We start from the raw sequence: 56,841 nt of genomic DNA on the forward strand, positions 1-56,841 counted from the left end.
ATGGATCTGCCGCTCTCCGCTCCTCTGACGCCCAAGCTGGTCTGGATGGCGCAGGCCGGCTCCACGAACGACGTGCTCGCGCAGGCCGCGACCGGGCCGACGGGCTCGGACTGGCCCGACCTCTCCGTCGTCGCGACCGACGACCAGGTTGCGGGGCGCGGGCGACTCGGGCGGGTGTGGGCGGCGCCGGCGGGGCGCTCGCTTGCCGTGTCGGTGCTGCTGCGGCCGCCGGTCGAGATCGACCGGGATCGGTGGGGGCTGGTGCCGCTGATCGCGGGGCTGGCGATGGCCCGGGCGGTGCGGGGGTTCGTGCCGGAGGGTTCGGGAGGGGCGGGCGCGGGCGGCGTTGGCGCGGCTTCAGATGCGGTCGGCGGTGGCGGTGCGCGCGGCGGCGCGGCAGCGTCGGGCGCTGCGGGCGCGGGCGCGGTCGCGCTCAAGTGGCCGAACGACGTGCTCGTGGGTGGCCTCAAGGTGTCCGGCATCCTCGGCGAACTGCTGCCGGATGCCGCGGGCATCGTGATCGGCGCCGGCGTCAACCTCTCCCTCACCTCCGACGAGCTGCCCACCCCCGCCGCGACCTCGCTCGTGCTCGCGGGTGCCGACCCGGCGGCGGTGACCGTGGATGCGGTGCTCGCGGCCTATCTGCACGAACTCACCCAGCTCATCCACGACTGGGCGGCGCACCGCGGCGACCCCGAGGCGAGCGGCCTGCTGGCGGCGCTGATTCGGGAGTCGGCGACCCTTGGCCGGGCCGTGCGGGTGGAGCTGCCCGGTCCGTCGTTCCGCACGGGGACGGCCCGCACGATCGATCCTGGGGGGCGGCTCGTGGTCGACACGGACGAGGGTGAGCTCGTGGTCGCGGCGGGCGATGTGACGCATCTCCGGCATCGCGACAGCTGATTCCGGGCCTGACCGGTGAGAATGTGCACATGGCCAGGCGGAACGACGAGACGGAGCGCTTCGGCTGGGGCGCGCCCGGAACGCCCGGCGGGCCCGCCGCATCCGGCGCACCCGCATCCGGTGCCCCCGCCTTCGACGACCTGCTCGGCGGCACCCCCCAGCCCTACGGCTTCGCCGGTCACACCGATTACACGACCAACGTCGAGCGGGTGCGCGACGCGGCGCCCGAGCGCATCCTGTTGCGGGTACGCCCACACGCCCGCCGGCTCGTGCTGCCGGTGCTCGTGCTCTTCGCGACCGTGACGGCGTTCGGCTGGTTCGGCGGCCGGTTCGCCGAGGAGTGGCAGAACTGGCTGGCGCTCGGCGTCGCCGCGGCGCTCCTCTTCTTCTGCACCCTGGTGCCCTTCTTCGCCTGGCTCGGCCACCGCTACACGATCACCGATCGGCGGATCATCGCGCGCAGCGGCTTCCTCGTCCGGCACCGGCAGGACCTTTATCTCGCCCGCGTGACCGACGTGCGGCTGCGGCGCGGGCCGCTGCAGGCGATGGCGGGCTCGGGCGACGTGCGGGTGGTCGCCGGGCCCGACCTGACGCTGGTGCTCCGCGACGTGCCGAGCGCGCGGCTGGTGGCGGCGCTCCTCGGGGAGCTGACCGAGCATCCGACCCCCGCGACGCCGCACTACGGCGCCGGTAGGCTGGTGCCGTGACTTCTCGTGTGGGTGTGATCGGTGGCGGACAACTCGCGAGGATGATGATCCCTCCCGCGATCGAGCTGGGGATCGACATTCGCGTGCTGGCCGAGGCCGAGGGCATGTCGGCCGCGATCGCGGCCACCGAGGTCGGTGACTACACGGATGCGGCGACGGTCCTCGGGTTCGCCCGCGACGTCGACGTGGTGACCTTCGACCACGAGCACGTGCCGCAGACCGTGCTCCGTGCGCTCGTCGATGCGGGCATCAGCGTTCAGCCCGGTCCGGATGCGCTGCAGTTCGCCCAGGACAAGCTGGCCATGCGCGAGCGGCTCGGTGAGCTCGGCGTGCCGATGCCCGACTGGGCGAGGGTCGCGGATGCAGACGAGCTCGACGCGTTTCTCGCCGATCACGGCGGGCAGGCGGTCGTGAAGACGGCCCGCGGCGGCTACGACGGCAAGGGCGTGCGGGTCGTGACGGCGGCCGAGCAGGCCGAGGACTGGTTCCGGGCGCTCGACGAAGACGGAAACGGCGGAGCACTGCTCGCCGAGGAGCTCGTCGACTTCCGTCGCGAGCTCGCCCAGCTCGTCGCCCGCCGCCCGAGCGGCGACTTGACCCTGTGGCCCGTGGTCGAGTCGATCCAGCGCGACGGCGTCTGCGCCGAGGTCATCGCCCCGGCTCCGGGGGCGTCGCTCCGCCTGGCCGAGATGGCGGCGCAGATCGGCACCACGATCGCCGAGTCGCTCGGGGTCACCGGCGTGCTCGCGGTCGAGCTCTTCGAGACGACGGATGACCGCATCCTGGTCAACGAGCTGGCGATGCGCCCGCACAACACCGGCCACTGGACCATCGACGGCTCGACCACCAGCCAGTTCGAGCAGCACCTGCGGGCCGTGCTCGACCTGCCGTTCGGTGCGACCGGCATCCGGGAGCCCTGGGCGGTCATGGTGAACATCCTCGGCGGCCCGGCCGACGGCGACCTCGACGGCCCCGCCGCCCGGGCCCTCGCCGACCAGCCCACGGTCAAGTTGCACCTCTACGGCAAGTCGCCGCGGCCCGGGCGCAAGATCGGGCACGTCACGGCGGTCGGCGACGATCTCGACGACGTCGTCTTCCGAGCGCGTGCCGCTGCCGCCTTCTTCGCCGGCTGAGCTTTTCTCGCGAAGCTGAGCTATGCTCATTCCATGAGTGAGCATATTCGGCGTGTTCTTGCGTTCTTCACGGGCATCGCGCTCTTGATTACGTTTCAAGCGACCATCCTCCCGGCTGCGAATGCGGCGCCCACGCGCAGTCGAGCGATCTCGGCTGAGCTCGTGGCCGAGGTCGGCCAGCCGGCGGGGATACCCCAAGGCCTTGTCTTGGACCATTTCACGCAGCGCGCCTATGCGCTCGACGCCGAGAACGACAAGCTATTCGTCTACGACACCACCGGCAACGGGCTGAGCCTGGTCACGACTCTTCCAACGAGCTCCGATGCGGCGGCGCTCTCAGTGAACCGTGTCACCCATCGATTGTTCCTTGTTGATTCTCTGCAGGCGGAGGTCACCGTGATCGACGGGGACCCGACGTCATCCACGGCCTATCGGGTGCTCGAAAAGCTGCCCACTGGCGGAAGCCGGCCGACGATGATGGCGGTGGACGAGGTGGCGAACATGCTCTTCGTCGCCAACTCGGTCTCCATGAACGTCGCGGTGATCGATCTCGATTCGGGCGAGCGCCGGATGGCTGAAACAGGGTCGCGACCGGTCGACATCGTGGTGGACCCGAAACGTCACAAGGCATTCATTGCGAGCTACATGCCCGCTCATATCGCTGTGGTCGGAGAGGACGGGTCCTTCCTGACGTCGCCCACCGAGGCTTTGCCCGTAAGCCTCGCAGTGGGCGCAGGACAGCTGTTCGTCGGGTTCAGTACGCCGACGCACCACCTCGAGCGATTCGACACCGCAGACCTTTCACCGACCGGCCGTTCGACAGCGCTCGAAAACAACATCAACGGAATCGCGATCGATGAAGCCCTCAAAATCGTCTATGTCATCCAGTTCGACTTCGGCAAGCCCTCGATCGAGACGCTGAATCTGATCACGCTCGAGGTCGATCAACCTTTCAGCGTGACGGAACTATGGGTTCCCGAGATCACGATCGATCCGCAGACTCACGATCTCTACTTCGCGCGGAGAGACGCTCAGACTCTGATCTCGCGGTATCACCCGACGGTGAACCCTGCCCCGTCGGTCGAGCGGCTCGGGGGCGCGGACCGGTACGTGGTCGCGGCCGCGGCGTCGGCGGATACGTTCGCTCCCGGAGTGCCGGTGGTGTTCGTGGCCTCGGGCGAAGGGTTCGCCGATGCGCTCTCCGGTTCGGTGGCCGCCGGCGTCAGACGCGGTCCGGTGTTGCTGGTCAGGAAGAACGACGTACCGGCGTCGACCGCGGAAGAACTCCGTCGACTGAACCCCCAGAAGATCATCGTCCTGGGCGGTGAGGCGACGATCGCTGCGTCCGTGGAGGTGGCGCTCGGTGAATTCAGCCGGAGCGTGACGAGGGTGGCCGGACCGGATCGGTACGCCGTGTCGTCCGCAATCTCCCAGATGGCCTTCGCCGGTGGAGCGTCGATGGCGTACATCGCTTCGGGCGAGACGTTCCCCGATGCCCTGTCCGCCTCTCCCATGAGCGGATTCGAGCGAGGCCCCGTGCTGCTGACGCAGAAAGACACCTTGCCGGCAGCCGTGTCGACTGAACTCCGCCGCTTGGCTGTTTCGTACGTGATCGTCGTGGGAGGGCCGAACACCGTGAGCCCGCCTGTCGCCGAAGCGATCGAGACGATCGCGCCGGTGATCCGGATCGATGGTCCGGACCGCTTCGCCGTCTCGGCGGCGGCCTCCACCCGGTCGTTCGAACACGGCGTCTACACCGTGTACATCGCCTCGGGCGAGGTCTTCCCCGATGCCCTGTCCGGCGCTCCGGCGGCCATCGCGAACAGCGCACCTGTCCTGCTGGTGAATCGCGACAGCATCCCCTCGTCCGTCGCGCTCGAACTCCGTCGGCTCGCGCCGTACCGCATCGTCGTCCTGGGGGGGCCGAACACCGTCACGGATCGCGTCGTGGCTGAACTGGGCAGGTACCTGACGAGGTGAGCGCCGTACCCGGGCGAGAGTGCGGGACGACGCGCGTGCCGCTGACCGGATCTGGGGGAGGGCGCACTTAGCATGGGCGTCATGCCCTCCGAACAGCCGCTCGTGGGCGTCGTCATGGGGTCGGATTCCGACTTCTCGGTCATGAGCGACGCCGTGCAGGTTCTCCGTGACTTCGGTGTGCCCTTCGAGGTGCAGGTCGTCTCCGCCCACCGCACCCCTGAGAAGATGATCGAGTACGGGCGCAGTGCCCGGTCGCGCGGCCTCAAGGTCGTCATCGCCGGTGCCGGCGGTGCGGCGCATCTGCCCGGCATGATCGCCGCCGTCACGACCCTCCCGGTCGTCGGGGTGCCTGTGCCTCTCGCCCGGCTCGACGGCCTCGACTCGCTGCTGTCGATCGTGCAGATGCCCGCGGGTATCCCGGTCGCGACCGTCTCGATCGGCGGCGCGAAGAACGCGGCGCTGGTGGCTGTCAGCATTCTCTCGACCGCCGATGGTGAGCTAGCCGACGCGCTGGACGCCTACCGCGCCGGGCTCACCGAGCTCGTCGAACAGAAGAACGCAGACCTGCAGACCCGCCTATGACCACGATGACCGCGAACTCGACCGCGAGCCCGATCCGCTACCCGGACACCAGCTCCCCGAAGGCCATGACGGTCAGGGGCTGGTGGCTGGTGGTGCTCAACTTCCTGATCCCGGGCTCGGCCCAGGTGCTGGCGGGCAACCGCAAGCTCGGGCGGTTCGGGCTGTACTTCACGTTCGCGCTCTGGATCCTGGCCATCCTCGGCATCGTGATCTACCTGATCTGGCCGCAGGTCATCTTCTCGGTCGCCACGAACCCGGTGCCGCTCACGATCGTGCAGGGCGTCCTGGTCGCCTACGCGGTGCTCTGGGTCATCCTCACGCTCGACACGCTGCGGCTCGTGCGCCTGGTCAACGTCGGCACCCGGGCCCGGCCGGCGCTCGCGCTGTTCTCGGTGCTGCTGCTCGTCGTCACGTCCGGCGGGGCCGCAGGCGCCGCGTACCTGGCGAACGTGGCGCAGTCCGGGCTCAGCTCGGTGTTCTCGGCCCAGGCCGCGGCCGAGCCTCCGGTCGACGGCCGCTACAACATCCTGCTGCTCGGCGGCGACGCCGGCCCCGACCGCGACGGGATGCGGCCCGACAGCATGACCGTGGTCAGCATCGACGCCGACACCGGCAAGGCCACCATGATCGGCATCCCGCGCAACCTCGAGCAGGTTCCGCTGCGCGAGGGTTCGCCGCTGATCGGCACCGACTACGCGCCCGACGGCAATTACGACTGCGGCAGCGACTGCCAGATCAGCTTCCTCTACCCCCGCGTCGAGGCCTTCGATCAGGATCTCTACCCGAACGCCGACGCCGAGGGGTCGAACCCGGGCGTCGAGGCGACGAAGGATGCGGTCGAGGGGGCCCTCAACATCACCATCCAGTACTACGTGATGATCGACATGCAGGGCTTCTCCGACCTGATCGACGCACTCGGCGGCGTCGACATCAACGTCACCGAGAAGCTCCCGATGGGCGGCGACGAGGACGGCAACGAGATCGAGGGCTGGATCTGGCCCGGCGAGCAGCACATGAACGGCTACACGGCCCTCTGGTACGCGCGCTCGCGGCACACCACGAGCGACTACGACCGGATGCAGCGCCAGGGCGAGCTGCAGACCGCGATCCTGAACCAGTTCCAGCCGGTGAACGTGCTCACGAAGTTCCAGGGCATCGTCGAGGCGGGCACGCAGGTGGTGCAGACCGACATCCCCCAGTCGACCCTCTCGTACTTCCTCGACCTGGCCCTCAAGACCAAGTCGCAGCCCATCGACCGCATCGACCTCACGCCCCCGCTCATCGACCCGGAGGACCCGGACTGGGACCTCGTGCGGACGACGGTGCAGGCTGCGCTGAACCCCACCCCCAGCACGGACACCGCCGGCTGACATCTGGCTGCCGGCAGGTGAAGGCACCGAAAACGGCGTCTCACGTCCCGGCAGGTGAAGGCCCCAAAATGGTCTCTCACGCCCCGGCAGGTGAAGGCACCAAGGCCCACGACCCGTCACTTGTTGTCGCTATACGCACCCTTTAGCGACAACAACTGACGGATCGAGGACAGTCGGTCGGCACGGAACACAAACGCAACAGGCCCTACTCGACGACCCAGGGTGAGCGCGTCGAGTCGCGGCACGACCGAAGGCCGCGCCGCGAGACGGCACGCGAACATGTCGCCCGCGCCGCAGAGGCGGCGGCGCGGCAACTAGCTACAGATCAGCGTGCAGCTGCCAGACCTTGTCCGCCGAGTCGCGCCAGGAGAAAGCTCGGGCTCGGTCCAGGCCCGAGATCGAGAGACGGGTGCGGAGCGAGGAGTCGGTGACGACGGCGCCGATGGCCTCGGCGAGCTGGCCCGCGTAGGCGTCGGCGGTGGTGCGGGTGACGACGAACGTCGATCCGGCCGCGACCTCGACGAGGGCGGGCACGTCGGCGTGGATGACGGGGGTGCCGAAGTTGAAAGCCTCCACGAGCGGCAGCCCGAACCCCTCGGCGAGGCTGGGGTAGACGAACACCGTGGCCCGGTCGACGAGCAGGGCGAGGTCACTGTCGCTGACGAATCCGAGAACGCGGATGCGCGACGCATCCACTCCGGCGGCAGCCGCGACCGAAGCCACGTCGAACTCGCCCCAGCCATCGGGCCCAGCGATCAGAAGCGGCAGGTCGCCGGTGGCGGGGTGCGCGAGCGCCTGGATGAGGGCGCTGAGGCCCTTCCGCGGCTCGAGCGTTCCGACGGCGAGGATGTACTGGGCCGGCAGATCGAGCTCGGCCGCGCGGGCCGAGGGCTCGGCGGGCAGGCGCAGCAGCTCGCTGACCGCGCCGCCGATCACCCGAACGCGGTCGCCGAAGTTGAAGTACTTGGACAGGTCCTCCGCCACCGCGTGCGTGGGCACGACGATCGCATCGGCGTAGCGGGCGGCCCGCTTGGCCATCGCCTTGTGCCAGGTCACCCCGCGCGGCGTGAGGGTCTGCGGATGCGTCCACGGCACGACATCGTGAATGGTCACGGCCGTCTGCGTGCCGAGGTCGGCGCGGCGATCGTGCTTCCGCAACGGGGCGAGCAGGCTCGTGGCGTGCACCATCCCGGAGCCGGACGAGCCGATCACACCGTGCTGCCAGGCCGCGGCGAGCTCACGACGGGGGAGCGTGGCGCGGTGCAGGCCCGCGAGTCCGGGGAGCCGCGTCTCGATCTCCTCGGCCTTCTCGTTCGAGATCGCCGAGACGATGCCCTCGACGTCGCAGTTACGCGGCGCGGTGGCGATCAGCTGCTTGGTGAGTTCGAGCGTGTACCGCCCGATGCCGCCGGGGACGGGTGCGACCAGCTGGTCGACGATCACCCGCAGCGTGGCCATTACTCTCCAAAAACTCCCGAGGACGCCGCCTCGTGCAGAGCGGCACGCCAGTCTCGCATGGGCTCCAATCCCGCTCGGGACCACGCGTCGTGCCCGAGTACGGAATACGCGGGCCGCGGGGCGGGACGAACAAACTGCGAGCTGTCCGTTGGCTTGACTTTATCAGGGTCGAGTCCGGCTTCCTGAAAGGTTGCCTGGGCGAAGTCGAACCAGGATGCCTGCCCCGAGTTGGTGCCGTGGTAGACCCCGGCCGGAGCATCCGAGTCGGCCAGCTCGACGAGCTTGCGGGCCAGATCGGCTGTCCAGGTGGGCTGCCCGACCTGGTCGTTGACGACGCTCACGCTGTCGCGCTCGCGCCCCAGGCGCAGCATCGTCGCGGGGAAGTTCGGGCCGGCTGCGCCGTAGAGCCAGGCCGTGCGCACGACGTAGCCGCCCGCGGGGTTCAGGCGCAGCACGGCCTCCTCGCCGCCGGCCTTGGTGCGGCCGTAGGCGTTCAGCGGATCGCGGGGCTCGTCCTCGGGGTAGGGCGTCGTGGCGTCGCCCTGGAAGACGTAGTCGGTCGAGATCTGGAAGAGCTTGGCGTCGTTCGCCGCGGTCGCCTCGGCGAGGGTCGCGGGGCCGACCGCGTTCACCAGGTGGGCGGTCTCTTCATCGGTCTCCGCCGCATCCACCGCCGTGTAGGCGGCCGCGTTGAAGACCACGTCGACACCGGCGACCGCGGCGGCCACGGCCTCGGCGTCGGTGATGTCGAGCTCGGCGCGGGTGAGCGCGACCACGTCGCGGCCGGCGAGAGCGGCCTGCAGGTCGTGGCCGAGCATCCCGGCGGCACCGGTGATGAGGTAGCGCGGCATGTCAGCGTCTTTCAGATCGTCGGATGGGCGGACCCGCGGATGTGGCGGATCGGCGGGGTGGCCGGTCGGCTCAGACCAGGGCGGCGCGGGCCTTGAGCGGCTCCCACCAGGTGCGGTGGTCGCGGTACCACTGCACCACGTCGGCCAGGCCCTGCTCGAACGGCACGAGGGGCTCGTAGCCGAGCTCGTCGCGGATCTTCGAGATGTCGACCGAGTAGCGCAGGTCGTGGCCGAGGCGGTCGGCGACGCGGTCGACATACGACCAGTCCTTGCCGGTCGCGTCGAGGAGCAGCTGGGTGAGCTCCTTGTTGGTGAGCTCGGTGCCGCCGCCGATGTTGTAGATCTCGCCGGCGCGGCCGCCGACCAGCACCATGGCGATGCCACGGGTGTGGTCGTCGACGTGCAGCCAGTCGCGGATGTTGTTGCCCTCGCCGTAGAGCGGCACGTGCTTGTCGTCGATCAGGTTCGTGACGAAGAGCGGGATGACCTTCTCGGGGAAGTGGTAGGGCCCGTAGTTGTTGGAGCAGCGGGTGATCGAGACGTTCAGGCCGTGCGTGCGGTGGTAGCTGCGCGCGAGCAGGTCGCTGCCGGCCTTCGACGCCGAGTAGGGCGAGTTCGGCTCGAGCGGACGGTCTTCGGCCCAGGAGCCCTCGGCGATCGAGCCGTAGACCTCGTCGGTGGAGACGTGCACGAAGCGGGGGAGGTTGTTGCGGAGCGCCGCGTCGAGCAGCTGCTGGGTGCCGAGCACGTTGGTCTCGACGAAGATCGAGGCGTCGCGCACCGAGCGGTCGACGTGCGACTCGGCGGCGAAGTGCACCACGGCGTCGAGGCCGGGGAAGAGGTCGTCGAGCAGCTGGCCGTCGCGGATGTCGCCCTTGACGAAGGTGAGGCGGGGGTTCTCGGCCACGGGGAGGAGGTTGTCGAGGTTGCCCGAGTAGGTCAGTGCGTCGAGCACCACGACCTCGGCACCCTCGAGGCCCGGGTAGGCGTCTTCGAGCGTGCGGCGGACGAAGTTGGAGCCGATGAACCCGGCTCCGCCGGTGACAAGAATCTTCATGTGGGGAGGTCTCCTCGCGATGTGGTCGCCACCGATTCTAGCTGGCGGGTGTCGCGGGGCGGTCTCGCCAGGCGGGGGGCCTAGAGTGTGCACGTGACAGAGCCGGGCAACTCGGACGGCGCGGTGGACGCCGAGCGCGCCGGCGACGGCAGCGGGGCGCGAGACGGCAGCCGGGTCAGCGGCCACGGCAGCCGGGTCAGTGGCCAGGGCGGCCGGGACGGTCAGACTTCCGAGGCTCAGCCGGGGCTGCTGCTGCGGGTCGTGAAGGACCAGAAGTTCGCGTTCCTGCTCGTGGGCGGGTTCAACACCGGCTTCGGATTCGTGCTGTTCATCCTGTTCGACCTCACGGTCGGTGCCTGGCTCGACCGGGCCGTCAACGAGACGATCGGGTCACTGGCCACACTGTTCTGCGCCCACGTGATCGGCGTGCTGATCGCCTTCGTGCTCTACCGCCGCTTCGTCTTCCGCGTGCGCGGCCACGTCTGGCGCGACCTCGCCCGCTTCGAGAGCGTCTATCTCGTCTCGATCGGCATCAACGCCGTCATCCTGCCGATCCTGGTGAACCTGGGCTGGAACCGCATCCTCGCCCAGCTGTGCATCCTCGTCATCACCGTCGCGATCAGCTGGTTCGGCCACAAGGGGTTCTCCTTCCGCCGCCCCGCCGACGAGGCAGCCGGGATCGACGAGGCAGCCGGAATTGACGAGGCCGACGGGCCCGACGACGCGCGGAGGAAGCACTGATGCCCAAGCTCTCCGTCGTCATCCCCAGCTACCAGAACGCCGACTTCATCGCCGCGACCGTCCGCTCCGTGCTCGACCAGGACCACCCCGACTTCGAGCTCGTCATCGCCGACCACTCCTCCACCGACGCGACCGTCGCCGAGATCGAGCGCGCGGCTGTCGGCGACCCGCGGCTGCGCATCCTGACCACCCCCACCGGCGGCGGCGCCGAGGCGAACTGGCGCCGGGTGTCCGAGGCCGCGACGGGGGAGTACCTCAAGCTCCTCCCGGGCGACGACCTCCTCTACCCGGGGGCGCTCACCGCGCACTCCGAGGCACTCGACGCGCATCCGGAGGTCGTGCTCGTCTCGAGCCCCCGCGACATCCTCGACGCCCGCGGCTCCGTGACCATCCCCAATCGCGGCCTGCAGGGCGTGCCCCGCCGGGTGCAGCCCGGGGTCGAAGCCGTGCGGCAGACGGTGCGCCGTGGCACGAACGTGTTCGGCGAACCCGGATGCGTGACGATGCGCCGCGCGGAGCTCGAGCAGGCGGGCGGCTGGGACGCCCGGTTCCCGTACCTGATCGACCAGACCACCTACACCTCGGTGCTGCTCCGCGGCGACTACCTGCCGGTCGACCGCACCCTCGCCGGCTTCCGGGTGAACCAGGGGCAGTGGAGCGTCGCGCTGATGGATGAGCAGTCTTCCCAGGCCAAGGCGTACCACGCCTGGTGCCGCGAGCAGGCCCCGGACACCATCACCGAACGGGACGTCTGGATCGGCAACCGCCGCGCCGAGGCGATGGCCCTGGCCCGCCGCGCCTACTACACGATCAACAGCCGGCGGATGAAGGCGGCCTCGTGATCGCGCGCCTGACCGGCTGGCGCTGGCTGCCCTACGCCGCCGCCGCCGTGCTCTCGCTCGTGGCCGTCTGGTACGGGCTCGACCTCTGGAACCTCGACTGGCGCGTTCCGCTCTACTACTCCGGCGACGCGCTCGCCGTGGCCTCGCACTTCAAGACGATCATCGAGACCGGCTGGTTCACCCAGCAACCGGCCCTCGGGGCGCCGTACGGCCAGTTCTACAGCGACTATCCTCAGGCCGACAACCTGCACTTCATCGCAGCCGACGTGCTGCGCCTGTTCACCAACGACTTCGGCGTCGCGATGAACGTCTACTTCGTGATCGGCTTCCCGCTCGCGGCGATCACCGCGGTGTGGTTCCTGCGGCTCGTCGGGGTGAGCCGCACACTCTCGGTCGCACTCGCCGTCGCCTTCGCGATCGCGCCGTACCACTTCATCAAGGGCGAGGGGCACCTCTTCCTCGCCGCCTACTTCGTCGTGCCGCTCGCGCTCGGGGTCGTGTACCGGGCCGCCCGAGGGATGCCGCTGTGGTCGCGGAAGGTGCTCTCGCGCCGCAACCTCGCGACCGTGGGAATCCTGGTGCTCCTCGGCACCGCCTCCAGCTACTACTCGGTCTTCGTCGCCCTGGTGCTCGCCGTGGTGGGGCTTGCGAAGCTGTGGCAGACGCACGGCTGGCGCCGGTTCTTCGGCGCCGCGGCGGCCGGGCTGGTGATCGCGGGCACCATGCTCGTGAACCTGACCCCGAGCATCCTGTACCGGCTCGCGAACGGCGTGAACGAGGCGGTGCTCGTGCGGAGCCCGCCCGAGGCCGAGCTCTACTCCTTCAAGCTGTCGGCGCTGCTGCTGCCGGTGCCCGGGCACCGCTTCGGCCCGTTCGCGACGCTGCGCCAGCTGTACGACGCGCACTACCCGCTGCCCTCCGAGGAGCCGGCCCTCGGCCTGATCGCCGCCGCCGGGTTCGTGGCCCTCGTCGTGGTCGCCGTCTACTACCTGCTCACCGCCGGCAAGACCCGCTGGGCGATGCCGAAGCGCACCGTGAACACGCTCGTCGTGCTCGCGGGGCTCGTGCTCGTGGCCTTCCTGTTCGGCACGGTCGGCGGGCTCTCGACGCTGCTCTCGTTTATCGACTTCCCGATCCGCTCGTGGAACCGCATCGCCATCCTGATCGCGATGATCGCGCTCGCCGCGGTGGGGCTGCTGCTCGACCGGTTCGTGCGGTGGGTGTCGAAGCGCCGCCGCGCCGCGGTGGCGACGCGCCCCGACGGGCAGCCGGAGGGAACGCGCCCCGGTGTGCAGCCGGATGCGGCCCGCCGAGCCCGCCCCGCCGCATCCCGCCGCGCCGTCGTCGCAGTGCCGCTGGCCGCCCTCCTCCTCGTGGTCGCCGTCTGGGACCAGATCCCGCCGATCGACCCGCCAGCCCGCGCCGCCACCGTCGCGAGCTTCGACTCCGACCAGAGCTTCGTGCAGCAGATCGAGGCCGACGTCGAGCCCGGCTGCCTGATCTACCAGCTGCCCTACATCGCCTTCCCCGAGTCGGCGCCCGTGAACGGCGTGACCGACTCGGAGCAGCTCCGGATGTTCCTGCACTCCGACACCCTGCGCTGGTCCGGCGGCGGCATCAAGGGCCGCGCCCCGATCGACCAGGTCGGCGCCTACGGCTCGCTGCCCGTGCCCGAGATGCTGACCGCGCTCCAGGGCATCGACAGCTGCGGCATCGTCGTCGATCGTGCAGCGTTCGCGGATGACGGAGCCGGGCTCATCGGCCAGCTCGAGCAGCAGCTCGGCGAGCAGTCGGGAGGCCAGACGGGCCAGCCCGGCGCCACCTCGTTCGACTCGCCCGACGGCCGCTTCCACTTCCTGGAGATGCGGAAGTGATAGCTTCCCGTGTTGTGCCCCACGACGACGCGATCCGCGACGTGACCGAGTACACCATCTCCGTGGTCGTACCCGTCTACCAGGGCGAGCGCACCCTGACGGCCGTCGTCTCCGAGCTCGCGCCGCTCACGCAGGGGGCCGTGACGCCGGACGGCGTGCGCTACCGCATCTCCGAGGTCATCCTCGTGCACGACAACGGGCCCGATCACTCGGACACCGTGATGCGGGCGCTCGAGCGGCAGTACCCCTTCGTCAGCATCCTGTGGCTCAGCCGCAACTTCGGGCAGCACGCGGCCACGATCGCGGGAATGGCGATCTCGACGGGCCGGTGGATCCTCACGATGGACGAGGACGGCCAGCACGACCCCTCCTCGATCGGCGCCTTCCTCGACACCGCGATCCGCGAACGCGCCGGCGTCGTCTACGCCCGCTTCACGAACGAGCGCCCGCACGGCCTGTTCCGCAGCGCCGCCTCGAAGAGCTCGAAGCGGATGCTCGGGGCCGCCTTCCACCTGCCCGACGCCTCGCAGTTCCAGAGCTACCGCCTCGTGCGTGGCGACATGGGCCGGAAGCTCGCCGAGTTCGCCGCCACCGGCGTCTACCTCGACGTCGCGCTCTCCTGGGTGACCAACCGCGTCGCGACCGTGCCGACCCGGCTGCGCTCGGCCGACGGCCGGGTCTCCGGCTACTCGCTGCCGGCCCTGTTCGCCTACTTCTGGCGCATGGTGCTGACCAGCGGCACGGCGGGCCTCCGCGCGGTGAGCGTGCTCGGCGGCGTGATCGCCCTGATCGGCTTGGCCATCGCGGTCTACATCATCGTCTCACCCGAGGTGGGTCAAGACCGCGAGACCGCGGGCTGGGCGTCGACGATCGTCGTGCTGCTGCTCTGCTCGGGAGCCGTGCTCGTGTCGCTCGGCATCATCGCCGAGTACATCGGCGTCTCGCTGAACGTGGCGATGGGCCGCCCGCTCTACCTCGTGGTCGACAACCCCGAGACGATCATGCCCGACGACGGCCAGGTCGCCGCGCCCGCCACCCCTCGCCCCGACAGAACGGATCCCGCACCCGGTGCTCGATGAGATCGTCTTCAGCCGCCCCTTCCGCACCCCCGGCGAGCTGACGAACCTCGAAGCGGTGCTCGACTCCGACCACTCCCACGGTGACGGTCGGTTCACCGCCTCGGCCACCGCGCGGCTGAAGGCCATCCAAGGCGCCCGGGATGCTCTGCTCACGACCTCCTGCACGCACGCGCTCGAGATGGCGACCCTGCTGCTGGAGATCGGCCCGGGCGACGAGGTCGTGATGCCGAGCTTCACCTTCCCCTCCGCGGCCACCGCGGTCGTGCTGCGCGGGGCGACGCCGGTGTTCGTCGACATCGATCCGGCCACCGGCAACATCGATCCTGCCCTCGTCGCCGAGGCGATCACCGAACGCACCCGCGCGGTCGCGGTGATGCACTACGGCGGCGTCCCCGTCGACCTGGCCTCCGTGCTGGCGGTCACCGAGCCGCTCGGCATCCCCGTCGTCGAGGACAACGCGCACGGGGTCGGCGGGCGTTCGGGCCTCACGCACGGCGACGGCTCCGACCGGATGCTCGGCACCGTCGGCGTCCTCGGAACCCAGAGCTTCCACGACACCAAGAACGTGCACTGCGGCGAGGGCGGAGCGCTGCTCGTGAACGACACCGCTCTGATGGAGCGGGCCGAGATCATCCGGGAGAAAGGCACGAACCGCGCCCGCTTCCTCCGCGGCGAGATCGACAAGTACACCTGGCAGGACACCGGGTCGAGCTACCTGCTCAGCGAGCTGAACGCCGCGGTGCTCGACTCGCAGCTGGAGTCGTTCGACCGCATCCAGACCGAACGCCACCGGGTCTGGGACGCCTACGCCGCGAACCTCGGCGACTGGGCCGACGGGGTCGGGGCCCGGTTGATGTCGGATGCACCGGCCTTCGAGCACACCGCGCACCTCTTCTACGTGCTGATGCCCGACCACGAGGCCCAAGGCGGCCTGATCGCGCACCTGCGTCAGCAGGGCGTGCGGGCCGCGTTCCACTACGTACCGCTGGACGCGAGCCCGGCGGGACGCCGGTTCGGCCGCACGCTCCGGCCGCTCGACCGCAGCCGGGACTTCTCCGAGCGCCTCGTGCGGTTGCCGCTCTACGCGGGGCTCAGTGATTCTCAGCAGGAACGGGTGCTGGCCGGGGTTCGGTCGTACCGCCCCGCCGCGACTGCCGCCACTGCCGCGCGCGGCTGACCCAGAACGCGATGCCCTGACCGGGGCCCCGGTTCTTCAGCTTCATCACCTGCTTCTCGATCAGGTGCCAGCTGAGCCAGGCGCAGCCGAGCGACAGCACGAAGACGATCAGGATGAACGGCACGATGCCGAGCTTCTCGACGCCGAACGACGCCAGGAACTGCTGCAGCAGGAACCCGTAGAGGTAGATGCCGTAGGAGTAGTCGTTGACCCGCCCGATCCGCCGGAAGGGCGACGGCAGCGCGGCCGCGAGCCAGAGCAGGAAGTACGCCATCGCCGGGTAGCCGACGATCTCGAAGCCGCCGTAGTGGAGGCTCACCAGCACGACGATCAGGCCGCCGATGCCCAGGCGCCAGTCGAAGACGATCTCGTTGGCGTAGAGGGCGAAGCAGGCGCCCACCAGGAACGCCAGCGCGAGGTTCACCAGCCGCGGGTCGGACAGCAGCGGGATAAGGCCGCCGAAGCTGTCGGGGGAGAGGTTCTTGGCGACCTGCAGGGCGAAGAACACACCGGTGACGATGAGGACGAGCGCGCGCGCCTTCTTCAGCACCCCGAAGAGCACGAAGGCTGCGATGATCAGGTAGCACGACCACTCGTAGGCCAGGGTCCAGAGCGAGCCGTTGAAGATGCTGAACCCGGTGATCGCGCCGTAGGGCGTGTCGTTGACGTAGATGTCGTGGATGCCGTACTGGGTGACCGTCAGGTTCCAGTTGTTGTAGAAGTAGCCGAACGGGTTGAGCGGCCCGGTCGTGAAGTAGGTGCCGAGCGTGCCGCCGTTCGACAGCCAGACGATGGGGCCGACGATGAACGCGCCGACCAGGAGCACCACCCAGAACGCCGGGAAGATGCGGAGGAAGCGGTGCCAGACGAACTGCACGACGTCGGCGTTCTTGCCGCTCTTGGTGATCAGGTAGCCGCTCAGCACGAAGAAGCCGGCCACGGCCACTCCGCCGAGGTTGGTCTGGTTGTGCGCCCACGGCCCGAAGGGGTCGTCGCCGAGGCCCCCGGTGGGGAAAGCGTGCGACACGATGACCATGGCGGCGAGGATCAGCCGGATCAAGCCGAGTGCGTTGTCGCGGCCCACAAAGGAGTTGCCGAAGGTCTTGATCACCGCTACACAGTAACAGTTGACGAACAGCGGACCCGGGGGTTCAGCCGGGCATGGTCTAATATCATGAGCCGCACTTAGGAAACGACGAAGGGCTCCACGATTTTCGCTCTCACCGACACCGACGAACTGTTCGGTCGGCCCATCCAGGTGGGCGACGTGGTCGCCGCCCTCACCCTCTTCTCCGGAGGCTCGACCTGGGCGCTCTGCGTCACGAGCCTGCTCGAGCACACCAGCACCGAGACCCCCATCGTGGTCTTCGACGACGCCGGTCCCAGCGAGATCGCGGTCGAAGAGCTCGCCGAGATCGAGAAGACCGCCGGCCGCCAGGTGTTCTACTACCGTCAGCCGAAGAACCGCGGCGTTGTGGGCAACCTCAACACCGCGTTCGAGAAGCTCGCACCCGCCGACGTGATCGTGCTGAACAGCGACATCATCGTCGGCCCCGAGTGGGACACCCGGCTGATCGCCGCGGCCCGCTCGCGCACGGACATCGCCACCGCCACCGCCCTCTCGGCGAACGCCACGATCTTCACGGTCGAGGGCCCGGAGTCGTGGAAGCTGCAGCCGCCGAGCGTGGGCGAGTTCGCCCAGATCGCGACCAAGGTCTCGGCCGCCTCGAAGCAGGTGCGCCCCTTCGTGCCCGTCGCGACGAGCTTCTGCACCTTCTTCGCGCGTCACGCGCTCAACGTCGTCGGCCTCCTGGACGAGGAGTTCAGCCCCGGCTACGGCGAAGAGGTCGACTACTCGCTGCGCTGCGTCGCCTACGGCTTCACGCACATCGCCGTCGACGACGTCTACGCCTACCACGCCACAGGCGAGTCCTTCGGTGAGGTGTCGCTGAACTGGCGCAAGATCGACAACGACGAGCTCGTCAACCGCCGCTTCGGCTTCTGGTACGACTGGATCACGGAGTTCGCCGCGGACGAGTCGACGCCGCTGGACCGGGTGCGCCGCCACACCTACGCGACCATCCACGGTCTGACGATCGCGATCGACGCCGAGCTCATCCATCCGAACCTCACCGGTACCTTCGAGGGCAGCTTCGCCCTGTCGCGGAAGCTGGCCCTGCACCCCGACGTGCAGCGCGTCATCTGGGTCGCGGCACCCGACCGCGTGCATCCGCTCCGGGCGATGCTCCGCGAGGCGAAGGTCGACACGATCGAGGTCACGACGCTCGGCGACCTGTACGCCCGCCGGGTCGACATCGACGTGGCGTTCCGCCCGTACCAGGACTTCACCGGGGCCACCTGGCCGGCGCTCGCCGGCTACGCCCGCCGCAACATCATCTGGATGCTCGACCTGATCGCGCTGCAGAACCCGCACTACGCCGACGACTACGCCGACTTCTCGGCCAAGAACATCGTCGCCCGCCGCGGCTGGGACAACGCCGACGCGATCGGCGTGCTCACCCCGCACGTCGAGAAGACGCTCACCGCGTACTACTCGGGCACCAGCGACCACGAGAAGGTCTTCGTGCTGCCCAACGGCTCGCCCGAGTCCTCCGCGGCGACGCAGAACTGGAACCTGGAGAACCCGGGCATCGAGTCGCTCGGCGACTCGCCCTACATCCTCGTGCTCGGCACCAACTACCTGCACAAGAACGTGCCGTGGCTCATGCGCGTGGGCCTCCGGCTCAAGTCGCTGGGCTGGGAGGGTCAGTTCGTGTTCGCCGGGCCGACCCCGGACACGGGTGACTCGTCGCAGCTGCAGAACGACCTCATCCGCCTCTCCGACGCCGACTGCTTCAACTTCCTCGGCCGGGTGAGCGACAGCGACAAGGCGCGCCTGATCAGCGGCGCGACCCTCGTGGCGTCGCCGTCGATCACCGAGGGCTGGGGCATGATCCCGTCCGAGGCGATCCAGTACGGCTCGACCCCGATCTCCTCCCAGGGCGGTGGCCTCGGTGACATCGCTCCCGAGGGCGCGCGCTTCCTGAGCCTCCGCGACGACGCCGCCGACGCCCAGACGCTGTTCGAGCTCGTCACCGACCTGCCGGCACGCCAGAAGCAGCAGGAGCTGTGGGCGGCCAAGGTGCAGGAGTACCAGTGGACCGACTCGGCGCAGCGGGTCGTCACCGCGGCCTTCGACAGCCTGCTCCGGCACCGCCAGTTCCGGCTCGACGAGCGCCTGCGCAGCAAGGTCATCGCGACCGGCGGCGTCTCGGTGCGCCGCCGCCTGCTCGACCAGTCGGTCGTCGTGTTCCCGGTGGGCAGCCGCCGGCGCACGGCGCTCAAGCGCGTCGTGGGGCGGATGTTCGAGTGATGCGTCCGCGTCAGACCGACACGCAGCCCCTTCCGACCTTCGAGCCCGCGGGCCCGATCGAGCCCGCGACCTGGGTGCGCGCCCACGGCATCGAGGTGCTCGTGCCCTCGGCCGATCAGGTCGTCACCCCGTACATGAAGCGCAAGCGGGAGTGGGACGGCACGGTGCTCTCCGCGGTGCTCGACAGCCTGAGCCCCACGAGCTCGTTCCTCGACGTGGGCGCCATGGTCGGGTACTTCTCGACCGTCGTGGCCAAGAAGATCCCGCGCGGTACCGTCGTGGCCGTCGAGCCGCTGCGCGCGAACCTCGAGCTCGCCAGCCTCAACCTGAGCAACTTCGACAACACCCTGCTGCTGGAGGGCGCCGTCACGAACTCGCCCGAGCTGGCGTGGTCGGTGGTTCCGGATGACGGCAACCGCGGCAACACGCGCGTCGGCGTCGACCGGGTCGCCGGCAGCATCGCCCCGCACGTCACGACCGCCACCCTGCACGACCTGGTGCGCCACTTCCGCAGCGACGTGGTCAAGATCGACGTGCAGGGCATGGAGAAGGATGTGCTCGGCTCGCTCGACGTCAGCGGCAAGCTGCCCCGCAACCTCACGCTGTTCTGCGAGATCACGCCCTCGCAGTGGCGCGACGATCGCGAGATCCTGGCCGCCATCCGGCAGTTCCAGTCGGCCGGGTTCGACGCCTACTTCCTGACCGAGGCGAACGCCTACTCCACCTTCACCCCGGCCCGCCTGGAGCGCCTGGTGAACGTGGGCTCGTCGTGGGTCGACCACTTCGACATGATCATCACCCGCGGCCGGTACGCCGCGACCATCCGAGGGAGGGCCTGAGTTGGCCGAGGCTGAGATGACCGGGACGACACCCTCCGCGGTGTCGCCGAGTCGTGCGGGATCGTTCCGTCTGGGCGGCACCGTGTTCGGCTGGTGGACGCTCGGCGACGAGTCGCTGTCGGCGTGGGTGCACGTGCAGCCCGAGTCGCTCGGCGAGCCCGACACGGGTGCGGTCTGGCTGTCCGAGGACTTCCTGGCGCTGGCCGCCTCGAAGGCCGACGACGACGCGGTCCAGGTGCTCAGCACCTGGTCGGTGTTCCAGCCCGAGTTCGACTGGCCCGTCGCTGCCCGCGAGTGCGGCTGCCTCGAGGAGCGCGGCTTCCCCGCGATCGCCCGCGAGCTCAACGGCGACGCCCTGGTGCCCTCGCCCGGGCCGGTGTTCGACCACTTCCTGCTCAAGGCGTCGCTGCTCGACGACCTCGCGCTCACCTCGATGCTCGACGAGACCACCGAGCTGCCGTTCAACCTCTGGGCCGGTGTGGTCGGGGTCGACCGGGCGTTCTTCGCGCCGGCGTTCGTCGACCTCGGAGAGCCGACCACGCTCGTCCGCCGCAGCTCGCAGACCCACCAGACCGGTGAGGCGCACGAGGCCTACCTGCGGGCCTTCGACGCGTACTACTACGGCGGCCTGCCGGCGCGGCTCGGCAAGACCAACAAGAAGGTCTACCTCGACACGCTCGAGTCGCAGCTGGGCTACAGCTTCGACGACCGCGACCAGACCACGGTCGTGCGCAGCCTGTCGACGATCAACTCGATGCGGATGACGAAGTCGTTCTGCTGCACCTCCCTCGAGAGCCGCGGCGCGAAGGTCTTCGCCTCGCGGCTGGAGAAGGTCGCGGAGTCGACGACCTTCGCCTGAACAGGGGCCGATCGGGTCGGGGCCCGGCTACGGGTAGACTCGGCGCGTGCAATTTCGCGAACTGAGCATCCCAGACAGCTACGAGATCACGCCGAAGCAGTTCGGTGACGACCGGGGCGTGTTCCTCGAGTGGTACCGCTTCGACAAGCTCGAGGCCGAGATCGGTCACTCGATCGACCTCGCGCAGGCGAACACGTCGGTGTCGAAGAAGGGTGTCGTGCGCGGCATCCACTTCGCCGACATCCCGCCGTCGCAGGCGAAGTACGTCACCGCCACGCACGGTGCGGTGCTCGACTTCGTGATCGACATCCGGGTCGGGTCGCCGACCTTCGGGCAGTGGGACTCGGTGCTGCTGGACGACGTGGACCGTCGGGGCATCTACATCGCCGAGGGCCTGGGTCACGCGTTCGTGGCGTTGACCGATGACGCGACGGTGTCGTACCTGGTGACCTCGACCTTCGCGGCCGACCGCGAGCACGGCATCAACCCGCTCGACGAGGAGGTGGGTCTGGTGTTCCCGGAGTCCGCCGGTGAGCTGCTGCTGTCGCCGAAGGACACGGATGCCCCGTCGCTGTCCGAGGCGGCCGCGTCGGGTCTGCTGCCGACGTGGGACGAGGCGCGCGCGTTCTACGCGTCGCTGAACGAGGCTGCTGCCGGGAAGAGCGCCCGATGAAGGGCATCATCCTCGCGGGCGGGTCGGGCACCCGGTTGTGGCCGATCACGAAGGGCATCTCGAAGCAGTTGATGCCGATCTATGACAAGCCGATGATCTACTACCCCTTGTCGACGCTGATGATGGCCGACATCAACGAGATCCTGATCATCACGACCCCGGAGTACAACGAGCAGTTCCGTGCCCTGCTGGGCGACGGCAGCGAGCTCGGGATCCGGTTGGAGTACGCGGTGCAGCCCTCGCCGGACGGGCTGGCGCAGGCGTTCATCATCGGTGAGGAGTTCATCGGCGACGACTCGGTCGCGCTGGTGCTGGGCGACAACATCTTCCATGGTGTGGGCCTCGGGTCCTCCCTCCGCAACAACGAGGCGTTGGACGGGGCGCGGATCTTCGCGTACCACGTGTCGAACCCGCGTTCGTACGGTGTGGTCGAGTTCGACGAGGACTTCACGGCGCTCTCGATCGAGGAGAAGCCGGAGAACCCGAAGTCGAACTACGCCGTTCCCGGCCTGTACTTCTACGACAACAGCGTGGTGGAGATCGCGAAGTCGATCGAGCCCTCGGCGCGTGGCGAGCTGGAGATCTCGACGGTCAACGAGCGGTACCTCGAGAAGGGGGCCCTGCACGTGCAGGTGCTCGACCGGGGCACGGCGTGGCTGGACACGGGGACTTTCGAGTCGATGATGCAGGCCTCGGAGTACGTGCGGGTGATCGAGGACCGTCAGGGCTTCAAGATCGGTTGCATCGAGGAGATCGCGTGGCGGGCGGGCTGGATCGACACCGTGCAGCTCGCGAAGCTCGCCAAGCCCCTCGTGAAGAGCGGCTACGGCGCCTACCTCGAGACGCTGGTCGCCTCCGCCGACGCCGAGTAACGGGCTGCCGCGCGGGCGGAGACACGTGTAGGGCATACTGCTAGCAGAACCCCTACTCGCGGAAAGGCCGTCATGCCGCCCCTGTTCTCGTTCGAATCAATCCTCACCGTCGTGATCGTCGGGGTCGTGGTCCTCGTCGCACTGATCGTCCTGATCGTGCTGCTGAGGGGAATCAAGGTCGCGAAGCCCGACGAGGCGATCATCGTCACCTCCCGGCAGAAGCCGGTGAAGGAGGGGCACCCGCCGCTCGGCCAGACCGCGCTCGAGGAGACCGAGAACGCCGGCCAGCGCGTGGTCTTCGGCTCGCGCGTGTTCGTCAAGCCGATCGTCGAGGCGTACTTCAAGCTCAGCCTCCGCAGCCGTCAGCTGAACGTGCAGGCCACGGCTCAGACCAAGGATGCGATCACGATCAAGGTGAACGCGGTCGCGGTCGTCAAGGTGGGCGGCTCGGAGTCGATGGTGCGTGCCGCCGCCCAGCGGTTCCTCAACCAGCAGGACCAGATCGAGACCTCCACCGAGGAGGTGCTCTCCGGATCCGTGCGGTCGATCGTCGGTCAGCTGACGGTCACCGAGATCATCACGAACCGCCAGGCGCTGCAGGGCCAGGTGCTCGACGCGGTGCGCGAGTCGCTGGACGTTCAGGGTCTTCAGATCGACACGCTCCAGATCAAGGAGATCGACGACGACAACGGCTACATCCGCGACCTCGGTCGTGCCGAAGCCGCCCGCGTGAAGCAGGTCGCCGAGGTCGCCGAGTCGGTGGCCCGCCGCACCTCCGAGGAGGCCCGGATCGAGGCCGACCAGGCCGTGGCCGAGCAGCAACGGAAGCTCGACCTGCGGAACGCCGAGATCCAGAAGGAGACCGACAAGGCCCGCGCCGAGGCCGCCGCGTCGCGCCCGCTCGCCGAGGCGATCTCGCAGCAGGAGGTCATCGCGCAGCAGGAGATCACCGCCGGCAAGCGGGTGGGCCTCCGCAAGCAGGAGCTCGACGCCGAGATCCGCGCGGTCGCCGACGCCGAGGCGTACTCGCTCGAGAAGAAGGCGCAGGCGGATGCCGCGGCCGCCGTCGCCGCCGCGAACGCCGAGCGCGATCGACGCAAGGCCGTCGCCGAGGCCGTCGAGGCCGAGGGTCTGGCCGAGCGCAACCGGCGCCGGTCGGCCGCCGAGGCGACCGAGGCCGAGGGGGTGGCCGAGAAGAACCGCCGTATCGCGGCCGCCGAGGCGCTCCGGGCCGAGGGTGAGGCCGAGGCGAACTCGATCCGCGTCAAGGGTGCGGCCGAGGCCGAGGCGACCCGGGCTCAGGCCGACGCCCTCGAGGAGCGCGCCGACGACCTGCTGCGGCAGCAGGTGATCGGCCAGCTGCCCGCCATCGTGCGCGCCGCATCCGAGCCGCTGTCGGCGATCTCGAACATGACGATCATCTCGAGCGACGGTCAGGGCACCGAGCAGGTCAGCGGCAACGTCGCGAGCCAGCTCGCCTCGTCGATGCAGATCGTGAAGGACCTGGTCGGCATCGACATCGCGGAGATCGTGACCGGGCGCGCCACGGGTGCGGCCGCCGGGCAGGCGTTCGCCGAGGCCGGCGGCTCGGCCGGCACGGCCGGCGCGGGTTCTGCGGGTGCCGGCGCGGCTTCGGCGGCGAAGGCCGGGCGCACGGCGACGGTCGCCTCGAAGCCCCCGACGACCCCGTAGTCGCGACCCCGTAGTCGCGCCCGCGCGTCGCGCCGGGTCGGCGTAGCGGCCGTCACCTAGCGTGGAGGCATGCGCGCTCCGTACCTCGCCCGACACGTCCGTGCCCTGACGACGGGCGCCGTTCTGCTGGCGCTGGTGGCCGCCGGAGCCGCGGCGCCTGCCGCCGCTGCGACCGTGCCGGGCAACGCGCTGGGCACCGCACCGGCCGGGGCTGCGACCGAGACGACGGACCCGACCAACCCCGGCGCGACGACCGCCCCTGCAGACCAGACCGACCCTGGCGCCCCGGTCGACCCGTCCGCGCCGCCGGCGACGATGAAGAGCTACGACGCGGCCGACTTCCAGGCGCTCGCCGAGCAGCTGCCCGCCGAGCTCGGCGAGGCCGTGCAGCGCGACCTGGGCGAGTCGACGGAGGACTACCTGGCCCGTGCCGCCGCCGCGGTCGACGCCGCCGCGGTGGTCGGCGACCTGACCGAGGACGGCGTGGGCCTCCTCGGCTCGCGCCTGGAGGGCACCGAGCTCGTCGTGAACGTGGCCTCGCCCGACGACGTCCCCGCCGTCGAGGCGGTCGGCGCCCGCGCCGAGCTCGGCGAACCGGTCACGCCCGACTACTCCGGCGCCACCCTCGACGCGCTCGGCGACCTGGTCGGCGGCCAGGGCTTCTCGTTCACCACGCAGGAGTACACCTTCGTCTGCTCGGTGGGCTTCAACGGCCGCACCAAGTCGGGCATCCACCTGCACGAGTTCATCACCTCGGGTCACTGCATCGAGCCGAACCGCACCTTCGGCACCGACTTCTACGAGTCGCGCCAGTCATCGGCCGGCGCCTCGCCGTCGCGCGCCGCGGTCATCGGGTCGCCGATCGACAGCCTGTTCCTGTTCGGCAACGGCGCCGACGTCGGGCCGGTCATCACCGCCGGCGGCTGGAACCCGCAGCCCGCGGTCTCGACCTGGGGCGGCGGGCAGGGAGCGCTGACCGACGGCAACCCCATCCGCGTCACCGACTACACCCCGGGCATCGTCGGTGCCCCGATCTGCAAGTCGGGCCGCACCACCGGATGGACGTGCGGTCAGATCCTGGTCGTCAACGAGTCCTTCCCGGTCTACAACCACTCCAGCCAGCCCCGGTACGTGAACCTCACCCTCACCGACGTCTGCATGCGCTCGGGCGACAGCGGATCCGCCGCGGTGATCGGCACGGCCGCCTTCGGCCTCGGCACGGCGGGCGACTGGGTCGGCAACTGCGACCGGTCGTCGCAGCCGAACGCGATCTCGGCCTTCTTCCCGATGATCACCACCGACGGCACGCCCAGCATCACCACCTCGCTGCCGGACTGGGAGTTGACCGTCGACGTCGCGACCCCGGTCGTCAACCCGCCGACCTTCGTCGGTGACGCCATCCGCGGCACGGTCGCGAACGTCAACCCCCGCACCTATGTGCGCGTCGTGATCGACGGCAGCCCCTACGCGGTCACCCCGGATGCGAGCGGCGCCTGGTCGGTGCCCATCCCCTCGAACCTGACCTCGGGCACCCACAGCTACACGGTCAACGCGGGCTGGGGTACGATCTCCGGCTCCGGCACGGTGTCGGGCACCTACTCGCTGAAGCCGCGGCCGACGGTGCAGCGCATCTCCGGCCCCGACCGCTACGACGTCGCCGTGCAGATCTCGCGGCAGACCTTCCCGGGCACCGCGCCCGTCGTCTACCTCGCCGCCGGCGGCAACTACCCGGATGCGCTGAGCGCCGCGCCCGCCGCCGTGCACCGCGGCGGCCCCCTCCTGCTCACCCTCGGCGACCAGCTCCCCGCCGGTGTGGCCGACGAGCTCCGCCGCCTGCGGCCCTCGGAGGTCGTGATCGTGGGCGGAGCGAACTCCGTGGGCGAGTCGGTCGCCGACGCCGTGCGGGCGATCGTGCCCTCGGTGCGCCGACTGGCGGGATCCGGCCGGTACGAGACCTCGCAGCTGGTCGTGCGCGACGCGTTCCCGAGTGCCACCCGCGCCTACGTGGCCACGGGCCAGAACTTCCCGGACGCCCTGTCGGCGAGTGCGGCCGCGGGCTCCTCGGACATCCCGGTGCTCCTGGTCCAGGGATCGGCCTCGACCCTGGACGACCCGACGCGGGCGACGCTCTCGGCCCTCGGGGTGCAGCGCGCGACGATAGCGGGCGGGCCGAACTCGGTGACCGAGGGCATCCGCTCGCAGCTCGCCTCGCTGCTGCCCGGCGGGGTCGACCGGCAGGCGGGCGTCGACCGGTTCGAGGCCTCGGTCGCGATCAACCGCGCGGCGTTCAGCTCGAGCCAGACGGTGTACATCGCCACCGGCTACAACTTCCCGGACGCCCTCGCCGGCGGTGTGCTGGCCGGGGTGCGGGACGCCCCGCTCTACATCGTGCCGACGAACTGCGTGCCGCGGGGAGTGCTCACCGACATCGTGAACCTGCGCGCCTCGACCGTCGTTCTTCTCGGCGGACCTGTTTCTTTGACCGCTTCGGTGGAACAATTGGCCTCATGTTCGTGATGGGGATCGAATGGGTGATGGGCGCCGGCGACTGATCGGCCGCGCCGGCGCGGCGATCGCCCTGCTGGCCGGGCTCGTACCGGCCGGGATCGGTGTGCTGCCCGCGGCGGCTTCGGTGCCCGCGGCGGCATCGGCTTCTTCTTTCGCATCCGCCGCATCCGCTTCGGCATCCGCCCCGTCGGCGGTCGTGCTCGCGGCGCAGGAGGACCAGGTCTTCGACCGCGTGAACACGCAGCGTGCCGCGAACGGCCTGCCGCCGCTCCTCCGCGACGCGACGATCGAGGCGGCCGCCGAGGAGTGGGCGAACTACATGACCACCCTCGCGAATCCGCTCACGCACAGCCCCAACGACTGGCGCGCCTCGAAGATCCCGCCCGGCTGGCGCACGAATGGCGAGAACATCGCCGTCGGCCAGGTGAGCGCCGACCAGGTGATGAGCGACTGGATGGCGTCGCCGGGGCACCGCGCGAACATCCTGAACAGCAGCTACACCCGGATCGGCGTCGGCTACGTCGCCAGCAACCGCGGAGGGATGTGGGTGCAGATCTTCGGCGGCTACGACAGCAACCCGCCCGCGCCGGTCGGTCAGCTGACGCCCGGAACGCCCACGATATCCGGCACGCCCCGGGTGGGGAGCGTGCTGACCGCCGACCCCGGCGCCTGGGGCCCGGGAGAGGTCTCGCTGTCGTACCAGTGGAACGCGGGTGGCCAGGCACTCGCCGGCGCCACGGGCTCGACCTACCTTCCCGACCAGACGACGGTCGGGCGCCCCATCACCGTCACGATCACCGGCTCGCGCTCGGGCTACGCCTCGGCATCGCGGACGAGCGCCGCGACCACCGCGGTGACGACTCCCTTCACCGTCGACCGGGTGGCCGGCCCCGACCGCTACAGCGGCGCCGTCGCCCTCTCCGTGTCGGGCTACCCTGACGGGGCGCCGGTGGTCTACGTGGCGACCGGCACGAACTATCCGGATGCGCTCAGCGCCGGCCCCGCCGCGGCCGTGCAGGGCGGCCCGCTCCTGCTCACGCTGCCCGACAGCCTGCCTGACGTGGTCGTGAGCGAGCTCGGGCGGCTGAAGCCCGCCAAAGCCGTCGTGGTGGGCGGCACCGCCTCGGTCTCGCCCGCGGTCGAGGCGCAGCTGCGCGGACTCGTGCCCTCCGTCGTGCGGGTCGCCGGGCCCGACCGGTTCTCCGGGTCGCGCGCCCTGGTCGACTACGCCTTCGGTGCCGGAGGGACGCACGGAGCGCCCACGGCGTACATCTCGACCGGCTGGAACTTCCCCGACGCGCTCGCCGCGGGTGCCGCCGGCGGGCACGCCGACTCTCCGGTGCTGCTGGTCGACGGCACGGCGAACGGCACCGACAGCGCCACGAACGCGGCCCTGCTCGCGCTCCACCCCTCGTCGGTCAAGATCGCAGGCGGGCCGAACTCGGTCTCGGGCGGCGTCGCGACCTCGCTCTCGATGGTCGCCCCCGTGCAGCGCCTCGCCGGAGCCGACCGCTACGCCGGGGCCGTGGCAGTCAACCTCGACGCCTACCGCTCCGCCAGCACGGCCTACCTCGCGACCGGACTGAGCTTCCCGGACGCCCTCTCCGGCTCGGCCCTCGCCGGGGCGCAGGACGCCCCGCTGTTCGTGGTGCCCGGCACCTGCGTGCCGCGCCCGGTGCTGGCGGCCCTCACCTCCCTCGGGGTCGGCCGGGTCGTGCTGATCGGGGGAACAGCCACGCTCGCTCCCGAGGTGCAGAACCTCTCAGCCTGCGCCTCGTAGACTGGTGCAGGCGATTTCGCCGTGTCCGCCCTCACCGCTATGGTGAGCTTGTATCGACTTCTGCACCCGATGGGCTCCCGTGATCACTCCCGACCTGGCAATGACTATCCTCGGCGGCGACCTCGCGGCTCCGCTCGTCGACGAGACGTTCGGCCACCTCGGGTCCATCGAGGAGCTGCGCGCGCCGCTCTCGGGCAAGCGCGTGGTCGTCACAGGGGGAGCCGGCAGCATCGGCGGGGCGCTCGCCGTGGCCCTGATCACCGACCCCGACCGCACGGCGCCCGTGATCGTGATCGACACCAGCGAACGGGGCGTCGCCGCCCTGAGCAACTGGGTGACCGCGCTCGGCATGTCCGCCAACCTCCAGGTCGTCGTCGCCGACGTCTCGGACCGTGATCAGATGGACGAGGTCTTCGACCGGATCGCCGCGGAGGTCGTCGTGCACGCGGCGGCGGTCAAGCACGTCGGCACGTGCGAGGCCAACCCGCGGCTGGCGCAGCGCATCAACGTCGACGCCACGCGCATCCTGCTCGAGCAGAGCGCCCTGCGCGGCGTGACCCGGTTCGTGCTGGTCTCCAGCGACAAGGCCACCTCGCGCGTCAACGTGCTCGGCCGCACGAAGTACGACGCCGAGGTCGAGGTGGCCGCGGCCGCCGTGCGCGGTCTCGCGGCCTCCTCGGTGCGGCTGCCCAACATCTGGGGCTCGAGCGGTTCGGTGATCGAGCTCTGGCGCCAGTCGATCGCCCTCGACCTGCCCGTCACCCTCTTCGGGCCCGAGACCACGCGCTACTACCAGTCGGTCTACGACACCGTGCGCATCCTTCTTCTGCTCGCCACCCATCGCGAGACGGCCGCAGGCACCACTTTCGTGGTCTCGGAGGCCGTGCAGCTCAGCCTGGCAGAGGTGCTCGAGCGGGTCGCGGCGGATGCGGGGAACGAGTTGGAGCACCGGGTCGAGCGCCCGCGCCCGGGTGAGATCGCGCACGAGCGGCTGACCAGCCCGGACGAGACGTACGCCGAGACGCCGTGGAACGGCATCCTGGGGCTCGTCCGCGCCTGAGGCCGGCTGCCGCGCCTGGGGCCGGCTACCGCGCCTGGGGCCGGCTACCGCGCCTGAGTCCGGCTACCGCGCCTGAGGCCGGCTACCCCTCGGGGAACTCGAACTGCGGCGGCATCGTCGCACGCTCGGGGTAGAGCTCTTCGAACAGGGCGAGCTTGAGGTCGACCAGCCCGTAGGACTGGTTCGTCTCATCCATCACGAACTCGATGTCGACGCCGAGCTTCTTCAGGGTCATGCCCCGCCGGCGGGCGGCGTAGTAGGTGAACCAGAGGTCGTCGACGAAGAAGTACTTCTCGGGCAGCTCGGTGAAGAAGCCGTCGTCGAGGAAGACGGCGGAGTCGGTGATCATCCCGCCCGGCCCGACATGGTCGACCGGGCCGCCCACCACCGCGGGGCGGCGGTCGTAGTAGTTGCGGCCCACCTCGAAGGCCCACCAGGCCGAGACGGTGCCCGGCGCGTAGGCCGCGAGGGCGGTGCTCACGAAGTCGGACTGCAGGTTCTCGTCGTCGTCGACGACGATCGCGGGGCCGGCACCGTGGGCCCGGGCGTGGTCGCGGGCGAGGTAGAACCGGCCCATCGAGCCGAGGTTGTACGGCGTCTTGACCAGCTGCACCTCGCGGAGCGCGCCGCGGGGGCGGAAGTTCCGAACCACGTCGAGGTAGTGGTCGTGGTCGGCCTTGTTGTTGTTCCAGATGTGGAAGGTGATGCCGGGGGTGCCGGTCTGGCCGTCGAGCGCCTCGAGCATGTCGATCAGGCGGGTGGGGCGGTTCCAGAGGCACATGAAGACGGGGACGGTCTGCTCGGCGGCGGCGGCGGTGCCCGTGCCCGCGCCGTAGTGCACGCGCGTGCTGCGGTAGTGTCCGCCCAGGATGCGGCGGCGGATGACCCGCTTCGCGAGCACCTCGGCTCGGCTCCGGAGGGCGGTGGGGATGCTGGTGGTCATGCGATCAACCTCGGTTCTGCAGGCGCGTGCGGATGCCCAGTCCCGCCCGAAGTACCAGGCGCAAGGGTAGCAGCAAGGGCCCTGAGTACTTCTGCGACAGGAACCGGTAGGCGCTCGCGTGGTGGGCCTCCACCATGCGCTTGGACTCGCCCTCGGTCGAGTGGCCGCCGGAGTGCTCGACGACCGCGTGCGGCGCGTAGCGGTTGCGCCAGCCGTGCGTGCCGAGCCGGTAGCCGAGATCCACGTCTTCGAAGTACATGAAGTAGCCCTCGTCGAAGCCGCCGATCTGCTCGAACGCCGCCCGTCGCACCAGCAGGCACGAGCCGGAGAGCCAGCCCACGTCGACCTCGCCGGCGGTGTCACCGGCGGTGCCGGCGTGGTAGAGCCTGGTCCACGGATTGGTCTTCCAGATCTTCGAGAACAGGGCGTGGCCGATCCCGATCCGGAGCGACGGGATCGCGCGCGCCGAGGGATAGGTGACGCCGTCGGTGAGCACCCGGGGCCCGACCGAACCGATGTCCGGTGCCGACATGCCGACCGCCACCATCCGGTCGATCGCGTCGGCGTGCAGCACGATGTCGGGGTTCGAGATCAGAATCCAGGTGACCGAGGCCGGCAGGGTCGCCACGGCGGCGTTCATCCCGCCGCCGTAGCCGGGGTTGTCGGGGAGCGGGACGTACTCGGCCCCGTGCTCGGCCGCGATGCCGGCGACACGGGAGTGCTGGTCGGGCTTGTTGTCGGCCACGACCACAACGAGCTCGGTGGCGCTGGCCTCGGGCAGCGACTCGAGGAACGGGACGAGCTCGTCCTCGGAGGCGTAGCTCACGGTCACGACCGCGATGTAGGGGTGCTCGCTCATCGGGCCGGAGCCTCGCTTCCGCTCGTGCCGTCGTAGGCGTGCTGGTAGACCTCGGCGCACGCGGCCCAGGTGAAGCGGCTGCTGCGCGCGAGAGCGGCGACCGCCAGTTCGAGGCGCTCCTCGGAGTCGGACAGGAGCACGGCGAGGGCCTTCTCGATCGACAGGGCGTCGGGCTCCGCGTAGGCCACGGCGTCGCCGCCGACCTCAGGGATCGACAGCCGCCTCGTGGTCAGCACGGCGGCGCCGGAGGCCATCGCCTCGAGCACGGGCAGACCGAAGCCCTCGCCGAGGCTGGGGTAGACGACGACCCGGGCTCCGCCGAGGAAGGCGCCGAGCGACTCCAGGGGCAGGTAGCCGGCCTCGACGACGTCGGATGCGGTGGCAGGGTCGTCGAGGAGCCGCAGCGCATCTTCATCCCAGCCCCGCGAGCCGGAGAGCACGAGCTTCGGGGTATCCGGCCGGCTCGCCCGCAGCGCGCGCACCGCGCGGATCAGGGCGGGCACGTTCTTCCGCGGCTCGATGGTGCCGAGGAAGGCGATCCACTCCTCGCCGGGAGCGAGGCCGAGTTCGCCGCGCACCGTCTCGACGGCGGCGGCATCCGGGCGGTGGAAGACGCTCGTGTCGACGCCGAGGTAGGCCACGGTGATGTCGGGGCGGAGATCGGGCACGACCCGGCGGATCTCGCCGGCCGTCGCCTCGCTGACCGCGACGAGGTGATCGGCGCGATGGCCGGCGAGCCGGATCCAGCGGCGGAAGAACTCGCCCTTCAGTCGCGAGTGGGCCTCGGGCGAGCTGAAGAAGGTGGCGTCGTGCACGGTGACGACCCGGCGGGCGCGGGTCAGCAGCGGGAACGTGTAGTGGGGGGAGTGGATGACCGTGCAGCCGAGCCGGCGGGCGAGGGCCGGGAGGCCGCGCTGCTCCCAGAGCAGGCGGGCGGGGCGGCGGGAGAGGCGGGCCGGGGCCACGTGGTAGCGGTGGCCGGGAGCGGCCGCGGTGAGGAAGTCGAGGTCGTCGGCCTTCACGACGATGTCGATGAGCCGCCCGTTCTGCTCGAGTCCGGCCGCGAGGCCGGCGATGAAGCGGGCGACGCCGCCGCGCGACGGCGGGATGGAGGTCGCATCGAGCAGGACACGAGGGGCGTCGGACACGGGCGGTCTTCTCCTCGGTTCTGGGGCGTGCGGTTCTGGGCGGTGCGGTATCGGCTGTGCGGTTCTGCCTGCGTAATCCTAACTTCCGCAGCCGACGGCGGCGCCGACCCGCTCAGCCCGCGTGCGTCGCGCGGTACTCCACCTCGGGCCGCCCCGGTGTCCCGTAGCGCTGGGCCCGCTGCGCGACCCCGATGGCCGCGAGGTGCTCGAGGTAGCGGCGGGCCGTGACCCGGGAGAGCGAGAGTGACGCGCCCAGCTCGGACGCCGAGAGGCCCGCGGGTGCGGCCTGGCGCACGGCGCTCCGCACCTGGTCGAGGGTCTCGGCGGTCAGGCCCTTCGGCAGCTGCGTCGACGACTCGCGGCGGAGCGCGGCGAAGGAGGAGTCGACGTCGTGCTGGTCGGTGACGGCCGATCCCGCGATCCGGTCGTGGAAGTCGCGGTAGGCGTTCAGCTTCTCGGCGAAGGCGGCGAAGCCGAACGGCTTGATCAGGTACTGCACGATGCCGAGCGAGACCGCCGAGCGCACGACGGCCGCATCCCGCACCGCCGTCACGGCGATCACGTCGGTCTCGATCCCGGCCGCGCGCAGGCGCCGGCAGAGCTCGATGCCCGTGGTGTCCGGCAGGTTCACGTCGAGCAGGATCAGGTCGATCGGATGCGCGGCGTCGCGCAGCTCGCGGAGTGCGGCCGACCCGGTGTGCGCGACCCCCGCGACCGTGAACCCGTCGAGCCGGGTGACGTAGGCGGCGTGCGCCTCGGCGGTGAGCGGCTCGTCCTCGACCACGAGCACCCGCAGGGGCGGGAGCGTGGGGGTCATCGGACGGCCTCCGGGCGCGGATCGGTCACGCGCGCCGGCAGGTCGACCGTGAAGCGGGAGCCGTCGACGGCGATCGTGCCGCCGAGCCGGCCGACCGCCTGACGGACGAGGGCGAGCCCGATGCCGCGCCCGCCGCCGAGCTCGGGGGAGCCTGCGCCGGTCGCCAGGGGTTTGGTCGTCGCGCCGAGTTCGAACGCACCGGCGCCGCCCGGCCCTGAGCTGTCGAGCCCTGCGCCGCCCGGCCCCGTGCCCCCGTCCTCGACCGCGATCCGCAGACCACCGTCGTGGCGCGGTTCGACGCCCACGCGCACCCATTGGGCGGAGGGGTCGAGGCCGGCCACCGCATCCATCGCGTTGTCGATCAGGTTGCCGACGATCGTGATCAGTTCGCGCGGCGGCACGGCTCCGCCGGGCAGGTGCTCGGGCACGTCGACGTCGAGCCGCAGGCCGCGCTCGGCCGCCTGTGCCGACTTGCCGAGCAGGAGCGCCAGCAGCACCGGCTCGTCGGCGGCGGTCAGGATGCGGTCGGCCAGCTGCTGGCTCAGCTCCAGCTCCGAGCTCGCCAGCTCGGCCGCCTCGCCCGCCCGGTCGAGCTCGATCAGGGCGATCATCGTGTGCAGCCGGTTCGCGAACTCGTGGGCCTGAGAGCGCAGGGCATCCGAGAGCGTCGTCATCGTCGCGAGCTCGCCGGTGAGCTCCTGCAACTCGGTGTGGTCGCGCACGATCGTGACCGTTCCGGCGAAGGGGCCGGAGGTGCGGGCGCCGCGCCGGGCGACCACCCGGTCGCGGTCGACCACCAGCACGTGGGTCGGCGTGATCACGATCTCGTCGACCGTCACCTCGGCGCTCGCGAGCAGCTCGAGCACGGCGGGCTCCACGGCCGGCGCCTCGAGCGACGACAGCGCCACCACCTCGCCGGCCGTGACGCCGGCGGGCGGCAGGCCGAGCAGCTCGGCGGCGCGGTCGTTGTAGAGCACGAGCCCGCGCGACGTGTCCTGCAGCACGAGTCCCTCGCCGATCGCGTGCAGCACGCCCTCGTAGTAGGCGAACATCCTGCTCATCTCCTCGGCGCCGCGCCCCGCGGTCACCCGCCGCAGGTAGCGGCTGAGGCCCCACGAGGCGAGGCCGCCGAGCAGCACGGCGATCCCGGCGGCGGCGAGCACCGTGCCGATCCGGCCGCCCAGGGCGACCTGGGTGTTCGAGACCGTGATGCCGGCCGAGACCAGCGCGACCACGCGGCCGTCGTCCTCGATCGGGACGACGGCCCGCACCGAGGGGCCGAGGGTGCCGGTGTAGGTCTCGGTGAACGACTGGCCGGCGAGGGCGCGGTCGATGTTGCCCAGGAAGCGCCGGCCGATCTCGGCCGGGTCGCGGTGGGTGTAGCGGACTCGATCCGGCGACATCACGGTGATGAAGTCGATGTCGGCCGCATCCATCACCGAGACCGCGTAGGGCTGGAGGGCCGCCGTCGGGTCGGAGGTCTGCACCGACTCGATCACGAACGGATCCTGGGCCAGGGTCTCGGCCACGGCGAGGCTCCGCTCGGCGGCGTCGCGCTCGACGTCGGCCCGGGCGTCGGCCCAGCTGATGGCCACGGCGGTCGCGGTCAGGGCGACGACGACGATGAACTGCAGGGCGAACAGCTTCGCCGCGATGCTCCACCGCCGAAACCCTCGAATCATGTCCCGCTCCATCGCGTCGTCGACGACCCCGGCCGCTCCGGGCGTCCGGCGTCCTCCCCAGCGTAGACAGCCGGGGCGCGGGCGGGGTGCTGGATGCCGCGAACACTATGAACACAACCCCGGTCGCCGGGCGGTGCCGGGCGAGAGTTGCTCCCACCACACGACGACGTCGACGGAAGAAGGAAGCAATGGCGCTCCACTCACACCCAGAACGCAGAACCGGGACCGGCAGCCGTGACGGCGGCAACGCCGGCCGCAAGCGCCGGATCGGCTCTTCGCACTACCTCTACATCGCGGTGATCGTCGCGGTGCTCTCGGGTGCGGTGGTCGGCCTCGCGGCCCCCGAGTTCGCGGTGAACCTCAAGCCCCTGGGTGACGCGTTCGTCGGCCTGATCAAGATGATGATCGCACCGATCATCTTCTGCACGATCGTGCTCGGCGTCGGCTCGGTCGCGAAGGCGGCCACCGTCGGCAAGGTCGGCGGCCTCGCCCTCGGGTACTTCATCATCATGTCGACCTTCGCGCTCGGCATCGGGCTGGTCGTCGGCAACCTGATCCACCCGGGCGAGGGCCTGAACATCGGCGGCACGACGTACGAGGCGGGGACGGGCGAGGCCAAGAGCACGTCCGAGTTCCTGCTCGGGATCATCCCGACGTCGCTGCTGTCGTCGCTGACCGCGGGCAACATCCTGCAGGTGCTGCTCGTGGCGCTGCTGGTCGGCTTCGCACTGCAGAAGATGGGGGCGAAGGGCACGCCGATCCTCGGGGCGATCCGGCAGATCCAGGCGCTGGTGTTCCGCATCCTCTCGATGATCATGTGGGTCGCGCCGATCGGCGCCTTCGGGGCGATCGCCGCGGTCGTCGGGGCCACCGGGTTCGCTGCGATCATCGGGCTCGGCACGCTCATGATCGCCTTCTACATCACCTGCGCCCTGTTCATCGTGGTCGTGCTCGGCACGCTGCTGTGGCTGGTGGCGAAGGTCAACATCTTCCGCCTGATGAAGTACCTGGGCCGGGAGTACCTGCTGATCGTCTCGACCTCCTCGAGCGAGGTAGTGCTGCCCCGGCTGATCGCGAAGATGGAGCACGTGGGCGTCTCGAAACCGGTCGCCGGCATCACGATCCCGACGGGCTACTCGTTCAACCTCGACGGCACCGCGATCTACCTGACGATGGCCTCGCTGTTCATCGCCAGCGCGATGGGCACCCCGCTGGCGCTCGGCGAGCAGATCTCGCTGCTGGTGTTCATGATGATCGCATCCAAGGGCGCGGCGGGGGTCACGGGGGCCGGGCTCGCCACCCTCGCGGGCGGTCTCCAGGCCCATCGGCCCGACCTCGTCGACGGCGTCGGCGTGATCGTCGGTATCGACCGGTTCATGTCCGAGGCGCGCGCGCTGACGAACTTCACGGGCAATGCGGTGGCCACCCTGCTGGTCGGAACCTGGACGCGGCAGGTCGATCGCGAACAGCTGACTGCGGTACTCTCGGGTTCGCGTCCGTTCGACGAGACGACCATGAGCGCCGACGATCACCTCGATGCCGAGGAGACCGCGGAGGTCGAGCGGGAAGCGCGGCCCTCGACCGCGGCCATCGCTGCGATCGTGGGGGAGATGCAGACGCAGGAGAGGCGACGTTGACCACCGAGACCCCAGAGACCACCACTTCGGCTGCCGCGCCGCGCGGCACGGAAACCGCGTCGAACCCCGCCCCCGGATCTCACGGTCCGGGGGTTCCCGCTGAGATCGCGCGCTCGTGGCTGCTCGTGTCGGCGAACCACCCGGACGCGTTCGACTCGGCCGCCCGCTCCCGGGCCGACCAGATCGTGCTCGACATCGAGGACGCGGTCGACCCGAAGCACAAGGCCACCGCGCGCGACGGGGTCGCTTCGTGGCTGGCCGGTGGCGGCAGCGGCTGGGTGCGCATCAACGACCGCCTGAGCGACTTCTGGAGCGACGACGTCGACCAGCTGAAGGGCCTTCCGGGCCTCAAGGGCGTCATGCTCGCCAAGACCGAGTCGGGCGCGCACGTCACCGAGACCTTCGACCGCCTGGGCGGGAGCACCCCGGTGCTCGTGCTGGTGGAGTCGGCGCTCGGCATCGAGGAGGTCGTGTCGATCGCCCGGGCCCGTGGGGCGTTCCGGCTCGCGTTCGGCAGCGGCGACTACCGGCGCGACACCGGCACGAGCGCCGAGGACATCGCGATGGCGTACCCGCGGTCGCGCCTGGTCGTGGCCAGCCGTGTGGGCAACCTGCCCGGGCCGATCGACGGACCGACGGTCTCGTCGAGCCACCCCATCCTTCGCGAGCAGTCGGCCGTGGCCGTGGCGCTCGGGCTCACCGGCAAGCTCTGCCTCGACGTGGAGCAGCTGCCCGTGATCAACGAGGTCATCAGCCCCACGCAGTCGGATGTGACGTGGGCGCGCGACTTCCTCGACGACTTCGAGGCGCGTGGCCGGGTCATCCGCGACGGCAGCGACCTGCCGCGGCTCGGCCGGGCCGAGAAGATCGACAAGCTCGCGCGGGCCTTCGGGGTGCAGCCCCTCCCGCGCGGCGGCGCGTCCTAGCCCCCGCCCCCCTCGCGCGCACTCACCCCGCGCTCCCCACCCCACCCCCACCTCGCCGAAAAGTCACTTTCACGTCCAAACCCCGCATTTTGGACGTAAAAGTGACTTCTCGGCGGAATGGGGGAGGGTGCGCGGGCGGGGTCAGGTCCAGGGGAGGGACGTGCGGGTGGCCCAGTACGTGGCGGGGGGCTCGGCCAAGGGGGCCAGGCGCTCCTCGGGGAGGGCGGGCACGCGGGATTCGGTGGCCTCGCGAAGCTGGCGGCGGGTGACCGCTCCGCTCAGCACGATGTCGGCCCACGGATGCGCGACCGCCGCCCCGATCGCGAGCCCCACGAGCGGCTGCCCGTCGGCCTCGGCGAGAGCCGCGGCCGCCGCCGGTGCGGCACGCGGGGTGAGGCGTCCGTTGGCCAGCACCTCCTTCACCACCACGAGCCACCGCGCCTCGTTCGCGCGCTCGAGTGCCGGGCCGACCGAGGGCTCGAGCAGGTTCCAGGTGGACTGCACCGCGCTGAAGGGCGAGTCGGGGAGGGCGAGCGCCGCGTCGATCACGGCGGCCTGCTCGGGCCCGCTTGTCGAGAAGCCCACGCGCACGCCCTCGGCGGCGAGCCCCCGCAGCCGGTCGAGCAGCGCCCGGTCGCCGAGCGCCGGGCTGTCGACGGTGAGCGAATGGATCAGGTAGACATCGGGCGCCCCGCCGAGAGCCTCCAGCGTCTCGGGCCACTGGCGCTCGAGCTGGGCGAGGCTGTGCTCCTTGCGTTCGTGCACCGGAGCATCCATCTGCCAGTCGCCGACGTACTCGTACCCCCACTTCGAGCCGATCGTGAGCTCGTCGCGACGGCCCGGATGCGCCGCGAGCCACGACCCGAGGAACTGCTCGGCCAGCCCGTACGAGCGCGCCGCGTCGAAGTAGCGGATGCCCAGCCACCACGCTCCGTCGAGGAGCGCATGGGCCCGCTCGCGCATCGCCTCGACCGTGCGGCCTGCGCTGTCGCCCAGGTCGTCGTCGCGTCCGGCCGTGATGTAGGCGGGGCGGCCGATGGCCGCGAGCCCGAGGCCCAGCCGCGAGGCGAGGCCACCGGTGGCGTCGAGGTGGGGGGAGTCCGGGGAGTCGGGAGAAGCCGGGGAGTCGGGGGAGTCGCTCATCCCACCCAGTCTTCCGCGTCCGAGCCCCGCAGGCCAGCACCCGCCGGGAGGCTCGATGTCGCGGTGAAGTAGCGGTGACTCGGCGCAACGGGGTCTGGACCCCGCGGGTGCAGGCTGACTAGCCTGAGGGCATCCGCTCGGCCGGAGACCCGGTGAGGTGCGGAGGAGCATCCCGACGCGGGCATCCGCATGAGACGAAGGTGGAATCATGGCCGACCTCGAAGTCCAGGCAGCACTCTCCGAAGCGCGGAAGGCCGCCAGCGCGGCGAGCTACGACATCCAGAAGCTGCCTGAGGACACCGTGGAGCGCCAGGCGCTGCACAACCTCGTCACCGCGATCGACTACCTGATCGAGGCGCTGACCGTCGACGACGACTCGGAGTAAGAACCCCGGGCGCCGAGGTGCGGCGCCGCGGCGCGTTCAGACCGCGTAGTAGCCGGCCTCGATGTCGGCGAGGAGACCCTGGTGGGTGGGCACCCACCCGAGGCGTTTGCGCGTGAGCGCGCTCGAGGCGGGGACGTCGACGCCGTAGAAGCGGGCGAGGAAGCCGAAGTGCGCCGCCGCCTCCTCCGGCGCGACGGATCGCGTCGGCACGCCGAGTGCACGGCCGAGCGCCTCGGCGATCTCGCGCGTCGGGATGCCCTGCTCGTCGACCGCGTGCATCGCGCTGCCCGCCGCCTCGTTCTCGAGGGCGAGACGCACCAGTACCGCCGCATCCGCCCGGTTCACGGCCGGCCAGCGGTTCTCGCCGTCGCCCACGTAGCCGGCGAACCCGTGCTCGCGCGCGATGCCCGCGAGGATCGCCACGAACCCGTGGTCGCCCTCGCCGTGCACGCTCGGCGCGAAGCGGAGTGCGACCGTGCGCACGCCCCGCGCCGAGTACTCGGCGGCGAGCTGCTCGGCGCCGCCCCGCGGGGCGTCCGGACCCGAGTGCGGCGACTCGTCGTTCTCGGTCACCACGCGCCCGGGCCCGATCAGCGCGAGCCCCGAGGCGAACAGGAAGGGCCGCCCCGACTCGGCCAGCGCCTCGCCCATCGTCTCGACGGCCGCCCGCTCGGTGCGGCCCGAGGCCTCGAAGTCGCTGTAGTCGTGCTTGAAACCGAGGTGCACCACGCCGTCGGACGACTCGGCCCCGGCGCGCAGCACCGCGGCGTCGTCGAGCTCGCCGCGCAGCGGGACCGCGCCCAGCCGGGTCAGGGCGTCGGCCGAGGCCTCCGAGCGCGCCAGCCCGACGACTTCGTGCCCGGCGGCGACGAGCTCGGCGGTGACCGCTGAGCCGATGAAGCCCGAGGCGCCGGTGACGAATGCACGCATGATCTCTCCTTCTCGCCCGGCGACGAACCGAGCAGCACGCCGGAGACGGGATGTCAGCGACTGACATGACTGTAGCGCCGATGTCGGTCACTGTCATCACCTGCGAGACCTCGGTAGACTGCCTCCATGGCACGTTGGGAACCGGATGCGCGCGGCCGCCTGGCCAAGGCCGCCCTCGAGCTCTACCTCGAGCGCGGCTTCGAGGAGACGACGGTGCTCGACATCGCCGAGCGCGCCGGCGTCACCGAGCGCACCTTCTTCCGGCACTTCACCGACAAGCGCGAAGTGCTCTTCCTCAACTCGGGCGCGCTGCAGGATGCGGTGGTCGCCTCGATCACGGAGGCCCCGCCCGGCGGCTCCCCGCTCGAGGTGCTCGGCGCGGCCCTCATCGAGGGCGGGCGGCAGCTCGGCGTCTCGCGCGAGCACGCCCGGCTGCGGATGTCGGCGATCACCCGCCACCCGAGCCTGCTCGAGCGCGAGCTGCTCAAGCTCTCGACGTTGAGCGGGGCCGCGTCGACGGCGCTCCAGGAGCGCGGGGTCGCCGCCCCGACGGCCCGGCTCGTCGCCGACATCGCCGTCGGCGCGTTCTCGGTGGGCTTCGAGCGCTGGCTCGACGTGGAGGACGACGCCGAAGCCGACCTCCCCGATTCGATCGGTGCAACGCTCGCCGAGCTCAGGGAACTGGCGGCTCCGGGGGCCTGAGGCCGCCCTGCCGCCTACGCGGCCGTCTCGGCGCGGTACACGTGCCGGCGCGGCCCGTTCTCGATCGGCTGGATCGAGGTGGTGGCGTAACGGTAGTGCCGTCCCTCCACGACCACCTCCAGTGGTACCGCCGCCGAAGCGCGCACGGTCGTCACCACCGGGGGTGCGTCCTCGGCCCGGAGTTCCAGGAGCACGCTCCGGAATCCCGAGTCATGGGCCAGGAACGCGGTCCACGCGCTCCCGTCCCACCATCGGTCATTGCCTGTCTCGTCGTCGTACCAGCCCGCCGGGGTCGCGGTGAAGGCGGTCTTCGGGTGCAGTCCGTCCATGAAAGGTGATTCGGATCATCCCGGATCCCGGTTCATCGGAGACCACTGGCAAGGCGCTGGGGAGAAGCTGGATGCGCCGGACCTCGGCACACCGGGAAACCGGACGAGGCCGGAGCGGCTCAGCCCCGCGCCTCCACGAGCCCCGCCTCGACGGCGGCTGCGACATCCCGCCGCAGCACGAACTTCTGCACCTTGCCCGACACGGTGCGCGGCAGCGCCTCGACCTTCCAGAGCAGCTCGGGGTACTTCTGGCGCGCGATCGACTGCCGATCGAGGTGGGCGGTGAGGCCGGTGAGGTCGATCTCCGAACCCGCCGCCACGACCACCACCGCGCAGGCCCGCTCGCCCATCCGCGGATCCGGGACCCCGATCATCGCCACATCGGAGACCGCCGGGTGCGTGAGCAGCAGATCCTCGACCTCTTTGGCGCTGATGTTCTCGCCCCCGCGCACGATCAGGTCTTTTCGGCGCCCCGTGATCGTGACCCGCCCGTCGTTCGCCAGGTCGGCGAGGTCGCCGGTTCGGAACCAGCCGTCGGCCGTGAAGGCCTCCTCGTCGTCGGACGGGTCGAGGTAGCCGGCGAAGAGCTCAGGGCCGCGCACCTCGAGTTCGCCGTCGGCCGAGAGCCGGGCGGCGGCCTCGCCGATCGGGTACCCCTCGGAGGAGTGGCGCTCGGGGGCGTCATCGTCCGGCCGCACGATGCAGAGCGTCGGCATCTCGGTCGACCCGTAGGTGCGGGCCACGCGGATGCCGAGGGCCCGGTCGGCCTCGGCGACCAGACTCGGCGGGATGTCGGCACCGCCGCAGACGAACCCGCGGAGGGAGGACGCGCTGCCGCGGCGCGCGTAGCTCTCGGCGAGCCCGCGGAGGAACGGCGTGGCCGAGACGGTGAACGCGCAGCGGTCGCGCTCGATCAGGTCGGTCGCGACCTCCGGGTCCCAGCGGTCCAGGAGCGACACCGCTCCTCCGGTCACGAGCGGGGTCAGGATGCCATACAGCAGCCCGGTGACGTGCGCGAGCGGCGAGGGCATGAAGACGGTGTCGCCGGCGAGATCGAAGACCTCGCCGATCGAGGCCGCCTCGTAGAGCAGGCTGCGGTGCGAGTGCAGCACGCCCTTGGGCCGGCCCGTGGTGCCCGAGGTGAACATGAGCAGGGCCACGTCGTCGGCCGCGGCCGGAGCGGGCTCTGAAGGGGAGATCGCTGAGCCGACCGGCACGCCCGCCAGCACGGCGGCCAGATCCAGCACGACGGCCGCCGAGCCGCTGGCCCGGACGGCCTCCCGCGCCTGCGCCACGAAGTCCACCCCGTGCGCCCCGCCCGAACGGGATGCAGAGGTCGGCGCCGTCGCCAGCACCACCCGCGGCCGCGCGCTGCCGAAGATCACCTCGAGCTCCCGCCCCCGGTAGATCGTCGTGATGGGGTTCACGATCGCCCCGGCGCTCCACACGCCGTGCATCGCGGCCACGGTCGACCAGGCGTTCGGCAGCTGCATGCTCACCACGTCGCCCGGCCGTACCCCCACCGCCGTCAGGGCGACACGGATGCGCCGGGCCGCGTCGGCGAGACCGCCCCGGCTGAGTCGCTCTTCGCCGTCGACGACGAGCAGCGCCTCCGGGTCGGCGGCGACCGACTCGGCGAACAGCCGCTGGATCGTCGTGTCCCACCGCGCCGCGGAGAGATAGTCGGGCGACGGCCGTCGTGCGCCACCCTCAGGCATCCGCACCCCGTTCGGCGAACGAGCGCGAGGCGACCCCGGTCATGAAGATGCGGAACAGCTGCGCCGAGACCTCGTCGTGGCTGAGCCGGCCGTCGGCCCGGTACCACTGGTAGGCCCAGTTGCACATGCCGAACAGCGCGAACGAGGCGGTTCGCGGATCCTGCCAGGCGATCGAGCCCTCCTTCATGCCCTGCAGGATGGCGCCCTCGACCAGCTCCTCGTAGCGGTCGCGCTTGATGCGGGCCGAGGTCTGCAACTCGGGCGGCAGCTCGCGGAAGTACTCGAAGAACACCCGCACGTGCCCGGGCCGCTGGGCGATCAGCGAGACGATGTCGTCCATCACCCGGCGCACGATCTCGACCGGGTCGCTGGTCTCTTCGGTGCTCGCCTGGAACAGCGCGAGCAGCTCGTCGATCCACTCCTCGTGGATGGCGTGCAGGATGTCGTGCTTCGCGCGGAAGTAGTGGTACACCGTCGCCTTCGCGGTGCCGACCCGGTCGGCGATCGCCGCCGTGGTGGTGCGGTGGAAGCCCAGCTCGTCGAACAGCGCCGCCGCGGCCTCGAGGATCTCGGCCCGGCGCAGCTCGCCGGAGGTGGTGAGGGTGGACATGCTCATCGGTCGGTCTCCGTCTCGAAGGGCTCGAGCGTGGCCCTGATCGCCCGCTCGATGTCGTCGTGCTGCGGCAGCCAGGCCGCCTCGAGGCCCGGCGCGTACGGGGCGGGGGAGTAGCCCGCGCCGACCCGGCGCGGCGGCCCGTCGAGGGCCCAGAACGCCTGGTCGACGACGGTCGAGACGATCTCGGCGCCCACCCCGAAATCGGTCACGGCCTCGTGCACGACCACGAGGCGCGAGGTCTTCCGCACCGAGGCGAGCACGGTCTCCCGATCCCAGGGCGAGATGGTCCGCAGGTCGATCACCTCGACGTCGATCCCGTCCGCGGCGAGCCGGTCGGCGACCTCCAGGCACTCCAGCGCCATCCGCGAATAGCTCACGACGGTCACGTCGGTGCCCTCGCGGGCGATCCTGGCCCGTCCGATCGGCACGCGGTGGCCGGGCGGGGCGGGCTCGGACCGGCGCCCGTAGAGCGTGCGGTTCTCGATGTAGACGACCGGGTTCGGGTCGTCGATCGCGCTGCGGAGCAGGCCGTAGGCATCCGCGGCCGTGGCGGGCATCACGACCGTCAGGCCCGGGATGTGGGCGAGCAGGGCTTCGAGGCTCTGCGAGTGCTGGCTGCCCGCCGACCGGCCGGCGCCGAACTGCGTGCGCACCGTCATGCCCATCGTGGCCCGCCCCGCGGTCATGAAGTGGAGCTTCGCAGCCTGGTTGAGCAGCTGGTCGAAGGCCACGCCGATGAAGTCGAGGTACATGATCTCGACGACCGGATGCAGGCCCGCCATCGCGCCGCCGACCCCGAGTCCGAGCACCGCGGCCTCCGAGATCGGGGTGTCGAGCACGCGCCCCGGGTGCCGGGCGGCGAGGCCGCGACTGACCGCGAAGACGCCTCCGCCGGCCGCCACGTCGATGCCGGCGAAGAACGCGAGCGGGTCGTCGTCGAGCGCGTCGGCGAGGGCCGAGCGGATGCCGTCGATGTATTTGACCGGCGTGGCCCCCGGTTCCAGAGCACCCTCCACGACCTCGGGTCGCGGGGCGGTCACGAATCGCCCCGCCTCGGCCGGGTCGGGCGCGGGTGCGGTCTTGGCGCGGTCGGCCGCCGCGGCTATCCGGGCGAACGCTCCGTCGTGGAGCCCTGCGATCCGCTCGTCGGGCACCCCGAGCGCACGCAGCCGGTCCTCGGCGCGGGTCACCGGATCCGTGGCGCGGGCCCGGCGCAGGTCGTCGGTGTCGCGGTACTGCTGCTGGTCGCCCTCGTAGTGGCCGTGCCAGCGGTCGGTCATCGCCTCGACGACGACCGGGCCGCCGCCCTGCCTGACCCGGTCGAGCACCCGGGCCATCCGCTCGGCGACGGCCCACACGTCGGCCCCGTCGACCTCCAGATACGGGATGCCGTAGCCCGCCGCGCGCTCACGGAGCGTCGCGGGGTGACCGTCGGCGGCGGCCGTGAACTCGGCGAAGCCGTTGTTCTCGCAGAAGAAGATCACCGGGAGGCCCCAGAGGGCGGCGAGGTTCACGGCCTCGTGGAAGACGCCCTGCGCGACCGCTCCGTCGCCGAAGAACGCGACCACCACGTCGTCGCCCCGGGTGCGGGCCGCGTGGGCGGCGCCGACCGCGATCGGGAGCCCGGCCCCCACGATGCCGTTGGCCCCGAGGATGCCGATCGACGGGTCGGCGATGTGCATCGACCCGCCGCGGCCGCCGACCGAGCCGGTCGCCCGGCCGAACAGCTCGGCGAACATGCCCTCGGGCTCCATCCCCTTGGCGAGGCAGTGGCCGTGACCGCGGTGGTTCGAGGTGATCATGTCGCTCCGGCGCAGGGGGTGGCAGGCGCCGACCGCCGAGCCCTCCTGGCCGAGCGAGACGTGCACGAAGCCGGGGATGACGCCGTCGCGGTAGAGGTCGGAGGTGAGCAGTTCGAAGGCGCGCACCTCGCAGACCGCCTCGTAGAGCTCTTCGAGCTCGGCCACCGGCGGGGTCGGCAGCGGGGGGAGGGCGAGGTCGCCCGTCTCGATGATCGCTGTCACGTTCCGCTCCTTCGCGGTCGGTCGACCGGCCAGCGGGCCGGTTCTCGTCGTGCTCAGCATAGCGACATCCCGCCGATTACTGCATAATGGGCAGCAACTCGACCGGCCGACCGGTCGGTTCAGTGAAGCCATCAGATCAAGGGAGATCATCCGTGAGGCGAGACATCGAGTTCGTGAGCGAAGGGGACACCGTCCGCGGATGGCTGTTCACGCCCGACGAGGGCGAGGGGCCGTTCCCCACGGTCGTGATGGCGGGCGGCTGGTGCTACGTCAAGGAGATCGTGCAGCCGACCTACGCCGAGATGTTCGCGCAGAACGGCATCGCCGCCATCCTCTTCGACTACCGCAACTTCGGCGACAGCGACGGTGCGCGCCGCCAGCACATCGACCCGTGGATGCAGATCGCCGACTACCGGCACGCGATCGACTTCGCCGAGACTCTCGACGAGGTCGACTCCAGCCGGATCGGCGTCTGGGGGCTGTCGTACAGCGGCGGCCACTCGCTGATCCTCGCGGCGACCGATTCGCGCATCAAGGCCGCGGTCTCGCAGATCCCGGTGGTCGAAGGCTACCTCAACATGCGTCTGGCCAACGGAACCGTCAACTTCCGCCGCCTCGAGAAGGCGATCCTCGAGGCCCGCCGTGCGCGCTTCGCGGGGGAGGGCGACACGATGGTGCCGCACTTCACGCTCGACACCGGCAACGAGATCTCGGCCTGGCCGTTCCCGGAAGGGTACGAGGTGTTCCACACCTTCCAGCAGAACGAGGCGCCGAACTACGACTTCGACGCGACGCTCGAATCGGTCGACCTGCTGATGTCCTACGACATCCGCCCGTTCCTGCACCGGATCGTCGACACCCCGACGCTCATGATCGTGGCCGAGAACGACGACATCACGCTCTGGGACGAGGCGATCGGCGCCTACAACGCCATCCCCACCACCAAGAAGCGGCTCGTCGTGATCGACAAGTCCGACCACCTGGCGCTCTACAGCAACCAGTCGCTCCTCATCCGGGCCGCGACCGCCGCGACCGAGTGGTTCGTCGAACGGCTGATCCCGGCCGGTCAGGGCGTCTGAGGTGGCCGCCGAGCGGTTCGACGGCGTCGCCCTGGTGACCGGTGGCAGCCGCGGCATCGGGCTCGCGATCGCCCAGCGACTCGCGGCCGACGGCGCCCGGGTCTGCATCACGGCCCGGCGCGCCGACGCGCTCGCCGAGGCGCTCGCGACCCTGCCCGCCGGGCGGGCGATCGCCGTCGCCGGCCGGGCCGAGGACAAGGCGCACCGCCTCGAGGTGCTCGACCGGGTGGCGGATGCCTTCGGCCGGGTCGACGCCCTCGTCAACGTGGTCGGCATGAACCCGGTCTTCGGCCCGGTGGTCGACGTCGACGTCGAGGTGGCCCGCAAGATCTTCGAGGTCAACGTGATCACGCCGCTCGCCTGGGTTCAGGATGTGCTGGCGGATGAACGGCTCGGCTTCGCATCGCACGGCGGCTCGGTGGTCAACCTGTCGTCGGTCACGGGCCGCACCCCCTCGCCCGGCATCGGGCTGTACGGCATCTCCAAGGCGGCCGTCGCCCATCTGACGAAGACCCTCGCGGTCGAGCTCGCGCCGGAGATCCGGGTCAACGCCGTCTCGCCGGCGGTCGTCCGCACCGTCTTCTCGCGCGCGCTCTACGATGGCAAGGAGCAGGAGGTCGAATCCGCCTACCCGCTCGGCCGGCTCGGCGAACCGGAGGACGTGGCGGGTGCTGTGGCCTTCCTGGTCTCGCGCGACGCGGCGTGGATCACGGGCGAGGTGCTCACGGTCGACGGCGGCCTGATGGCGGCGGGAGGCGTCGCATGAGCGGGGAGACGGCGGCAGAAGGCGCGGTGCAGAGCACGGCCGACACGGCCCACACGACAGACACGGCCGACAAGGCTGAGACGACGGACACGGCTGACACGACGCAGCTCGACGCCCTCGTCGACCGCGTGCGCGCCTTCATCCGTGACGTCGTCATCCCCGCCGAGCCCGCGCCGGGCGTACCGCTCGAGCCCGACGAGCTCGAGCGCCTCCGCCGCGAGGCGCGTGCGGCCGGCGTCTACGCCCCGCACGGCCCGGTCGAGTACGGCGGTCTGGGCCTCCCGCTGACCGCATGGTCGCCCGTCTTCCAGGCCGCCGGCTACTCGCCGATCGGCCCGAGCGTGCTGGGCTGCATGGCCCCGGACGAGGGCAACGCGCACCTGCTCGAGAAGATCGGCACGCCCGAGCAGAAGGAGCGCTACCTCGGCCCCCTGGTGCGCGGCGAGGTGCGCTCCGCGTTCGCGATGACCGAGCCGCATCCCGGCGCGGGATCGGATCCCGAGGCCCTGCTGACGACCGCGACCGAGGTCGACGGCGGCTGGCGGATCGACGGCGAGAAGCGCTACATCAGCGGCGCGGTGGGCGCGGGCTTCTTCATCGTGATGGCGAAGACCCCGGGCGGCGCGACGATGTTCCTGGTCGACGCCGACACACCGGGCCTCCGTCTCGGCCGCGACATCCGCACCACCGAGAACGCGATCGCCGGCGGCCACTCCCACGTGCACTTCGACGACTGCCGGGTTCCGGCCGAGGCGGTGCTCGGGGCTCCGGACGAGGGCTTCCGCTACGCCCAGGTGCGGCTCGGCCCAGCGCGGCTGACCCACTGCATGCGCTGGCTGGGCCTCGCGCGCCGGTCGCTCGACATCGCCCTCGACCGGGCCGATTCGCGGGAGCTCTTCGGCTCGCGCCTCGGCGACCTCGGGATCGCGCAGGGGCTGATCGCCGACTCGACGATCGACATCGAGGCCTCGGATGCGCTCATCACCTCGTGTGCGCGGGCGCTGGTCTCCGATCCGCGCGAGGGCGCCCGGTTGTCGTCGATCGCGAAGGTGTTCTGCTCGGAGGCGATCGTGCGGGTGGTCGACCGCTCCATGCAGCTCTGCGGCGGAGACGGGGTCTCCTACGATCTGCCGCTCGTCTCCTACCTCGGCGAGGTGCGCCCGTTCCGGATCTACGACGGAGCGAACGAGACGCACCGCTGGGCGATCGCCCGCCGCGCCTCGTCGGCCCGGCGGCGCGCCCGGGCGGTGGTCGCGGATGACTGACCCAGGCGTGCAGCCGACAGCGGAGCGGACGCCAGGTCCCGGCCCAGGCCCCGACCCCCTCCTGCCGCTCGACATCGTCACCCGGTTCCTCGACGAGAACGGCCTCGGCACGGGCCCGGTGATGGCCGAACGGATCGGCGATGGCCAGTCGAACCTCACCTACGCGCTCCGCCGCGGGGACGAGACGGTCGTGCTCCGCCGAGGCCCCCGGCCGCCCCTGCCGAGGTCGACCCACGACATGGTGCGCGAGGCGCAGGTGCAGCGGTTCGTGGGGGAGCGCGGGGTGCCGGTCCCGCGCATCCTGGCCGTCTGCCCCGACGAGACCCTGCTCGGTGTGCCCTTCTACGTGATGGAGCACCTCGACGGCCTGGTGATCACCGACGACATCCCCGAGCAGCTGAGCGCACCGGAGGAGCGGCGTCGCACGAGCGAGCAGCTGGTCGACCTGCTGGCCACGCTGCACGACGTGCCGGTCGACAACGAGGACGCCGCGGGGCTCGGGAGGCCGGACGGCTACCTCGAACGACAGGTCTCGCGGTTCAGCCGGCTCTGGCCGACGGTCTCCGAGCGCGAGCTGCCGCTCGTCGGCGAGCTCGCCACACGGTTGAGCGCGCGCATCCCCGTGCCGCAGCGGGCCTCGCTCATCCACGGTGACTACCGGCTCGGCAACCTGATGTTCGAGCGCAGCAGCCCCGCTCGGGTGCGGGCTCTGCTCGACTGGGAGATGTCGACGTTAGGCGACCCGCTCGCCGACGTCGGCTACCTGATGGCGATGTACGCGGATGCGGATGCTCCGGCCTCGATCATGCAGCTCACCCCGGTCACCCGCGAGCCCGGGTACCTCACCCGGCGCGAGCTGGCCGAGCGCTACGCCGCGGCTTCCGGCGCCGATCTCGGCGAGCTCGGCTGGTACGAGGCGCTGGCCCTGTGGAAGGCGGCCGTGTTCTGCGAGGCCATCCACACCCGCTGGCGGCACGGGGAGCGACCCGGCGACGACTTCGGTCCCCGGCTGACCGAGGGGGTTCCCGAGCTGCTGCGGGCGGCCGAAGCCGCGCTCGACCGCTGAGCCGGCCGACACCGATCGGAGGCCGTACCGACATAGCGTGCCCACGCCGGACGAAATCCGTGCAGTGCCAACGCACATTTTCCCCTAGCCTGTTAATCGCTGATTAACTCGACGATGAGGAGACCACATGCCGGTGCCGCTGCTCGCGACCTGCTGGACCACGGCCGGGGATGCCGCCCCGCAGCGCGGGGACGAGAGGAGTCCGATCCCGATCCGGGAGCGGATCGAGACCGCGGCGGCCGCGGGCTGGGACGGCTTCGGCCTCGTGCACGCCGACCTGGTGGCCTTCCGCGAGGAGCAGCCGCTCACCGAGCTGGCCCGGATGCTCGACGGCAACGGGATGCGCTTCGTCGAACTCGAGTTCCTCGGCGACTGGTGGACCACGGGCCCGAGGCGCGAGGTCTCCGACCTCGTGCGGGCCGACCTCCTCGAGGCCGCCGAGGTGCTGGGCGCCCGCACCGTGAAGGTCGCGGCCGACATGGCCGAGGGCGGCCCCGATCCCGACGTCTTCCGCACCGAGTTGGATGCGCTCGCCACCGAGGCGGCGGGCCGCGGCACGCGGGTCGCGCTCGAGCCGATGCCGTTCTCGAGCAATCTCCGCACGATCCACGATGGCGCGGCGCTCCTCGACTCGATCGGCAACCCCGCCGCCGGCCTCTGCGTCGACATCTGGCACGTGTTCCGGGCCGGGACCCCGTACGCGGACCTCGCCGCGCTGCCACCCGAGTACCTGTTCGTCGTCGAGCTCGACGACGGTGCGGCCGAGCCAGAGGGCTCGCTCTGGGACGACACGGTCGACCGGCGCCGCTACCCCGGGCGGGGCGCCTTCGACGTGCCCGCGTTCGTGACCGCTGTCCAGGCGACCGGCTTCGACGGGCCGTGGGGGGTGGAGATCATCTCCGACGAGCACCGCGCGCTACCGATCGACCGGTCGCTGCCCGTGGTCGCGAGCGAGACCCGGGCCTGCTTCACCCCGACGGAAGGACGACGATGACCCCCACCCCTCTCGGCTCGACCGGTCTCGAGGTCACCCCGGTCTCGTTCGGCACGGCCCCGCTCGGCCAGCTGTTCGGCCCCGTGCCCGAGGAGGTCGGCGCCGCCGCCGTCGACGAGGCCATCGACCTCGGCATCACCTTCTTCGACACCTCGCCCTACTACGGCGACGCCGAGGAGCGGCTCGGGCGTGCGCTGCGCGGCAAGCGCGACCGCGTGCTGGTCGGCACCAAGGCCGGCCGCAATCCGGGTGAGCACTTCGACTTCAGCCCCCGGGCGATCCGGGCCAGCGTCGACCGGAGCCTCCGGCTGCTCGGCACCGACCACCTCGACGTGCTCCAACTGCACGACATCGAGTTCGTCGACCTCGATCCCGTGCTGACCGAGGGCTACACGACCCTGCTCGAGCTGCGCGACGAGGGCAAGTGCCGGGCCATCGGGATGACCGGCTACTCGATCGCCGCGGCCCGCCGGGTGATCACCGAGACCGACTGCGACGTGGTGCTGAACTTCGCCCACGGCACCCTGCTCGACAACTCCCTCGAGGACGAGCTCGGCGCGGTGGCGCGCGAGAACGGGGTCGCCCTGATGAACGCGGCGGCGGTCGCGCTGGGGCTGCTGACCCCGGCCGTGCACCGCCTCGCCGCCGAGGGCCACATGGCCCCCGCCGCGGTGGTGGATGCGGCGCTCCGGATGAACGCGGTCTGCGAGGCCGCCGGCGCGTCGATCTCGTTCCTCGCGAACCAGTACGCGATCCAGCGGAGCGGCGCCGTCACGACCGTGGTCGGGACGACGAATCGCGCGCACCTCCGCGAGGCGGTCGAGGCGGCCGACGCCCCGATCGACGAGGAGCTGCTGGCCGCGGTGCTCGCCGAGCGTCCCGACCCGGCCGCGGCCCAGTGGGGGCTCGGGCTGCCGCAGAACTCGTGACGGGCAAGGCGGGCCGGGCGGCCGGGTGGCCCGGCGCTCGCCGTCAGGCGCCGCCGGTCAGGAACCGAACGACCTCCACCGCCACGCGCCCGTCGTTCCGGTACTCCGCGGGCCGCCCGCCCTCGAGGGTCAGCGAGTCGCCGGCCCTCAGGATGTGCACGACCGGGTCGACGCACAGGGTCAGCTCGCCGGAGACGACGTAGGCGTACTCCGTCGCGTCCGGCTGGCCGGCCCCTCCGGCGAGCAGGGTCGCGCCCGGTTCCAGGGTCACGAGGAAGGGATGGTCCGAGCCGAACCGCGGACCGGAGTCCTCCGTCGCGCCGCCTGCTCCTGCCCCGGCGTCCGCGCTCTCGCCCATCACGTCGTCGAACGAGATCCCGAAGTGCCCCACCAGGGCCGTCAACGTGCCGATGGACGGCTTCGTGCGGCCGTTCTCGACGAGGGAGAGCAGGCTCGCCGAGACGCCGATCGCCGAGGCGACCCGACGGAGGCTCAGGCCCTGGGCGATGCGGGCCGACCGGATCCGCTGCCCGATGTCGTCCTCCGCGACCTGCTCGACACGATGGCTCGTCATCTGCTCCACCCTCACTGGGTGGTGTAGCCGCCGTCGATGACGAGCTCGGCGCCCGTCATGTAGCTCGACTCGTCGCTCGCGAGGAACAGAGCGCCGTAGGCGATCTCGCGGGCGCGGCCGAGCCGGCCCAGCGGGGTCTGGGCGACCACGCCGGCCGTGACCTCCGCATCCTGAGCCGCGATCAGCGGGGTGTCGATGATCCCGGGATGGATCGAGTTCGACCGGATGCCGTCGCCGGCATACGACAGCGCCAGGTTCTTGCTGAGCAGCCGCACCGCGCCTTTCGACGCCGTGTACGCGGCGACTCCGGCGGCGCCGGCGATCCCCCAGATGGACGAGGTGCTGATGATCGAGCCGCCGCCGGACTCCCGCATGACCGGCACGACCGTGCGGGCGCCGAGGAAGACGCCGTCGAGATTGACCCGCAGCACGCGGTGCCAGTCCTCGAGCGGGATGGTGTCGACGGGCTCGTACGAGCCCACGAGTCCGGCGTTGCTGAACAGCACGTCTATCCGACCCTGCTCGGCCACGATCCGGTCGACGAGCGAGCGCCACGACGCCTCGTCGGTGACGTCGAGGTGCACCGCGGTGACCGACGGATGCTCGAACGCGGGCCCCTCGGCGATGTCGGCGGCGTACACGACGGCGCCCTCCTCGGCGAACAGCTCCGCCGAGGCGCGCCCGATCCCCCCGGCCGCGCCCGTGACGAGCGCGACCTTGCCTTCCAGTCGCATGACCGGGCGCTCAGCTCTCGGATTCGAACTTGTCGGTGCCGTTGGGCACGAAGTGCGGTTCGCCGCCCGGGGGATAGGCGGTGTAGCCCGTCCGGTCCTTCGGCATGTAGCTGATCGCGAAGGCCAGGGCGCGGAAGCCCTCGCCCTCGTGGGCCGCGATGCTGTGGATCTCGTTGCGCGGGATCCGGATCAGGTTGCCGGGCGCGACATCCTGCTCCTCGTCGCCGACCCGCATCCGGGCCGTGCCGGAGAGCAGGTAGTAGAACTCGTCCGTGTCGTGCGAGTGCGGTTCGAGCGCGGCCCCGGCGGCGAGCTCGAACTCGTCGATGAACTCCAGGTAGCCGCCCTCCGTCTCGTCGCGCAGTTCCTCCTTGTGGAAGAAGAACCACGAGCGGCAGGTGCCGCCGTGCTCGAGCATGGTGGGCACGTTCGTGTCCTTGATGATCATGATTCCCCTTTCGGTGCCGCCGGGCTCCTCGTCGAGGCCGGCGGAGATCGGTAGGTGGCGCGGTCGGTCACAGAGTGGCGCGGCCGGTCACAGGGTGGCGCGGACGGTCCCGCCGTCGACGCCGAGGGTGCTGCCGGTGGTGAAGCCGGCGAGGTCGGAGGAGAGGAAGAGGATCGCGTTCGCGACCTCCTCGGGCGTGCCCATCCGTCCGGCAGGGATCCCGCGGTCCTCGATGAAGGCCTGCACCGCGGCGTCGCCCTGGACCCCATAGGCCGCTTCGAGGTTCTTCAGCCAGCCGGTGTCGGCGTCGGTCCAGAACGGGGTCCAGATCGGCCCGGGGGCCACGTTGTTGACCCGGACCCGGGGCGCATACGCCCGGGCGAGCGACTTGGCCACGCTGGCGACCGCCGCCTTGGAGGCCGCGTAGTCGACGATGGTGTCCTCGGCCTGGCGGGAGAGGTCGGAGGTGACGTTCACCACCGCGCCCTTCCCGGCCTCGAACATCGCCGGCACGATGATGCGGCACATCCGGACCATCGAGTGGAAGTTCAGCTCGAAGGTGCGGTGGAAGTCGTCGTCGCTGAGCTCTTCGAACGTCTTGAGCCGCCCGGCCCCCACGTTGTTCACCAGCACGTCCGGCGTGCCGCCGAGAGCCGCCATGGCCTCCTCGGCCGCCGAGGTCACGCCCTCCGCGGTGGAGAGATCGGCGCGGATCGGGGTGACCAGCTCGCCGAGCCCCGCCTCCTCGATGTGCCGGCTGAGGACATCGAACTCGATGTCCACCGCAGCCACCCGCGCCCCTTCGGCGGCGAACGCGTCGACCGCCGCCCGCCCGATGCCCGTCGCCGAACCGGTCACCACGACCGTCCGTCCCGAGAGATGGAAATCCGCCATTAGTCAGCCTCCTTGTTGACCGGCGAGCGTCGAACCGGCTTCTGCCAGTCGTTCACTGCAAATTAACGCCCGCTGCCACTACTACCACAACAGCCCGTCGGACTGGAAGGGAGAAGGGCGGAAAACCGCGGATTTCGGGAATCACGGCGTTAACCCTGTTGTGAAGTAGTGCTCAATCTGTAAAGTGTGTCTCGACAAGCACAGTGTCCTGCACGTCTCACGAAGGAGTGATATGAACCGCAGAGTGTTGAGCGCCGGTGTAGCCGGCCTCGCCGTAATCAGTCTGCTCGGCCTCGCCGGGTGTTCCTCGGGCGGGAGCGGCGCGACGTCCGCCCCCTCGTCGGAACTCCCCGACTCGGTGAACCTCAACGGCGAGACCGTCGTCTCGCTGTTCACCAGCATGAACAACGACTACTACGCCAGCTGGGCCCAGGGTGCGCAGCGCGCCGTCGAGGCCTTCAACGGCAAGTACGTCGGCCTCACCAACGAGGGTGACCCCGCCACCGAGCTCGCCCAGTTCCAGCAGCAGGTCGACGCCGGCGCCAAGATCATCTTCATCACCGCGCCCGACCCGTCCAACGTCCCGGCCATGGCCGACATCGCCCAGCAGAACGGCGTCTGCTTCGTCAACACCTGGGAGCAGCCGACCTGGACCTCGCCCTTCGACAGCGGCGACCAGTACGTGTCGTACCTGACGCCGAACTCGGAGGAGGTCGCGTACACCGTGGCCAAGGCCCTGTTCGACAAGATCGGCGGATCCGGCAACGTGGTGCACCTCACCGGTCACCCGGGCGCCACCCCGGACCAGCTGCGCAACGCCGGCTTCGACCGCGCGCTCGCCGAGTACCCCGACATCAAGGTCATCGCCGAGCAGCCCGGCGAGTGGGACCGCGACGCGGCCCGCCAGGCCATGGCCGGCATCATCACCCAGGTCGGCGTCGACAAGATCAACGCCGTCTTCGGCCAGAACGACGACGTCGGAATCGGCGCCCTGAACGCGCTCACCGAGGCCGGTGTCGCGAACGAGGACCTGCCCCCCATCACCGGTATCGACGGCAACCTCAGCACCATGCAGCTGATCAAGGCCGGCCAGATGTTCGGCAGCTTCTCGGGCATCCCGCAGTTCCAGGCCGGCTTCAGCTTCGTGCAGGCCCTGGACTACTGCAAGGGCGCCAAGGTCGACCCGCTGAACCGGATGCTCAACACCGGTGGCATCTTCGTCACCGCCGACAACGTGGACGACTACATCAACACCTACACGGGCGACAACAACCCGTACGACTGGGTGAAGATGAGCCGCGTCGCGTACCCGGACGACTGGGACCCGCAGAACGAGGTGAACACGATCGACATGGAGGCCATGTGGACCATGCTCGAGCCGAAGCCGGCGAACTTCACCCTGCCGCAGGCCTACTCGGACGCCCTGCCGAACCGCGACACGGTCGACGCCGAGTGGGCTGACCACTGGAAGCTGCTGAAGAACTGATCCTTCCGCGTCCACTTCCCTCCCTGCCGGCCCCGCTTCGCCGGGGCCGGCAGGGAACCCCTTTTCTTCACCCGAGTCACAATGGAGTCCCTTCGTGAATCAACTGGCCAGGCCGCTCAAGTGGGGTGGCGGAATCCTCCTCCCGATCGCGGCGATCATCATCCTCATCGTCGTGTTCTCCCTGCTCGCGCCGAGCTTCTTCCAATTCAGCACGCTGATCGGCATCCTGCGTGAGTCCTCCGTGCTGCTGGTGGTCGCGATCGGGATGACCTTCGTCGTCCTGATGGGAAGCATCGACCTGTCGGTGGGCGCGACCGTGACACTCTCGGCCCTGGTCGCGGCGACGATCGCCGGCAGCGGCAACTGGCTGCTCGCGATCCTCGCGGGACTCGGGGTCGGCATCCTGGTCGGTCTGGTGAACGGCATCCTGTTCGCCTTCGTGAAGGTGCCGAGCTTCCTGACGACCCTGGGCGTGAGTCTCGCGGTCGGCGGTGTCGGCCTCTGGTTCGTCAACGGCCGGCCCGTGCAGATCTTCGAGCAGGGCTTCACCGGCATCTCGCAGGGCAAGCTGTTCGGCGAGATCCCGCTGATCGCGATCTGGGCCCTCATCCTCTGGGGCATCTTCTCCTTCGTCGGCCAGAAGACCCGCTTCGGCCGGTACACCTTCGCCATCGGTGGCGCGGAAGCCGTCAGCGGCCTGGCCGGCATCCCGATCAAGCGCATGAAGCTCTGGGTGATGGTCCTCTCCGGCGCCCTCGCCGCGGCCGCCGGCATCCTGCTCGCCTCGCGGGTGGGAGCGGCGACACCCGGCATGGGCGACCGGCTCACCCTCGACTCGATCGCCGCGGTCGTGATGGGCGGTACCGCCCTCACCGGTGGCGTCGGCGGCGTGCACCGCACGATCCTCGGTGTGCTCGTGATCACCACGCTCACGGTGGGCCTCAACACGCTCGGCGTGCAGCCGTACCTGCAGCAGATCGTCCAGGGCACGGTCGTCGTGCTGGCCGTCGCGCTCACGCTCGACCGCTCCAAGCTCAGCGTCATCAAGTAGGGAGCACCGATGACCGACACCGCAGTGGGAACCACCCAGCCTCTGTTCGAGGCGCGCAGCCTCACGAAGAGCTTCGGACCCGTCCGGGCCGTGAAGTCCGTGTCGATCCAGTCGCGGGTCGGCGAAGTGCTGGGCCTCGTCGGCGAGAACGGAGCCGGCAAGTCGACGCTGCTCAACATGATCAGCGGCACCACCGAGCCCGACTCGGGCGAGCTGCTGCTCGGCGGCCAGGAGGTGAACTTCCGCACCTACCAGGAGGCCACGCAGCGGGGCGTCTTCCGCATCTTCC

At 70.7% G+C, this 56,841-nt stretch carries 52 protein-coding genes (1 of these 52 only partly in view); 33 read left to right on the forward strand and 19 right to left on the reverse strand.

Annotation, left to right across the window (positions count from 1 at the left end; translation table 11 throughout):
• From HSO01S_RS11925 to HSO01S_RS11950, 6 genes are all read left to right on the forward strand, one after another.
• Positions 1-900 (forward strand): biotin--[acetyl-CoA-carboxylase] ligase, encoded by a 900-nt coding sequence (locus tag HSO01S_RS11925; RefSeq protein WP_066041679.1) that lies wholly within the window; start codon positions 1-3, stop codon positions 898-900.
• 29 nt (positions 901-929) lie between these two features.
• The gene (locus HSO01S_RS11930; protein WP_084361612.1) at positions 930-1,607 is read left to right on the forward strand and encodes a PH domain-containing protein; all 678 of its coding nucleotides are present in this window, start codon (positions 930-932) and stop codon (positions 1,605-1,607) included.
• On the forward strand, positions 1,604-2,740 hold the full coding sequence (locus tag HSO01S_RS11935) for a 5-(carboxyamino)imidazole ribonucleotide synthase (protein WP_157079042.1): 1,137 nt from the start codon (positions 1,604-1,606) through the stop codon (positions 2,738-2,740). The genes HSO01S_RS11930 and HSO01S_RS11935 overlap by 4 nt, the downstream gene beginning before the upstream one ends.
• Before the next feature lie 33 nt (positions 2,741-2,773).
• Positions 2,774-4,720 (forward strand): cell wall-binding repeat-containing protein, encoded by a 1,947-nt coding sequence (locus tag HSO01S_RS11940; protein WP_084361613.1) that lies wholly within the window; start codon positions 2,774-2,776, stop codon positions 4,718-4,720.
• A 72-nt stretch (positions 4,721-4,792) separates the two neighbouring features.
• Complete coding sequence (gene purE / locus HSO01S_RS11945) at positions 4,793-5,302, forward strand: 5-(carboxyamino)imidazole ribonucleotide mutase (RefSeq protein WP_066041685.1); 510 nt, start codon at positions 4,793-4,795, stop codon at positions 5,300-5,302.
• On the forward strand, positions 5,299-6,672 hold the full coding sequence (locus tag HSO01S_RS11950; RefSeq protein ID WP_245635992.1) for an LCP family protein: 1,374 nt from the start codon (positions 5,299-5,301) through the stop codon (positions 6,670-6,672). Before purE ends, HSO01S_RS11950 begins: the two co-directional genes overlap by 4 nt.
• Positions 6,673-6,990: 318 nt before the next feature.
• Here the strand turns inward: HSO01S_RS11950 and HSO01S_RS11955 are convergent, their stop codons facing one another.
• The 3 genes from HSO01S_RS11955 to rfbB all read right to left on the reverse strand — a co-directional run bounded on the left by HSO01S_RS11955 (position 6,991) and on the right by rfbB (position 10,038).
• Positions 6,991-8,130, reverse strand: a complete 1,140-nt coding sequence (locus HSO01S_RS11955) for a glycosyltransferase family 4 protein (protein WP_066041689.1) — start codon at positions 8,128-8,130, stop codon at positions 6,991-6,993.
• Positions 8,130-8,981 carry a dTDP-4-dehydrorhamnose reductase gene (gene rfbD / locus HSO01S_RS11960; RefSeq protein ID WP_066041691.1) on the reverse strand — a complete coding sequence of 284 codons (852 nt, stop codon included), beginning with the start codon at positions 8,979-8,981 and terminating at the stop codon, positions 8,130-8,132. The genes HSO01S_RS11955 and rfbD overlap by 1 nt, the downstream gene beginning before the upstream one ends.
• Positions 8,982-9,051: 70 nt before the next feature.
• Positions 9,052-10,038, reverse strand: coding sequence for a dTDP-glucose 4,6-dehydratase (rfbB, locus tag HSO01S_RS11965; protein ID WP_066041693.1), 987 nt, complete (start codon positions 10,036-10,038; stop codon positions 9,052-9,054).
• A gap of 93 nt (positions 10,039-10,131) precedes the next feature.
• Between rfbB and HSO01S_RS11970 the strand changes: the two genes are divergently transcribed.
• From HSO01S_RS11970 to rffA, 5 genes are read left to right on the forward strand one after another with little or no spacing between them, the layout of a single operon-like run.
• Positions 10,132-10,779: a GtrA family protein gene (locus tag HSO01S_RS11970; RefSeq protein WP_245635993.1), complete on the forward strand. Its 648-nt coding sequence runs from the start codon at positions 10,132-10,134 to the stop codon at positions 10,777-10,779.
• Positions 10,779-11,621 (forward strand): glycosyltransferase family 2 protein, encoded by an 843-nt coding sequence (locus tag HSO01S_RS11975; RefSeq protein ID WP_066041694.1) that lies wholly within the window; start codon positions 10,779-10,781, stop codon positions 11,619-11,621. The genes HSO01S_RS11970 and HSO01S_RS11975 overlap by 1 nt, the downstream gene beginning before the upstream one ends.
• Positions 11,618-13,495, forward strand: coding sequence for a hypothetical protein (locus tag HSO01S_RS11980; RefSeq protein ID WP_066041697.1), 1,878 nt, complete (start codon positions 11,618-11,620; stop codon positions 13,493-13,495). Before HSO01S_RS11975 ends, HSO01S_RS11980 begins: the two co-directional genes overlap by 4 nt.
• 14 nt (positions 13,496-13,509) lie before the next feature.
• Entirely contained in the window at positions 13,510-14,574 is a 1,065-nt protein-coding gene (locus HSO01S_RS11985) for a glycosyltransferase (RefSeq protein WP_245635994.1), read from the forward strand.
• Complete coding sequence (rffA, locus tag HSO01S_RS11990) at positions 14,564-15,751, forward strand: dTDP-4-amino-4,6-dideoxygalactose transaminase (protein ID WP_066041699.1); 1,188 nt, start codon at positions 14,564-14,566, stop codon at positions 15,749-15,751. Before HSO01S_RS11985 ends, rffA begins: the two co-directional genes overlap by 11 nt.
• Here rffA and HSO01S_RS11995 read toward each other — a convergent pair.
• Positions 15,666-16,862, reverse strand: coding sequence for an acyltransferase family protein (locus HSO01S_RS11995; protein ID WP_066041700.1), 1,197 nt, complete (start codon positions 16,860-16,862; stop codon positions 15,666-15,668). The two genes, rffA and HSO01S_RS11995, sit on opposite strands and share 86 nt — an antisense overlap.
• Before the next feature lie 147 nt (positions 16,863-17,009).
• Between HSO01S_RS11995 and HSO01S_RS12000 the strand changes: the two genes are divergently transcribed.
• The 9 genes from HSO01S_RS12000 (at position 17,010) to HSO01S_RS12040 (ending at position 29,407) form a co-directional block, all read left to right on the forward strand.
• Positions 17,010-19,124 (forward strand): glycosyltransferase, encoded by a 2,115-nt coding sequence (locus HSO01S_RS12000; protein WP_066041701.1) that lies wholly within the window; start codon positions 17,010-17,012, stop codon positions 19,122-19,124.
• Positions 19,124-19,963, forward strand: coding sequence for an FkbM family methyltransferase (locus HSO01S_RS12005; protein WP_066041703.1), 840 nt, complete (start codon positions 19,124-19,126; stop codon positions 19,961-19,963). The genes HSO01S_RS12000 and HSO01S_RS12005 overlap by 1 nt, the downstream gene beginning before the upstream one ends.
• A gap of 16 nt (positions 19,964-19,979) precedes the next feature.
• Positions 19,980-20,822: a hypothetical protein gene (locus HSO01S_RS12010; protein ID WP_066041704.1), complete on the forward strand. Its 843-nt coding sequence runs from the start codon at positions 19,980-19,982 to the stop codon at positions 20,820-20,822.
• 46 nt (positions 20,823-20,868) lie between these two features.
• Positions 20,869-21,495, forward strand: coding sequence for a dTDP-4-dehydrorhamnose 3,5-epimerase family protein (locus tag HSO01S_RS12015; RefSeq protein WP_066041705.1), 627 nt, complete (start codon positions 20,869-20,871; stop codon positions 21,493-21,495).
• Complete coding sequence (rfbA, locus tag HSO01S_RS12020) at positions 21,492-22,367, forward strand: glucose-1-phosphate thymidylyltransferase RfbA (RefSeq protein ID WP_066041707.1); 876 nt, start codon at positions 21,492-21,494, stop codon at positions 22,365-22,367. Before HSO01S_RS12015 ends, rfbA begins: the two co-directional genes overlap by 4 nt.
• Before the next feature lie 72 nt (positions 22,368-22,439).
• Positions 22,440-24,059, forward strand: a complete 1,620-nt coding sequence (locus HSO01S_RS12025; protein WP_066041709.1) for an SPFH domain-containing protein — start codon at positions 22,440-22,442, stop codon at positions 24,057-24,059.
• A 69-nt stretch (positions 24,060-24,128) separates the two neighbouring features.
• A complete protein-coding gene (locus HSO01S_RS12030; RefSeq protein WP_066041710.1) occupies positions 24,129-26,576 on the forward strand; it encodes a cell wall-binding repeat-containing protein in 2,448 nt (815 codons plus the stop codon).
• Between the two features lie 10 nt (positions 26,577-26,586).
• Positions 26,587-28,347 (forward strand): cell wall-binding repeat-containing protein, encoded by a 1,761-nt coding sequence (locus HSO01S_RS12035; protein WP_066041711.1) that lies wholly within the window; start codon positions 26,587-26,589, stop codon positions 28,345-28,347.
• A gap of 100 nt (positions 28,348-28,447) precedes the next feature.
• On the forward strand, positions 28,448-29,407 hold the full coding sequence (locus HSO01S_RS12040; RefSeq protein WP_066041712.1) for an SDR family NAD(P)-dependent oxidoreductase: 960 nt from the start codon (positions 28,448-28,450) through the stop codon (positions 29,405-29,407).
• Positions 29,408-29,489: 82 nt separating this feature from the next.
• Here HSO01S_RS12040 and HSO01S_RS12045 read toward each other — a convergent pair whose 3' ends face one another.
• The 5 genes from HSO01S_RS12045 to HSO01S_RS12065 form a co-directional block, all read right to left on the reverse strand.
• Complete coding sequence (locus HSO01S_RS12045) at positions 29,490-30,350, reverse strand: hypothetical protein (RefSeq protein WP_066041714.1); 861 nt, start codon at positions 30,348-30,350, stop codon at positions 29,490-29,492.
• A gap of 4 nt (positions 30,351-30,354) precedes the next feature.
• Positions 30,355-31,209 carry a glycosyltransferase family 2 protein gene (locus HSO01S_RS12050; protein ID WP_066041717.1) on the reverse strand — a complete coding sequence of 285 codons (855 nt, stop codon included), beginning with the start codon at positions 31,207-31,209 and terminating at the stop codon, positions 30,355-30,357.
• The gene (locus HSO01S_RS12055) at positions 31,206-32,357 is read right to left on the reverse strand and encodes a glycosyltransferase family 4 protein (protein WP_066041718.1); all 1,152 of its coding nucleotides are present in this window, start codon (positions 32,355-32,357) and stop codon (positions 31,206-31,208) included. The genes HSO01S_RS12050 and HSO01S_RS12055 overlap by 4 nt, the downstream gene beginning before the upstream one ends.
• A gap of 112 nt (positions 32,358-32,469) precedes the next feature.
• The gene (locus HSO01S_RS12060) at positions 32,470-33,174 is read right to left on the reverse strand and encodes a response regulator (protein ID WP_066041719.1); all 705 of its coding nucleotides are present in this window, start codon (positions 33,172-33,174) and stop codon (positions 32,470-32,472) included.
• A complete protein-coding gene (locus HSO01S_RS12065; RefSeq protein WP_066041721.1) occupies positions 33,171-34,856 on the reverse strand; it encodes a sensor histidine kinase in 1,686 nt (561 codons plus the stop codon). The genes HSO01S_RS12060 and HSO01S_RS12065 overlap by 4 nt, the downstream gene beginning before the upstream one ends.
• Before the next feature lie 188 nt (positions 34,857-35,044).
• On the opposite strand from HSO01S_RS12065, the gene HSO01S_RS12070 reads away from it, so the two are divergent.
• On the forward strand, positions 35,045-36,493 hold the full coding sequence (locus HSO01S_RS12070) for a cation:dicarboxylate symporter family transporter (protein ID WP_066041722.1): 1,449 nt from the start codon (positions 35,045-35,047) through the stop codon (positions 36,491-36,493).
• 104 nt (positions 36,494-36,597) lie between these two features.
• Positions 36,598-37,419 carry an HpcH/HpaI aldolase/citrate lyase family protein gene (locus HSO01S_RS12075; RefSeq protein WP_066042206.1) on the forward strand — a complete coding sequence of 274 codons (822 nt, stop codon included), beginning with the start codon at positions 36,598-36,600 and terminating at the stop codon, positions 37,417-37,419.
• Positions 37,420-37,560: 141 nt separating this feature from the next.
• Here the strand turns inward: HSO01S_RS12075 and HSO01S_RS12080 are convergent, their stop codons facing one another.
• Entirely contained in the window at positions 37,561-38,562 is a 1,002-nt protein-coding gene (locus HSO01S_RS12080) for an aldo/keto reductase (RefSeq protein WP_084361615.1), read from the reverse strand.
• 208 nt (positions 38,563-38,770) lie between these two features.
• Here HSO01S_RS12080 and HSO01S_RS19085 point away from each other — a divergent pair, with 208 nt between their 5' ends.
• On the forward strand, positions 38,771-38,947 hold the full coding sequence (locus tag HSO01S_RS19085) for a hypothetical protein (RefSeq protein WP_169799981.1): 177 nt from the start codon (positions 38,771-38,773) through the stop codon (positions 38,945-38,947).
• Positions 38,948-38,983: 36 nt separating this feature from the next.
• Here HSO01S_RS19085 and HSO01S_RS12085 read toward each other — a convergent pair whose 3' ends face one another.
• Entirely contained in the window at positions 38,984-39,877 is an 894-nt protein-coding gene (locus HSO01S_RS12085; protein ID WP_066041724.1) for an SDR family oxidoreductase, read from the reverse strand.
• A gap of 126 nt (positions 39,878-40,003) precedes the next feature.
• Between HSO01S_RS12085 and HSO01S_RS12090 the strand changes: the two genes are divergently transcribed.
• Positions 40,004-40,579: a TetR family transcriptional regulator gene (locus HSO01S_RS12090; protein ID WP_066041725.1), complete on the forward strand. Its 576-nt coding sequence runs from the start codon at positions 40,004-40,006 to the stop codon at positions 40,577-40,579.
• Between the two features lie 14 nt (positions 40,580-40,593).
• Here the strand turns inward: HSO01S_RS12090 and HSO01S_RS12095 are convergent, their stop codons facing one another.
• The 4 genes from HSO01S_RS12095 to HSO01S_RS12110 all read right to left on the reverse strand — a co-directional run bounded on the left by HSO01S_RS12095 (position 40,594) and on the right by HSO01S_RS12110 (position 45,266).
• Positions 40,594-40,908, reverse strand: a complete 315-nt coding sequence (locus HSO01S_RS12095; RefSeq protein WP_066041726.1) for a DUF2510 domain-containing protein — start codon at positions 40,906-40,908, stop codon at positions 40,594-40,596.
• Positions 40,909-41,027: 119 nt separating this feature from the next.
• Positions 41,028-42,626 (reverse strand): AMP-binding protein, encoded by a 1,599-nt coding sequence (locus HSO01S_RS12100; protein WP_066041728.1) that lies wholly within the window; start codon positions 42,624-42,626, stop codon positions 41,028-41,030.
• Positions 42,619-43,242: a TetR/AcrR family transcriptional regulator gene (locus HSO01S_RS12105; RefSeq protein ID WP_084361616.1), complete on the reverse strand. Its 624-nt coding sequence runs from the start codon at positions 43,240-43,242 to the stop codon at positions 42,619-42,621. The genes HSO01S_RS12100 and HSO01S_RS12105 overlap by 8 nt, the downstream gene beginning before the upstream one ends.
• The gene (locus tag HSO01S_RS12110) at positions 43,239-45,266 is read right to left on the reverse strand and encodes an alpha-ketoacid dehydrogenase subunit alpha/beta (RefSeq protein WP_218003805.1); all 2,028 of its coding nucleotides are present in this window, start codon (positions 45,264-45,266) and stop codon (positions 43,239-43,241) included. The genes HSO01S_RS12105 and HSO01S_RS12110 overlap by 4 nt, the downstream gene beginning before the upstream one ends.
• 152 nt (positions 45,267-45,418) lie before the next feature.
• Here HSO01S_RS12110 and HSO01S_RS12115 point away from each other — a divergent pair, with 152 nt between their 5' ends.
• The 6 genes from HSO01S_RS12115 to HSO01S_RS12140 all read left to right on the forward strand — a co-directional run bounded on the left by HSO01S_RS12115 (position 45,419) and on the right by HSO01S_RS12140 (position 51,365).
• Positions 45,419-46,345 (forward strand): alpha/beta hydrolase, encoded by a 927-nt coding sequence (locus HSO01S_RS12115; RefSeq protein ID WP_066041730.1) that lies wholly within the window; start codon positions 45,419-45,421, stop codon positions 46,343-46,345.
• Between the two features lies 1 nt (position 46,346).
• A complete protein-coding gene (locus HSO01S_RS12120; protein ID WP_066041731.1) occupies positions 46,347-47,111 on the forward strand; it encodes an SDR family oxidoreductase in 765 nt (254 codons plus the stop codon).
• Positions 47,108-48,376, forward strand: a complete 1,269-nt coding sequence (locus tag HSO01S_RS12125) for an acyl-CoA dehydrogenase family protein (protein ID WP_084361619.1) — start codon at positions 47,108-47,110, stop codon at positions 48,374-48,376. Before HSO01S_RS12120 ends, HSO01S_RS12125 begins: the two co-directional genes overlap by 4 nt.
• A complete protein-coding gene (locus HSO01S_RS12130; protein WP_084361620.1) occupies positions 48,369-49,442 on the forward strand; it encodes a phosphotransferase family protein in 1,074 nt (357 codons plus the stop codon). The genes HSO01S_RS12125 and HSO01S_RS12130 overlap by 8 nt, the downstream gene beginning before the upstream one ends.
• 127 nt (positions 49,443-49,569) lie before the next feature.
• A complete protein-coding gene (locus HSO01S_RS12135) occupies positions 49,570-50,436 on the forward strand; it encodes a sugar phosphate isomerase/epimerase family protein (RefSeq protein ID WP_066041736.1) in 867 nt (288 codons plus the stop codon).
• Positions 50,433-51,365: an aldo/keto reductase gene (locus HSO01S_RS12140; protein ID WP_066041738.1), complete on the forward strand. Its 933-nt coding sequence runs from the start codon at positions 50,433-50,435 to the stop codon at positions 51,363-51,365. The genes HSO01S_RS12135 and HSO01S_RS12140 overlap by 4 nt, the downstream gene beginning before the upstream one ends.
• Positions 51,366-51,408: 43 nt before the next feature.
• Here the strand turns inward: HSO01S_RS12140 and HSO01S_RS12145 are convergent, their stop codons facing one another.
• The 4 genes from HSO01S_RS12145 to HSO01S_RS12160 all read right to left on the reverse strand — a co-directional run bounded on the left by HSO01S_RS12145 (position 51,409) and on the right by HSO01S_RS12160 (position 54,015).
• Positions 51,409-51,939, reverse strand: coding sequence for a helix-turn-helix domain-containing protein (locus HSO01S_RS12145; protein WP_157079044.1), 531 nt, complete (start codon positions 51,937-51,939; stop codon positions 51,409-51,411).
• Between the two features lie 11 nt (positions 51,940-51,950).
• The gene (locus tag HSO01S_RS12150) at positions 51,951-52,673 is read right to left on the reverse strand and encodes an SDR family NAD(P)-dependent oxidoreductase (RefSeq protein ID WP_066041741.1); all 723 of its coding nucleotides are present in this window, start codon (positions 52,671-52,673) and stop codon (positions 51,951-51,953) included.
• 10 nt (positions 52,674-52,683) lie between these two features.
• Entirely contained in the window at positions 52,684-53,121 is a 438-nt protein-coding gene (locus HSO01S_RS12155) for a cupin domain-containing protein (protein WP_066041742.1), read from the reverse strand.
• 87 nt (positions 53,122-53,208) lie between these two features.
• Entirely contained in the window at positions 53,209-54,015 is an 807-nt protein-coding gene (locus tag HSO01S_RS12160; RefSeq protein WP_066041745.1) for an SDR family NAD(P)-dependent oxidoreductase, read from the reverse strand.
• Between the two features lie 232 nt (positions 54,016-54,247).
• Between HSO01S_RS12160 and HSO01S_RS12165 the strand changes: the two genes are divergently transcribed.
• The 3 genes from HSO01S_RS12165 to HSO01S_RS12175 all read left to right on the forward strand — a co-directional run.
• Complete coding sequence (locus HSO01S_RS12165) at positions 54,248-55,501, forward strand: sugar ABC transporter substrate-binding protein (protein ID WP_066041747.1); 1,254 nt, start codon at positions 54,248-54,250, stop codon at positions 55,499-55,501.
• A 94-nt stretch (positions 55,502-55,595) separates the two neighbouring features.
• Positions 55,596-56,552 carry an ABC transporter permease gene (locus HSO01S_RS12170; protein ID WP_066041750.1) on the forward strand — a complete coding sequence of 319 codons (957 nt, stop codon included), beginning with the start codon at positions 55,596-55,598 and terminating at the stop codon, positions 56,550-56,552.
• 9 nt (positions 56,553-56,561) lie between these two features.
• On the forward strand, positions 56,562-56,841 hold the 5' portion of the coding sequence (locus HSO01S_RS12175; protein WP_066041751.1) for a sugar ABC transporter ATP-binding protein. The gene runs 1,253 nt beyond the window's last position; 280 of the gene's 1,533 nt are visible here — the first part of the coding sequence; its start codon is at positions 56,562-56,564; its stop codon lies off the right edge, out of view.

Source organism: Herbiconiux solani NBRC 106740 (genome assembly GCF_001571005.1).
GTDB lineage: Bacteria > Actinomycetota > Actinomycetes > Actinomycetales > Microbacteriaceae > Herbiconiux > Herbiconiux solani.

Excerpts from the sequence above, each read along its gene's own strand:
- HSO01S_RS11925 (WP_066041679.1), top strand. The coding sequence starts at position 1 with ATGGATCTGCCGCTCTCCGCTCCTCTGACGCCCAAGCTGGTCTGGATG.
- HSO01S_RS11930 (WP_084361612.1), top strand. The coding sequence starts at position 930 with ATGGCCAGGCGGAACGACGAGACGGAGCGCTTCGGCTGGGGCGCGCCC.
- HSO01S_RS11940 (WP_084361613.1), top strand. The coding sequence starts at position 2,774 with ATGAGTGAGCATATTCGGCGTGTTCTTGCGTTCTTCACGGGCATCGCG.
- purE (WP_066041685.1), top strand. The coding sequence starts at position 4,793 with ATGGGCGTCATGCCCTCCGAACAGCCGCTCGTGGGCGTCGTCATGGGG.
- HSO01S_RS11950 (WP_245635992.1), top strand. The coding sequence starts at position 5,299 with ATGACCACGATGACCGCGAACTCGACCGCGAGCCCGATCCGCTACCCG.
- HSO01S_RS11955 (WP_066041689.1), bottom strand. The coding sequence starts at position 8,130 with ATGGCCACGCTGCGGGTGATCGTCGACCAGCTGGTCGCACCCGTCCCC.
- rfbD (WP_066041691.1), bottom strand. The coding sequence starts at position 8,981 with ATGCCGCGCTACCTCATCACCGGTGCCGCCGGGATGCTCGGCCACGAC.
- rfbB (WP_066041693.1), bottom strand. The coding sequence starts at position 10,038 with ATGAAGATTCTTGTCACCGGCGGAGCCGGGTTCATCGGCTCCAACTTC.
- HSO01S_RS11975 (WP_066041694.1), top strand. The coding sequence starts at position 10,779 with ATGCCCAAGCTCTCCGTCGTCATCCCCAGCTACCAGAACGCCGACTTC.
- HSO01S_RS12005 (WP_066041703.1), top strand. The coding sequence starts at position 19,124 with ATGCGTCCGCGTCAGACCGACACGCAGCCCCTTCCGACCTTCGAGCCC.
- HSO01S_RS12010 (WP_066041704.1), top strand. The coding sequence starts at position 19,980 with ATGACCGGGACGACACCCTCCGCGGTGTCGCCGAGTCGTGCGGGATCG.
- rfbA (WP_066041707.1), top strand. The coding sequence starts at position 21,492 with ATGAAGGGCATCATCCTCGCGGGCGGGTCGGGCACCCGGTTGTGGCCG.
- HSO01S_RS12025 (WP_066041709.1), top strand. The coding sequence starts at position 22,440 with ATGCCGCCCCTGTTCTCGTTCGAATCAATCCTCACCGTCGTGATCGTC.
- HSO01S_RS12030 (WP_066041710.1), top strand. The coding sequence starts at position 24,129 with ATGCGCGCTCCGTACCTCGCCCGACACGTCCGTGCCCTGACGACGGGC.
- HSO01S_RS12035 (WP_066041711.1), top strand. The coding sequence starts at position 26,587 with ATGGGTGATGGGCGCCGGCGACTGATCGGCCGCGCCGGCGCGGCGATC.
- HSO01S_RS12040 (WP_066041712.1), top strand. The coding sequence starts at position 28,448 with ATGACTATCCTCGGCGGCGACCTCGCGGCTCCGCTCGTCGACGAGACG.
- HSO01S_RS12045 (WP_066041714.1), bottom strand. The coding sequence starts at position 30,350 with ATGACCACCAGCATCCCCACCGCCCTCCGGAGCCGAGCCGAGGTGCTC.
- HSO01S_RS12050 (WP_066041717.1), bottom strand. The coding sequence starts at position 31,209 with ATGAGCGAGCACCCCTACATCGCGGTCGTGACCGTGAGCTACGCCTCC.
- HSO01S_RS12060 (WP_066041719.1), bottom strand. The coding sequence starts at position 33,174 with ATGACCCCCACGCTCCCGCCCCTGCGGGTGCTCGTGGTCGAGGACGAG.
- HSO01S_RS12065 (WP_066041721.1), bottom strand. The coding sequence starts at position 34,856 with ATGATTCGAGGGTTTCGGCGGTGGAGCATCGCGGCGAAGCTGTTCGCC.
- HSO01S_RS12070 (WP_066041722.1), top strand. The coding sequence starts at position 35,045 with ATGGCGCTCCACTCACACCCAGAACGCAGAACCGGGACCGGCAGCCGT.
- HSO01S_RS12080 (WP_084361615.1), bottom strand. The coding sequence starts at position 38,562 with ATGAGCGACTCCCCCGACTCCCCGGCTTCTCCCGACTCCCCGGACTCC.
- HSO01S_RS19085 (WP_169799981.1), top strand. The coding sequence starts at position 38,771 with ATGGCCGACCTCGAAGTCCAGGCAGCACTCTCCGAAGCGCGGAAGGCC.
- HSO01S_RS12085 (WP_066041724.1), bottom strand. The coding sequence starts at position 39,877 with ATGCGTGCATTCGTCACCGGCGCCTCGGGCTTCATCGGCTCAGCGGTC.
- HSO01S_RS12090 (WP_066041725.1), top strand. The coding sequence starts at position 40,004 with ATGGCACGTTGGGAACCGGATGCGCGCGGCCGCCTGGCCAAGGCCGCC.
- HSO01S_RS12095 (WP_066041726.1), bottom strand. The coding sequence starts at position 40,908 with ATGGACGGACTGCACCCGAAGACCGCCTTCACCGCGACCCCGGCGGGC.
- HSO01S_RS12100 (WP_066041728.1), bottom strand. The coding sequence starts at position 42,626 with ATGCCTGAGGGTGGCGCACGACGGCCGTCGCCCGACTATCTCTCCGCG.
- HSO01S_RS12105 (WP_084361616.1), bottom strand. The coding sequence starts at position 43,242 with ATGAGCATGTCCACCCTCACCACCTCCGGCGAGCTGCGCCGGGCCGAG.
- HSO01S_RS12125 (WP_084361619.1), top strand. The coding sequence starts at position 47,108 with ATGAGCGGGGAGACGGCGGCAGAAGGCGCGGTGCAGAGCACGGCCGAC.
- HSO01S_RS12130 (WP_084361620.1), top strand. The coding sequence starts at position 48,369 with ATGACTGACCCAGGCGTGCAGCCGACAGCGGAGCGGACGCCAGGTCCC.
- HSO01S_RS12135 (WP_066041736.1), top strand. The coding sequence starts at position 49,570 with ATGCCGGTGCCGCTGCTCGCGACCTGCTGGACCACGGCCGGGGATGCC.
- HSO01S_RS12140 (WP_066041738.1), top strand. The coding sequence starts at position 50,433 with ATGACCCCCACCCCTCTCGGCTCGACCGGTCTCGAGGTCACCCCGGTC.
- HSO01S_RS12145 (WP_157079044.1), bottom strand. The coding sequence starts at position 51,939 with ATGACGAGCCATCGTGTCGAGCAGGTCGCGGAGGACGACATCGGGCAG.
- HSO01S_RS12150 (WP_066041741.1), bottom strand. The coding sequence starts at position 52,673 with ATGCGACTGGAAGGCAAGGTCGCGCTCGTCACGGGCGCGGCCGGGGGG.
- HSO01S_RS12155 (WP_066041742.1), bottom strand. The coding sequence starts at position 53,121 with ATGATCATCAAGGACACGAACGTGCCCACCATGCTCGAGCACGGCGGC.
- HSO01S_RS12160 (WP_066041745.1), bottom strand. The coding sequence starts at position 54,015 with ATGGCGGATTTCCATCTCTCGGGACGGACGGTCGTGGTGACCGGTTCG.
- HSO01S_RS12165 (WP_066041747.1), top strand. The coding sequence starts at position 54,248 with ATGAACCGCAGAGTGTTGAGCGCCGGTGTAGCCGGCCTCGCCGTAATC.